This window comes from Streptomyces sp. NPDC005775 (genome assembly GCF_042871565.1).
Classification (GTDB): Bacteria; Actinomycetota; Actinomycetes; order Streptomycetales; family Streptomycetaceae; genus Streptomyces.
On record NZ_JBIAIU010000012.1, the window covers coordinates 56,928 to 112,956 of the forward strand.

The window sequence follows — 56,029 nt, forward strand, 5'->3', positions numbered from 1 at the left end:
TGACCACGGTCACCGGCGTACTGGCCGCCGCCGCGGGCAAGGAGGGCGATCCGGCGGACCCGACGGTCGCCGCACTGCTGCGCGCGGCAGCGCTGCGCGCCGAGGCTCTGGAGGGCAGCACCGCATGTCGCTGATCGGCACCCTGGCCCGGCTGGAGGCCGTGGAGAGCGGTCGCGCCCAGCCGATGACCACCGTCCGCCACCGCCACCTCGGCGACCGGCCGCTCGTGCTGGTGCCGCTCACCACGGCGGGCGAGGCGGGTGCCCCGCTCGGCGCGCTCGTCGGCACGGACCGGGACGCGCCCCGGCTGCTGGCCGTGGCCCAGCCGCGCGACCGGGACCTGCGGTTCGCGTTCCTCGCCGAGCTGGCCGAGACGGTCCTGCCGTACATCGACGCGTACGCAGACGTGATCGAGCCTGCCGAACGGAGCGAGACCGATCCCGGCACCGGCAAGAAGGTCAAAGTCGTCACCGAACTGTGCACGGACGCGGCGCAGCTGATCGTGCCGAGCCGGGCGGGCATCGAGTTCGTGCGGCTGCTCGGCCGCTCCATGCGTTTCCGGCGCACCGCCGAGGACGACCCGGACACCCCGTATCCGGCGCCCGCCCGGGTCCCGCTGCTGGGCCGCTGGCTGACGCACTACGGCGAACGGGCCCGGGTGCCGGGCTCCTCCCTGCTGCTGGCCGGCACCGATCTGCTGAACCGGCACTGGGCGACCGGCCAGTCCTCGCTGGAGGACCAGCACCTGGGCGCCCTGCTCGCGTGGATCGACCCGCCCGCGGGCGGGTCCGGGGCCGAGGCGGCGCTCCGCGCGGAGCTGGCCAGGGACGCCGGGGGCCAGCTGCTCTGCCCGCCGGCCGGACCGGCCACCGACCCGGATTTCGACAACAGGCTGCTGGCACCCGCGATCGAGAAGTACGACCGGGCGCGCACCTCGCTGGCCGCCGCCGAGGACGGTCTGGCGGCCGACGCCCGGCTCGCCGAACTGACGGCGGCCGAGCGGGAGATCCGGGGCCTGCTGGCCGGCGTGCTGCGGCCGACCTGGGACGCGGTGTGGCGTGGCCTGGACCTGCTGCGGGAGCTTCCGGAGGGGTCCAGGGCCGAGGACCGCTGGACCCGCGACCGCTGGTCGTTCACCGGCCATCGCGACCGGGTGCGCGCCGGTGAACCGCCGCAGCCGCGGCGGGACGACGCGGTGACGGCGGCCCGCAAGCTGGCGGCGCGGGAGACCGCGCAGGCGCAGTTGGAGGCCCAGGAGGCGCTGGACGATCCGCTGGTGCTGGCCGGGCGGCGACTGGCGGGCGAGGCGTTCCTCGGCGAGGTGACGGCGGTGGAGATGGCGTACAGCGAGTCCAAGCGCCCCTCCCCGCGGCCCCTCGTCACGGTCCGCACGGCCGAGCAGCCGCATCTGGGCGAACGCGTGAAGGTCTACCGCTCGCTGGACGGCAAGCCGCAGACCGCCGAGTTCGCGGGCTACGGCCCGGAGGAGGATGCCGCGGCGCCCTCGCTGGTGCTGCGGATCACCGACCGGATGGGCCGCGGCAAGGAGCCCGCCCCGGGTTCGGTGCCGGAGCCCGGTGACGTCATCGCCTGGACGCTCTTCGAGCACGACCAGCGCGGCGGCCCTCAGCTGCCGGACCCGGAGGAGACCCCGTGGACCCACGGCGGCCCGCCGGGCGGCGCGGCGGCTGCCGAGCACCCCGACCCCGTGACCACGGAGGACCTGCTGTGACGGCCGTATTCGACCCGGGCGCGGCAGCGGGCCTGGCCACCGCCCGCATCCTGGACGACACGCTGAACGGCACGGCGCGCGGCATCGTCGTGGACTCCCCGCCGGGTGCGGGCAAGTCGACGCTGGTGGTGCGCGCCGCGCTGGAGCTCGCCGCGGCCGGGCGCCCGCTGATGGTGGTCGCGCAGACGAACGCCCAGGTCGACGATCTGGTGGTGCGGCTCGCGGAGAAGGACCCCGGCCTGCCGGTCGGCCGGTTGCACAGCAACGACTCCGATCCCTACGACAAGGTGCTGGACGGCCTGGCCAACGTACGGAAGTCGGCGAAGGCGGCGGATCTGGCGGGGCTGGACGTCGTCATCTCGACGGCGGCGAAGTGGGCCCATGTGAAGAACGTCGAGCCGTGGGGCCACGCGATCGTCGACGAGGCGTACCAGATGCGTTCGGACGCGCTGCTGGCCGTGGCGGGCCTCTTCGAACGGGCGCTGTTCGTCGGCGATCCGGGCCAGCTGGACCCGTTCTCGATCGTCGGCGCGGACCAGTGGGCGGGGCTGAGCTACGACCCGTCGGCCAGCGCGGTCACCACCCTGCTCGCGCACAACCCGGAGCTGCCGCAGCACCGGCTGCCGGTCTCCTGGCGGCTGCCGGCCTCGGCGGCGCCACTGGTGTCGGACGCCTTCTACCCGTACACGCCGTTCCGCAGCGGTACGGACCACGGCGACCGGCTGCTGTCGTTCGGGGTCGCGTCCGACGGTTCGGCGGCGGACCGGGTGCTGGACGAGGCGGCGGAGTCCGGCTGGGGGCTGCTGGAGCTGCCGGCCCGGCACACCCCGCGCACCGACCCGGAGGCGGTGCGGGCCGTGGCCCTGGTGGTGCGCCGGCTGCTGGACCGGGGCGGGGCGGCGACCAGCGAGCGCTCCCCGGTCCCGGCGCCGGTGACGGCGGACCGGGTCGCGGTCGGTACGGCCCATCGCGACCAGGCGGCCGCGGTGCGGGCTGCGCTCGCCGAGCTGGGGGTCACGGGGGTGGCGGTGGACACGGCGAACCGGCTCCAGGGCCGCGAGTTCGACGTCACGGTGGTCCTGCACCCACTGTCCGGCCGCCCGGATGCCACCGCCTTCCATCTGGAGACGGGCCGCCTGTGCGTACTGACCTCCCGCCACCGCCACGCCTGCGTCGTGGTGTGCCGCGAAGGGGTCACGGAGCTGCTGGACGAACACCCGTCGACGGAGCCGGTACAGCTGGGCGTCACGGTCAAGTTCCCGGACGGCTGGGAGGCCAACCACGCGGTACTGGCGCGGCTGTCGGAACACCGGGTGCGCTGGGGACGTTGACGGCGGGGGTGCGTGGGGGCGCGACGGCGCGCGGGCGGGCCGTCGCACATGCCGGAAAGCCCCCTTGCGCCGGACTGGACAATGGAGGGTGGCCGTCGGGCCCACCGGAGGAGGCAGAACCACATGGCACAACCCGAGCCGAACGAGCAGCAGCGGCTGCGCCCCGCACCCCTGCTCTTCGAGCCGTCGGCGGCGGTCGCCGATCCCGAGCACTTCTTCGACCTGGAGTCGATGGACGATCCGAAGGAGCTGCTGGGCCGCGCCACGGAGCTGACGCTTGCCTTCCGCGCGGCGACGGACCGGGCGGTCGAGTTCCAGGCGATCGCGGCGGCGCAGCTGGCGGACCCCCGCCGGTTCGACCGGCTGACGACCGCGGACATCGCGCAGCGGGCGGAGTGGACCGAGGACTACGCGGTGAAGATGGTCGAGTTCGGCCGCAGTCTGCTGAACGAGCCGAGGCCCTGATGCCGAGGCGTCGGCTCCGGAGGCCCTGAGCCCGAGACGTCGACTCCCGAGGGGCTGACGCCGGCGTCGACCTCCCGAGGGGCTGACGCGGCGGCCCACGGTCCGCACAGGGGCGCCCCGCGAAGCCCGCGCGGCAGGCCCGGTGATCACTCCGAGTACAAGCGTTGGCATATGCCAGGTGCGCAAGATACTCCTCACCACCCCACCCTGTCCCGATTTCCGACAACTTTCGGAAACCGACCGGTCACTCCGGGTAGACCTGCGCATATGACCGCATGGCTGCCAGACGAAACGACCCTGCATCACGGTGACGGGCCCCGCCCCCGCGCCGGTGAGGACGCCGACCTCTTCGCCGTCCTGCGCGAGCAGGCCGGGAACCGGACGGCCCAGGTGACCGCGGCAGGCGCCGCCTGGCTGGCCGGTGCGGCGGCGTATCCGCGCAGCACGCTGGCCCAGTGGGAGTCGCACCCCTCCGCGCCCGGGGTCCTGCCGTGCGGTTCCGCCTTCGACGTGGTGAACGTCCCCACCCTCTTCGGGCGGCGGATGCTGGAGCACCTGTGGGCCGACGGCCCGGGCTCCGGCCCGGTCGCCGCGCACCGCGGCCGCATGCTGCTGTTCGCCTCCCCCGGCACCGCGCAGCGGCTGCCCTCGCTGCTGGACTGGGAGGAGTGGGGGGCCGGCCCGGGAGGGCGGCCCGGCCGGGATCCGCTGGGGTCGGACGGCGGCGGCTCGAAGGTGCCCCCGCTGCTGTGTCACGGCGCCGGCGACGCGGTGACGGTCCCGCCGCTGACCTGCGGCCCATCGGCTTCCGGGCCCCGCTGGCTGGTCGCCCCCGACACCCGTACCCCTTGGCTCCCGGGGCCGGACGTCCTGCTCTGGGCCTGTGTCCGGGTGGCCCGTTCGGTGCCGGCTCCGGCACCCCGGATTTCGATTTTTCCTCCCCTGGATCAGGGTGCTAAGGTCTACGACGTCAGCAGGCGCCGCTAGCTCAGTTGGTTAGAGCAGCTGACTCTTAATCAGCGGGTCCGGGGTTCGAGTCCCTGGCGGCGCACAGACGGAAGAAGCCCCCTCGCGAGAGCGAGGGGGCTTCTTCGTGTCACCCGCCCCGGTCACGTCCCCGTCGTGATCCGGACCGTCCACGCCCCCGACGACGTCCGGTCGGCGACCTCGATCGTGGTGTGCCCCCCGGGTACGGAGTACGTCTCGCCGACCCGCAGCGGGGCGTCCGCGAGCGGTGGGTAGACGGAGCGGTCCCAGCACGCGTCGGTGTCGGGGTGGGTGTCGAGGACATCGACGGGGCCACCGCCCGACGGCGTCCCGGTGCGGATCCGGTAGAGCAGCACGCCTTCGGTGCAGGTGGCGCTGTCGTTGCCGGTGGCGCTGCGGGCCTCGATGGCCACGGCGCTGCTCTCGCCGGTCCTGATCACGGCGAGCCGGGTACCGATGGACGCGCCGCGCACGGGTACGGCCGCCATCGGCTCCAGGGTGACGACCCGGTCGCTCTGGATGCAGGTCACCTGCCGGTCGTCGAGCCAGCCCAGCTTCCACTTGTGCCAGCCGAAGAGGTCGGGCGCGAGGCCGAACTGGCTGCCCATGACGTCCCAGTCGCCGACGTAGGTGTCCCAGTCCCCCTTGCCGTCCGAGGGCCGGTGGTAGAGGTCGGGCAGGTCGAAGACGTGTCCGGTCTCGTGGGCGAGGACGTTGTGGTCGGGGGGATGCTGCTCGAAGACGGTGACGACGCGCCTGATGTCCTTGCCGTCGGCGTGCAGCGGCCGGTCGAAGTTGACGACCTTGGTGGCGTCGGAGTCGACACCCGGGGCGTCCGGGTCGGCGACGAGGTAGACGATGTCGTACTTCGAGAAGTCCACGGTGGGGTCGGCCGCGTCGATGGCGTCGCGCAGATAGGCGCTGCGCCGGTCGTTGTCCCAGTCGCGCTGTATGCCGTACCAGACCGACGGCTTGGGCATCCGGATCCACTGCCGCTGGGGGTGCGGGCGCAGGGTGAACTTTCCGTACGAGGCGCGCTGGAAGAACTGCGTGGTGGCGGGGAAGTGGTCGGCGGCGAGTTCGGCCGGGGTGGTGACGGGCCTGGCGTCGGGGAACGAGAGGAAGACCATGACCGCGTCGAGGGAGTGGTCGGGGCGCGGATAGGCCCCGTTCCAGTCGTCCACGCCGAGCGAGTGGTGGACGTCCGCCCGGGGCAGCGCGCACGGGGCCGCGTCCCCCGTGGCCGCAGCGGCGGGGCCGGCCACGAGAGAAGTGGCGGCGAGCGCGAGGAGGGAGATCAGCCCGGCCGCCACCGCACGGGGGCTGGGTCTCTCCATCCCTCCGGGCCCTTGCTGACGCGGCACATCTACCTCCGGTGCGGGGTGCGGACTCAGGGCCCTCCTGACCACCTTGTGGCGTTTCACAGAGTTCGTCCTGTTGAGCTGCCCCAGTCGGGTCAGCGTCGGAACCGCGCACTGTTTTCACGGACAGTCACAATCGATCACTGGGACGTCGAGAGGGAACAGAACCGCGCAGAAACAATCAGTCACGGGCAAACCGGGTCACCCGGCGAATGGCTCAAGTGCGGCGCACGCGGGGCCCGTAACGGTCGGGGCGCTGGAACGGCCGACGTGCCAGCCTCTATGCTTCACCTCGCTTCCCTGCGCGGATTCCGCCTCTGACGACGGCGCTCCGCGCGGCGGGCCAGTCCGACCAGAGGTGTCCGGGACAGAACTGCACGGCGGGAGCGAACGGTGAGCGGAACCTCCGAAGGGCCCAGGCCCGCGGCAGGCACAGCAGCCCCTTCCCCGCCCCCGCCCCTCACGGAGCGTGACGATGCGTGGCCGGCCGCCGGGTCGCCCTCCGAGCCGCACGACTACCGGGCAGCGTTCCGGGCCGCCACCCTTCCGATGGCCGTCGTCGACCACGAGGGCCTGATCGTCACCGCCAACGAGGCGCTGGCCGCACTGGCCGGTGTCGGCGCGGCCTCGCTGACCGCCCAGTCCGCATCCGATCTGGTCGACCTCGCCGCGGACGGCCGCACCTGGCACGCGTACCGCGAGGTGCTGCACGGCCGGCGCTCCCGCTTCCGCTGCACCCGCCGGCTCAAGCACCCCGACGGGCGCTCACTGTGGGCGGAGATCACCGTCGTGCCCATGGCCGCGGCCTCCGCACAAGGGGCCGCGCCCGGACAGGTGCTGCTCTCCGTCGCCGACGTCAGCGACCGGCGGGAGCTCCAGAAGCGGCTGCGCCACCTCCAGATGCACGACCCGGTGACCCGGCTGCCCAACCGGACGCTGTTCTTCGAGCGGCTCTCGGCGGTCCTGGAGGCGGCGCCGCACAGGGACGACAGCATGCCCGGGCAGGGCCGGATCGGGCTCGTCTACCTCGATCTGGACGGCTTCAAGGCCGTCAACGACACCCTGGGCCACCGGGTCGGTGACCGGTTGCTGGCCGCCGTGGCCGCCCGGCTCACGGACTGCGCCGAGCAGGAGGGCCCGTATCCCACCGGGGCCCATCTGGTGGCGCGCCTGGGCGGGGACGAGTTCGCGGTCCTGGTCGAGGAGTCCACCGGTACGCAGCAGCTCACCGATCTCGCCCGCACGGTGCTCGCCGCGCTGCAGCAGCCCTTCGACCTGGCCGGTCAGCGGCTGTCGGTCTCGGCGTCGATCGGAGTGGTGGAGCGGCCCGTCGCGGGCACCTCGGCCACCGGCCTCATGCAGGCGGCGGACACGACGCTGTACTGGGCGAAGGCGGACGGCAAGGCCCGCTGGACCCTCTTCGACCCCGAACGCAACGCGCACCGGATGACCAGGCAGGCCCTGTCCTCCACGCTTCGCCCGGCGGTCGAACGCGGTGAGTTCACCATCGAGTACCAGCCGCTGGTCTGCATGGCCGACGGGGTCGTCCGGGGTGTCGAGGCGCTGGTGCGCTGGAACCACCCGCAGTTCGGCATGCTCTCGCCGAATCGGTTCGTCGCGATCGCCGAGGAGGACGGCTCGATCGTGCAACTGGGGCGGTGGGTGCTGCGGGCGGCCTGCCGGCAGGCCAGGCGGTGGCAGCTGGACCATCCGGACGAGCCGCCGCTGTTCATCAGCGTCAACGTCGCCGTCCGGCAGGTCTGGGACTCCGACCTGGTCACCGATGTCGCGGAGATCCTCGCGGAGACCGGCCTGGATCCGGCGCTGCTGCAACTGGAGCTGACCGAGTCCGCGGTGATGGGGTCGGCGGGTCGGCCCCTGCAGGCCCTGCAGGCGCTCAGCGACATGGGCGTCCGGATCGCCATCGACGACTTCGGCACCGGCTACTCCAACCTCGCCTACCTGAGCCGCCTGCCGGTCTCCGTACTGAAGCTGGACGGAGCGTTCGTGCGCGGATTCCGGTACGAGGGCGGCACGCATCCCAGCCCCGCCGACGAGACGATCGTCGAGGCCATGGTCCAGCTGGCGCACCGCCTGGGCCTGACCGTCACCGCGGAGTGCGTGGAGACGGCCGGCCAGGCGGAACGGCTGCGGCGGATCGGCTGCGACACCGGACAGGGCTGGCTCTACTCCCGGGCGGTCGGCCCGGAACGCATCGCGGAGCTGCTGGGCGCACGGGCCCTCAAGGCCTGAGCGAAGGCCACCCGACTGGCTCTCAGGCCCCCGGCAGTCCGTACGCGTCCGCGATGAGGCCGTAGCTGCGCAGCCGCGCCTCGCCGCCGTGGGCGTTGGCGGTGATCATCAGCTCGTCGGCGCCGGTGCGCTTGGCCAGGTCGTCGAGGCCGGTGCGGACCTCGTCGGCGGTGCCGTGGACGATGTTGACGAGCCAGCTGTCGACGAACTCCCGCTCCATCGGGGTGAAGGCGTACGCCTCCGCCTCCTCCGGCGTCGGCACCAGGCCGGGGCGCCCGGAGCGCAGGCGGAGCATGGACAGGGCGCCGGACAGCACCTGGCGGCGGGCCTCGCGCTCGTCGTCGGCGGCCAGGGCGGCGACACCGATCAGGGCGTACGGGGCGTCCAGCACCGCCGACGGCTTGAAGGACTCGCGGTACAGCTCCAGGGCGGGAATGGTGTTCTGGGCCGAGAAGTGGTGCGCGAAGGCGAAGGGCAGGCCGAGCATGCCGGCCAGCCGGGCGCTGAAGCCGGAGGAGCCGAGCAGCCACAGCGGCGGGCGGCCCGGGGACTGGACGCCGCCCTCGGAGGTCGCCTGGACGGGGCCGGGGACCGCGTGGATGCGGGCGTAGGGGTGACCGTCGGGGAAGTCGTCGTCCAGGAAGCGCGTCAGCTCCATGAGCTGCTGCGGGAAGTCGTCCGCGCCCTCGTTCAGCCGCTCGGTGCGGCGCAGGGCGGCCGCCGTTGCGCCGTCCGTGCCGGGGGCGCGGCCGAGGCCCAGGTCGACGCGCCCGGGGGCCATGGCCTCCAGGGTGCCGAACTGTTCGGCGATGACGAGCGGGGCGTGGTTGGGCAGCATGACGCCGCCGGAGCCGAGCCGGATGCGCTCGGTGTGGGCGGCGGTGTGGGCGAGGATCACGGCCGGCGAGGACGAGGCGACGCCGGGCATGGAGTGGTGCTCGGCGACCCAGTAGCGGTGGAAGCCGCGGCGCTCGGCGAGCTGCGCGATCTCGACACCGGTCCGCAGGGCCTGGGTCGCGGTGCGGCCCTGGCCCACGGTCACGAGGTCAAGCACGGAGAGCGGCACGGGTGCCGTCCCCTCCGCCTTGCCACGGATCTCGTCGCCTCGAATCTCGTCCACGTCCTGGCCTCTCCGGTGATGCGTCTGGTCCGGAGCAGTGCAACAGGAGGTGGGCTCCGCTTATTCCCGGGGAGCCCGGTCCGGGGAGGCCAGGCGGTTCGGGCAAGCCCGGTTCAGGGCCGCTTGCCGTGCGCGTAGGAGCGTCCGCTCCCCCATCGCACCGGGGCGGGCGGCGCTTCGCGGGCCTCGAAGAGGGCTCCGAGCCCCGGCGCCCAGGCGGGGCGGTCGGCCAGCCGCAGGGCTTCCCGGGCGGCCACCTGGTTCGCGGTGAGGACGGGCTTGCCGAGGAACTCCTCCAGCGCGGGGAGGTGGCTGACCGTGTGCAGCGCCGTGTCCGGCAGCAGGACGGCCTCCGCCTCGGGGCGGTCGGCCGCGGCGGCCAGCTCCTTCAGCCGGTCGAGCCCCCAGTCGGCGGCCTCGGCGGCACCGGCCGCTCCCGCCGCGTGGGTGGCGACGACCTCCATGCCCGTGGCCCGGAGGAAAGCGGTGAAGTGGGCGGCGATGTCCTCGGGGTAGGTCGCGGCGACCGCGACCCGGTTGGCGCCCAGCTTCCGTACGGCGTGGATGAAGCCGATGGACGTGCTGGAGGCCGGTACGCCCGCCGCCCGCGCCACGGCCATGACCTGGTCGTGGGCCCCCTGCGAGCCGCACAGGAAGCTGCCGCCGTCGCACGCCCAGACGACGGACTGGACCCCGGAGCGCTGGAGCTCCTCGACCCCGGCGGCGAGGCGGCCGGGGGTGCCGAGCGCACGCAGGGCGTCCTCGCGATAGGCGTCGCCGGGGCTCTCGGTGTGGCGGACGACGAGCCTGATGGTGCTGTCGAGCAGGATCTCCATGCGCGGGTAGTCGTCCTCCGCGAAGTGGCCGGGGTAGAGGAATCCGACGGTCGTCATGTCCACCCTTCCTGTGTTCCGACTGTGTGGCTGAGCTCCCCCGCTCTCTGGTTCAAGTATTCCCCCATCCGCTCCGGTCATCGCCCCGACCTGTTGACGGCGCCCGGAGCGGCTGCGAGCGTGGCATCCGTCCACCTCGGCCGACACGGAGGAACCGCCCCCCATGCCGGAGCCCGTCCTGCTCGTCCTGGACGCCGATCCACCGCCCCGACTCGGCGCGCTGATCGGACGGGTGCGGGTCCGGCACACGGACGGCGCCGGTCTGGCCGCCGCGCTCCCCCGTGCCGACGTCCTGCTGGTCTGGGACTTCACCTCGGACGCGGTACGGGCCGCCTGGCCGGGCGGCGGTCCGCGCCCCGCCTGGGTGCACACGGCGAGCGCGGGCGTGGACCGGCTGCTCTGCCCCGAGCTGGTGGCGAGCGACACGGTGGTCACCAACGCGCGGGGCGTCTTCGAGCAGCCGATGTCCGAATACGTGGCGGGCCTCGTGCTGGCGTTCGCCAAGGACCTCCCCGGCACCCTGGATCTCCAGCGGCGCCGACGGTGGCGGCACCGCGAGACGGCCCGGGTCGCGGGGTCGCGCGCGGTGGTCGTCGGCGCCGGTCCGGTCGGCCGGGAGATCACCCGGCTGCTGATGGCGCTCGGCGTCGAAGTGGCCCTGGTGGGACGCACGGCCCGGCGCACGATCCACGGGGTCGAGGACCTGGACCGACTGGCAGCCCGGGCCGACTGGGTGATCTGCGCGGCGCCGCTGACGCCGCTGACGTACGAGATGTTCGACAGCCGGTTCTTCGGGCTGATGCAGCCCTCGGCCCGGTTCATCAACGTGGGGCGCGGCCCGGTGGTGGTCGAGGAGGATCTCGTCGGCGCGTTGCGCAAGCGGTGGATCGCGGGGGCGGCGCTCGACGTGTTCGCGCGGGAGCCGCTCGGCCCGGACAGCCCCCTGTGGGACGTCCCCGGTCTGATCGTGTCGCCGCACATGAGCGGTGACGCGGCCGGCTGGCGGGACCGGCTGGGCGAGCAGTTCGTCGCGATGTACGAACGGTGGTCCGCCGGGGAGCCGTTGCCGAACGTGGTGGACAAGCGGCTCGGATACATCGCGGGCACGGACAAGGAAGGGTGACCCCAACCGGGGCCGGTCACACCCCACTTCAATGCCCCATGACGAACATTGCCGGATAACACCCCGTCATTCGCCGTACACCGCAAGGGAATACACCCTGTGTGCGGTTCGTCGCACTCCGCCCACAATCGGACACGGGAAGGTCACCCTCCGGCCACCCTTCGGTTACATGCGACTTCTCGCTGCATAGACGTAGGGGATCGGGCATGGGTCAACCCTGTCCGGACTGTTCGACCCCTTCAGGAGATTGCGAACCATGGCTGACTTCCCGAACCTGTCCCGCCGGGGCTTTCTCAACCGATCGGCAGCCGTGGGCGGTCTGCTCGTCGTCCCCGGTCTGCTCACCGCGTGCAGCAAGACCGGCGAGGGCTCCGCCGACGGCGACGGCGCGCTCGAAAAGCTCCGCAAGCAGGGTTTCGTGCGGGTCGCCTACGCCGACGAGGCGCCGTACGGCTACATGGAGGGCAGGGAACTCAAGGGCGAGGCGCCCACGTTGCACCGCGAGATCTTCAAGGCGCTGGGTGTCGACGAGCTGAAGCCCACCCTCTCCGCATGGGACAGCCTGATACCCGGCCTCCAGGCCGGCAAGTACGACGTGGTCAGCGCTGGTATGGCAATCACGCCGGAGCGCTGCGCCAACGCCCTCTTCTCCGAGCCCGAGTTCATCTCGCCGACCGCGATGATGGTGAAGAAGGGCAACCCGAAGAAGGTCACCGACCTCACCTCGGCGAAGGCCGCCGGGATCACCGTCGGTGTGATGGCGGGAGCCGTCGAGGCCTCGTACGCGGAGGGTGCCGGGATAGCCAAGGACAAGATCAAGTCGCTGCAGAAGGCACAGGACGGCGCGGACGCGGTCAAGGGCGGCCGGGTCGACGCGTTCCTGCTGACCGGCATCTCGCTGCGCTGGCTGGCGAAGACCAACCCGGAGACGGAGGTCACCGAGGCCTTCCTGCCCGAGCTGGACGGCGTGAAGCAGTACAGCCCAGGCGGCGCGGTCTTCCGCAAGGGCAACGAGGAGCTGCGGGACGCGTTCAACCGCGAGCTGAAGAAGATCGTCTCCGACAAGTCCCGCTATGTGGAGCTCCTGCGCGACTACGGCTTCGGGGCCACCGAACTCCCGCCGGCCACGCTGAAGACGGCCGATCTGTGCAAGGGCTGACAGGGATGGTACCCACCGCATGAATGACTTCTTCTCGGCCTTCGCCGACGATCTGCCGCAGCTGCGGTCGGGCCTGTGGGTGACCCTGGAGGCGACGGTGTTCGGCGCGCTGGTGGCGCTGCTCCTGTCGTTCGTCTTCGGCCTGATGTCGCTCAGCCGGTTCCTGCTGTCGCGCGGGGTCTCCCGCGTTGTCGTGGAGTTCTTCCGTGGCACCTCACTGTACGTGCAGTTGTTCTGGCTCTACTACGCGATGCCGCAGCTGAGCGGGTACGAAGTGACACCGCTGGTCTGCGGAGTGCTGGCCTTCGGCCTCAACTTCGGGGCGTACGGCGCCGAAGTGGTGCGCGGCGCGGTCAACTCCGTACCGCGCGGGCAGTACGAAGCAGCGCTCGCTCTGAACATGTCGCCGCTGCACCGCCTGCGCAAGGTGATCCTTCCGCAGGCGTGGGTGCAGATGATCCCGTCGTTCACCAATCTGCTGATCCAGCTACTGAAGGCGACCCCGCTGCTGTGGCTGATCTCGGCGGCGGACCTGATGACCGCCGTCGAGAAACTGCGCACCCGTACGGGTGAGACCCTCACCGCCTACGTCACGCTCCTGGTCTGCTACTTCGTCCTGGCGTACGCGCTGACCCTGCTGATGAACCTGCTGGAGCGGGCCGCCAAACGGCGGCTCGGCCTGGCCATCGACGGGAAGAGCCTGCTGAAGTCCCGCAGCGCCGTGACCGCCCCCCAGGCCGCCGGAGGTGCCAGGTGAACAGCGATTTCGACTGGGGTGCCGTCAGTGACGCGTTCCCCCAGCTCCTCGACGGGTTCTGGACGACCCTGCTCGCCACGGTGTTCGGGACCTTGGTCGCCGCGGTGCTCGGTCTGGCCATCGCGGTCGCCGGACGGGCCCCGAGCCGGCTGGTGACCGTACCGGTGAAGGCGGTGATGGAGTTCATCCGCTCCACCCCGCTGCTGGTGCAACTCGTCGGCGCGGCGACCCTGTTCGGCTCGGTGCAGCCGCTGACCATCGGCATCGTGGTGCTGGGCGTGCACTACGCCACGTACACCTCCGAGGTGTACCGCGCCGGGATCGACGGGGTACCGAAGGGCCAGTGGGAGGCCTGCCGTGCACTGTCGCTGACTCCCCGGCGGACCTTGCAGGCCGTGATCCTGCCGCAGGCGGTGCGCAACGTGCTGCCCGCGCTCGGCAACTACGCGATCTCCATGTTCAAGGAGACGCCGTTCCTCGCCGTGATCACGGTGCACGAAATGGTCTTCGAGGCCCGTGACTACGGGACCGAGCACTTCCGCTACATGGAGGTGTTCACCCTCGCCGGACTGATCTTCCTGATCGCGAGCTACCCCACCTCGCTCCTGATGAGAAAACTGGAGAAGCGCCTTGGCCACTGAACCTCTCCCCCTGCAGAAGACCGCGGCCACGGCCCCCGAGGACGTCGTCGCGGTCCCCGCCCCCCAGGACACCGCCCATCCGCTGGTCCGGTTCGACAAGGTCGTCAAGCGGTACGGCGACCATGTCGTGCTCGACCACCTGGACTTCACCGTCGAGCGCGGCGAGCACGTCACCCTGATCGGGCCCAGCGGCTCGGGCAAGACCACGATCCTGCGGCTGCTGATGACGCTGGAGAAGGTCAGCGACGGCGTGATCCGGATCAACGGTGACCCGCTGACCCACATGCGGGCGGCGGACGGCTCGCTGAAGCCCGCCTCCGAGAAGCACCTGCGCGAGGCGCGGAAGCGGATCGGCATGGTCTTCCAGCAGTTCAACCTCTTCCCGAACATGAAGGTGCTTCAGAACATCACCGAGGCGCCCATCAACGTCCTGGGCATGGACCGCGACAAGGCGGAGACCCGGGCCCGGGAGCTGCTCGACCTCGTCGGGCTGTCCGCGAAGGTCGACGCGCATCCGTCCCAGCTCTCCGGTGGCCAGCAGCAGCGGGTCGCGATCGCGCGGGCACTGGCGATGGAGCCGGAGATCCTGCTCCTGGACGAGGTGACGTCCGCGCTGGACCCGGAGCTGGTGGCGGGCGTGCTGGAGCTGCTGGGCGACATCGCCAGGAACACCGACATCACCATGCTGTGTGTGACCCACGAGATGAATTTCGCCCGGGACGTGTCGAAGAAGGTACTGATGTTCGACGCGGGGCGGGTCGTGGAGTCGGGTTCGCCGGAAAGAATCTTCTCCGATCCCGCACACGAACGTACTCGCGAATTCCTCAACGCGGTGCTGTGACCTCGGCATCCATCGATCGTGTGTGACTCCGGCATATGCCGGACGGGTGCGCCCCTGCTGACAGAGCCGGGGCGCACCAGCCAGTAGTCAACGGCCGCCCCTGAACGGCCTCTTGGCGGCTATCGTGGTGCCAAAGCTTGCGGTCACAACCTGGTAGGGGGAAACCGTGGCGTTGAAGCCCGAACCGACCGCACCGTTCCATTCGGTGCAGTACGCCCTGCGTGTTCTCGAAACGGTGTCCAAGCACGGCAACGGCGTGCTGGACGTGCAGATCGCCCGGGAGACGGGACTGCCCCTCGGGCATCTCACCTCCCTGCTCCTGACGCTGCGCCGCGAGGGGTACGTCGAGCAGATCACCGACGGCGCGTACGTCACCGGCGCCTCGCTGCTGCTCCTCGGCTCGGGCGCGGCCCGCCGCCAGGCACTGGAGGCCAGGCTCCAGCAGACGCTGGCCCAGTTGCGGGACTCGGTCGGCGCAGCGGTCTACATCAGCCGGTACGTGGACGGCGAGATCCGGGTCACGCAGTACGCCGACGGCCCGCAGACGCCCGCGGTCAACGAGTGGGTGGACTTCCGCTCGGCGGCGCACGCCTCGGCGATCGGCAAGTGCCTGCTGACCCAGCTCGACCAGAACGGGCGGCGCGACCACATCTCGCGGCACAAGACCGCCCGGCTGACCTCGCGGACGATCACGAGCGAGCGGGTCCTCTTCTCCAAGCTGGACAGCCAGCCGGCGACGGTGCCGGTGCTCGACCTCCAGGAGTACGCGGTCGGCACGGTGTGCGCCGCGGTGCCTCTGACGGCGGGGTCGTCGGCGGGATGCCTGGCACTGTCCCTGCCGATCGAGGACGCCCACCGCCTGCGCGCGGCGGCGGACACGCTGAACCGGCGGGCCGCGCCGGTGCTCCTCTCACTGGCTCTGTAGCCCCTCCTGGGGCGGGTGTCATCAGCACCCCGCAGGACCAGGTATTATTTTCGAGTCAGCAGGCGCCGCTAGCTCAGTTGGTTAGAGCAGCTGACTCTTAATCAGCGGGTCCGGGGTTCGAGTCCCTGGCGGCGCACAGACACCACACGAGGCGGTCTCCGTTCAACGGAGACCGCCTCGTGTGTTTTGTGCTGCCCGCGCTCATGTACAGACGTTTTACACAGGCGTACTAGACAAGCGTCATACACGCTCGTATATTTCCTTGCATGACGAACCCCACGAGCACGACCGCCCGTCCCGGCGATCTCGCCGGCCGTCGGGAGTGGACCGCCTTCGTGGTCCTGCTCCTCCCTCTCCTCCTGGTCTCGATGGACGTCTCCGTCCTCTTCTTCGCGATCCCCTCCATCGACCGGGACCTCGCGCCCAGCGCCACCCAGCAGCTCTGGATCTTCGATGCGTACGCCTTCGCGCTGGCCGGTCTCCTCATCACGATGGGCTCGCTCGGCGACCGGATCGGGCGCCGCAAGCTCCTGATGTTCGGTGCGGTCGCGTTCAGCACCGCATCGGTCGGCGCCGCCTACGCCACCAGCCCGGAGATGCTCATCGCGGCCCGGGCACTGCTCGGCATCGGGGGCGCGACGCTGATGCCCTCGACCATGGGCCTGGTGCGGAACGTGTTCCGCGACGACCAGCAGCGCGGCCGGGCCATCGGCATCTGGTCCGGCGCCATGGCGGGCGGGATCGCGCTGGGTTCGGTGCTCAGCGGAGTCATGCTGGAGCACTTCTGGTGGGGCTCGGTCTTCCTCATCAACGTGCCCGCGATGGTGCTGCTGCTGATCCTGGTGCCGGTGCTGGTGCCGGAGTTCAAGGACCCGAGCCCCGGGCGCTTCGACTTCCTGAGCGTGCCGCTGTCCATGGGCGCGGTGCTGCCCGTCGTCTACGGGGTCAAGGAGACCGCCGCCGAGGGGATGGACCCGCGGAACGGCCTGATCATCGCCGCCGGGCTCGTCGTCGGCTGGTTCTTCGTCCGGCGTCAGCGCACCCGCACCGACGCCCTGATCAGCCGGGAGCTGTTCCGCGACCGGAACTTCGCCACCGGGATCGGCCTCAACGCGCTGGCCGCGTTCGCCATGATGGGCTCGTCCTTCTTCACCACGCAGTACCTGCAGTCCGTGCTCGGGATGGGCACCATGGAGGCCGCGCTGTGGAGCCTCGCCCCCTCGCTGGCGGTGGGCGCGGCCGCACCGGCGGCCACCGCCGTCGCCCAGCGGACCGACCACGCCCGGGTGATCAGCGCCGGCTTCGTCATCGCCGCCGCCGGCTTCGGCGTCCTCGCCCTGTCCGGTACGGACTCGTTGGCCGTCCTGCTCATCGGCTCGGCCGTGATGAGCTGCGGGATCGTCACCGTGATGGCGCTCGTCTCGGACCTGGCCCTGTCCACCAGCCCGCCGGAGAAGGCGGGCTCGGCGGCCTCACTGCTGGAGACGGGGCAGGAGTTCGGCGGGGCGATGGGGATGGCGCTGCTGGGTGCGGTGGCGACCGCGGTCTACACCGCGGACATGCCGGACGCGGCCCCGGAGGTGGCCCGCAAGACGCTGCCGGGGGCGCTGTCCACCGGTGACGGCTCACTGATCGCGGTCGGGCGGGACGCCTTCGTGCACAGCATGCAGTACGCCGCCGTGGCCGGCGCGCTGCTCCTGCTGGCCGGGGCCGTTCTGGCGGTGACGCACCTGCGGCGGACGGCCGCCCCGGAGCCCGCTTCGGAGCGCGCCTCAGAACCCTCCACCGTGTGAGGACAGCAGACCATGGCGCCCGTGCTCCTCGTACTCCCGCACCAGCGGGCCGAGCTGTCCGTCGCCGAACGGTACGTACGCGCCACCCTCCCCGGTCCACCACAGTGGCCCCCCGGACCAGAATCCCTCGCGCCGCAGCCCGACCCGGTGCACCTTGTTCGTCGCCGTCACCGGCATCGACCGGACGACGCGCACGAACCGGGGGGCCATCTTCGTCCCCAGGTCGGGCTGGTCCCGGAGGAAGGCGGCGAACGCCTCCGGATCGAACGACGCGCCGTCGCGCAGGGCCAGGGCCGCCATGACCTGGTCACCGGCGACCGGGTCGGGCACCGCGTAGACCGCCACGGCCGCCGCGTCGCACCAGCGGGCCAGGATGTTCTCGATCATCGCGGCGGCCAGGTTCTCGCTGTCGACCCGCAGCCGGTCCTCCGTACGCCCCGCGAAGTACAGGAAGCCGTCGGCGTCGCGGAAGAACAGGTCCCCGGTCCAGTACCAGCCGTCACGCACCCGGGCGGCGTCCGCCGCCTCGTTGCGCCAGTACCCCTCGAAGGGGGTCCGGCCCCGGTTGACCAACTCGCCTATCGCGGCGCTGCCGTTGAGCAGGGTGCCGGCCGGGTCGAAGACCGCGGCGACCCGCTCCCGGCCGCTGGAGGGGTCGACGACCGCGAGATCGTCGTGGTCCGACGCCCGGCCGATCGCCCCCGGCGGGGTGCCCGGCGTCCGCTGGACCGCTGCGCCGCCCTCCGAGGAGCCGTACCCCTCGACCAGCCGCACTCCGAACCGCTCCCGGAAGCGGGCCGCGTCCACGGCGCCCGCCTCGGTGCCGAAGCCGAGGCGCAGGGGGTGCTCGCGGTCGTCGGGGCGCTCGGGGGTGGCCAGCAGGTACTGCACGGCCCGGCCGACATAGGTGAAGTACGTGGCGCCGTGCGCGCGTACGTCGTCCAGGAAGCCGGACGCGGAGAAGCGTCGACGCAGGGCGACGGCGGCCCCGGCGGACAGGGCGGGGGCCCAGTCGGCGATCACCGCGTTGCCGTGGAACATCGGCATGCAGATGTAGTGGACGTCCTCGCCCCGGATCGCGAAGTGACCGACGAGCGACTGCCCGGCGGCCGCCAGCCGCCCCTGGGTGCAGATCGCGGCCTTGGGTGCCCCGGTGGACCCCGAGGTGAAGTACAGGAGCATCCGGGTCGTGGGGGCCGGCCGCTTCAGGACCGTGTCGCCCGGCAGCGCCCCGGCGTAGGGGGCGAGGAGTGCGCTGTACGCCTCGGTGTCGGTGACCAGCACCCGTACCCCCGGCAGCGCGAGGCCGTCGAGCAGGGGAAGATGGGCGCGTTCGGTGATCAGCACCCGGCATTCGGTGTGCAGGATGTCGCGGGCCAGTTCGGCGCCGCGGCGGGTGGGGTTGATGCCCGCGACGGCGGCCCCGGCCAGGGCCGCCGCGCTCAACCACAGTGGGAATTCGGGGGTGTTGTCCAGCAGCACCCCGAGGTGCGGTTCGCCGCCCGCCGGCAGCAGATCCGCCAGGAGCGCGGCCCGTGCGGCAGCGCCCGAGGCGACCTGGTGGTGAGTGAGGACGATGCCCTCATGTCTCAACCCGGGCCGGTGGTCGCCCCATTGGCGCTGTACGAGCTCCGCGACGGTGCCTGCGCTCCCCATGGCGCCGCACGGTAACCGACCGTGCGTCAGAACTGAACATCCGAGCACGAGTAGAACGCGTTGGCCGTGTCGGCGACGTTCCACACGCTGAGGATGATGTGCTTCCCGGTCTTCTGGGTGGGGATGGTGCCCTGCTGGGTCAGGGTCGCCGGCGGCTGCTTGCCGCCGTAGGGCACCGTCATGAACGGCTGCGACTCCAGGGCCGCCCGGGTGAGCGGCTTGGTGGGATCCCAGCCGTCCTTGGTGATGTAGTAGCGGAAGTCGGACGTGGCGTGCCGGGCCGTGAACTGCCAGCGGAAGCTGAAGCCCTGGCCCGCGGTGACGTGTGTGGCGGGCCAGTTGCCGCCGCGCGGGTCGTCGAGCTGGGCGAACTCGCCGTGCCCGGCGGAGCAGATCGCACCGTCGGCGGGACCGGCCGCCGGGAAGCCCTTGGGGCCCTCGACGCTCTGCGGCTCCCACTGGATGTTGCCGCAGCCCGTCACCGTGCCGTTGGCACAGAGCTTCTGACGGCTGATCGGGTTGTCCGTGTAGCCGTGGCTGCTCGCACTGCTGGTCGCGAACATCGAGACGCTCGCTATCGCGAGGCCGACCAGGGCCGCGCCTGTCTTCTTACGCATTGCTGCCGCTCCTCGGAGACGTGGGGGAGGTTGCATGAGCACTGCTGCGCGCGTGTTGTGCGGTCTAGACCAAGGCCTAGGTTATGGACGCAGCATGAACATGTCCAGACCAATGAGAGCGGCATTCCGTTTGCCTCCGAGGGGCCGGGCAGGACGGCTCAGGCGCTGTCGCCTCCGCTGCGGCCGGTGTAGAAGGCCACCGTCAAGTCCTTGACCAGGGACTTGCGTTCATAGTCGTCGAGCTCCACGAGGCCCCGGGCGGTCAGCCGGCTGACGGTGTCGTCCACCGCGTCCACCACCGACGTCAGCACGCTGTCGCGGTGCTTGGCGTCAATGGCCGCGATCCGGCGCCGCTGCATGGCCGCCGCCACCTCGGGGGCGTACTCGATCCCGGTCGGCTGCGCCGAGTACACCTCGACGCCGACCGGTTCGCAGTCCGCCTTCAGCATCCGGGTCAGCGCGTCCCCGACGGCCTCCGCGTTGCGCAGGGTGTGCGCGTCCTCGTGGAAGGCGTCGGCGGGCAGCTGGGACAGGACCCGCGCCATGGCCGCCTCGACCTGCTCGCGCAGGTACTCCTCGTGGTCCTCGATCCCCAGCGTCGCCCGCACGGTGTCCTCGACCCGCCACACGACGAGCACGACGACCCGCAGCGCGGTGCCGTTGGCGTCCATCGCGGGGAGCGGTTCGCTGCGCCAGTGCCGCAGCCGTACGTCGACCCGGCGGCGCAGCAGCAGCGGGCTGACCCACATCAGGCCGGTCCGCCGCACGCTGCCCCGGTACCGGCCGAAGAGCGTGAGCACCCACGCGTACCCGACCCGTCCCCGGCTCAGGCCGCCGAACGCGAAGAGCACCACGGTCACCAGCAGCGCCAGCCCCGCCCACGTGCCGAGGCCGAGTCCGTCGTACGGGCGCACGCCGACCCCGAGCCGTGACAGGATCCGGGCCGGCAGCGCGCCGGTCCACCACAGGGCCCCGCCGATCACGGCGATCCCGCCGAAGCCGGTGAGCAGCGCGACCCAGCCGGGCAGGGACGGCCCCGGCCGCTCGTGGAGCCGGGGGTCGGCGACCGGTGCGGGCCGGGTCGAGGGCCGCACCTGCGGGGTCCTCGGCACCGGCGGCCGCCGGAGGCCGGCCGGCTGCTCGCCCGCGGGGGCCCTGCGCAGGACGGTGGCGGGCAGCGCCGCGGCGTCCGTCCCGGGCTCCTTGCGGAAGAGCAGGTGCACGGGAATGGAGGCGGTGCGCTCGTTGGCGATGACCGCCTGGTGCCGGCCGGTGTCCACGCGGGTGTCGGTGCGGAACTCGCCGGTGTCGGTGCGGAACTCGCCGGTGTCCTCGCCGGTGAACGTCAGGGAGAGCGAGGCGGGGGCGAGTCCCGGCCCGGGAACGTCCGCGGTGTGCGGGGCGGCGTCCCGGAGGGGGGCGGACACCTCGCGGACCGGCCCCGCCGACCCGTGCGTCTCGGCGCCGGCGCCGGCGCCCACCGTGACGAGCACACCGGACGCGATGACGCCTGCCGGTACCGCGTCCTCCGGCTCACCGGCGGCCGGCGCCACCACATCGAGGTCCGCGACCTCCGGTGCGTCCCGCACCGCCGACACCTCCGCCACCTCGACCGCCTCCGCCACCGGCGCGCTCGCCGCGACGTCCACCGCCGGGCCCGGGCCCGGAGCCGGCACCGACACGGACGCCGAGGTCGCGCCGAAGCCGGAGCCCCCGCGTGCGCGGGCTTCCTCCCCCGGCACCAGGTCCAGCACGAGGTCGACCACGGAATCCGGCCCCGGGTCCTCGGCCGCACCCTGCGGCCCGGCCGGTCCGGACCCGGGCGCGCCCGGACCCGTATCCGGCTCGCCCGTCCCCGCCGCCGCCGCGGCCCAGGCGTCCGTGACCCGGCCCGCTCCGTCCGGGCCCACCCATTCCCGTACCGGGACCGCCCCGTACCTCTCCTCCCCGTACTCCGGTTCCTCCCGGTTCTCCGGGTACCCGGAGCTGTCCGACACCGTGGATCGCATTCCCGCCTCCGTCATGTGCGTCGTGTCACGCGAAGAGTCGCTGCCAGGTCTCCGGACCCGGATAGCCGTCGGCCTCCGTGCCCCGCCAGCCCTGGGCCTTCTGGAAGGCCTCGACATTGCGCCGGTCCGCCTCGGTCCACCGAGGACCGGGGCCCGACCGGTAGTACTTGCCGTATCCCTTCTTCACCAACTGTTTGCCGAGCTTGTCGACATGGCTGTTGGACTGCCCCGGCCGGAAATAGCCGCGCCCGGGGAAGGCCGGGGCCGTCGTGGAACCGCCCGCGGCGGGGATGTCGTGGCCGAGTCCGTTCACGAGCAGGCGCCAGGTGTCGGGGCCGGGGATACCGTCGGCCTCCGTGCCCTTCCACCCCTGGGCCTTCTGGAACGCCTGGGTCGCCCGCCGGTCGGCGCTGCTCCAGGCGGGGCCGGGGCCGACCTTGTAGAAGCGCTTGCCGCCCCGGTCGACGAGCATCCTGCCGAGCCGGGTGACGTGGTCGTTCTTCGCACCGGCGCCGAACTTCGCGGCACCCGGGAACAAGGTCTTCGTCGAGTCACTGCCGCCGCTCCCGCTCGACAGCCCCTTGTAGCGGTAGGCGACGTAACTGCCCGAGTTGGACCAGTACGCCATGGGCGTCGTCTGCTTGCGGGTGTGCGGCTTGGTCTGCTCGTACGCCGTGTAGTGGGTGTGCGTGTAGTCGGTCCAGCCGCCGAAGATCGTGACGTGCGAGCCCTTCGCGGGGTCGGCCGGATTGTGGAAGAGCAGGATGTCGCCGGGCTGGAGATCCTCCCGGGCGATGCGGGTGCCGATCGCGCCGAGGCTGCCGGTCCATTCGTTGCCGGCCAGGTTCCAGGCCATCGACACATAGCCGGAACAGTCCTGGCGGTACCCGTCCGACCAGTACTTCTCCATGCTGTACGGGACCTGAGCGGTGACCCACTTCTTCGCGCGGTTGATGATGTCGGCCCGGGTGGTCGTGGGCAGCGTGGGCGTGGACGCCGGTGGCCCCGACGCCCCCGATCCCCGCAGTGGCCCCGGTCCGCCCTGCGGGCTGTCGGGCCCCGGCCCGACCGGACCGGTCGCCACGTCGTCGATGGCCGCGGCGTCGGATGCCATGGCATCGGCCGCGCGGCCCGGGTCCGTCCCCGGGGCCGGGTCCGCCGCCGCGTCCGCGAGTCCGGCGCTCAGCACCACTCCGGCGGCGGTGACCAGCACCATCGCGCGCCGTGCGCCGTGCGCGGCCGGATGCCCTCCGTACCGCATCGGCAGTCCGGCGGCCGCGGTGCGCCGTTGAACGGCGCATCCCGCACAGGTGCAGTCGGTGGCGGGTACGTACTCCTCGAAGGCCGGCACAGTCATGCGATTCCCTCCGCACTCGTCAAGATCTTTGGGCGCATCTGTACGGGCGCCAGTGTCTCAACTCTCCTGACATATCGCATTTTGACGGATAGACGATAAAAAACGACCATCCGACAGGCCGCAACGGAGGGGAAATGGTCAGGAGCACGGCCGGAGATCGGGTAGAGTTCTCCAGGTCAGCAGGCGCCGCTAGCTCAGTTGGTTAGAGCAGCTGACTCTTAATCAGCGGGTCCGGGGTTCGAGTCCCTGGCGGCGCACGCAGAGTCAAGGCCCCCTCACCACGCGTGAGGGGGCCTTGCTCGTTCCCGCACGCCCGCCGCACATGCGTCACGCGGTGCACCCTTTGCTCACGCACAGCTTATGCACGCGGGACCGACAGCGATAACGCGGCGGGCCGGCGGCGCGAGGCCCCCTCACGCACACCCCCATACGCCTCGACATCACCTCACCACAAGAGCCCCACAAATCGTGCGTATGAGCGGGTACTAACCCCTTTCACCCTTGCGGTCACGGCTGCGGTCGGCCAGCCTGTCTGGTGGCCGTCGGCGCCAACCACGCCGATGCACCGCATAGTTGGGGGAATCGGACAGCGACATTCCGGTTGTGTCCGACGCGAGGGGGAGGCGTCGTGCACAAGCAAACGCCGAACAGGCATCATGCAACCGGAAGAATGCCGTTCCGTTGTCTCAGGAATGGTGACCCGCCACTGAGCCGTCGGTCGCGTTCCAGGGGGACACGCGGCGGGCGAAGAAACGACCGACCGACCACGCAGCCCCGCCTGCGTGCAGGGGGATGACCCATGACGTCGACGCCGCCAGGCGCCCGGCAGGACCACGACCCGTCCCGGACCGCGCAGCTTCGGATACCCCCGCAGTCGCGGACCGGGGGCCACCGGCGGCGACAGGGGAAAGCGCTGCCACGGTACGACTACGAGCACTACAGCCGGCTCGCCGGGCCTCTGACCCAGCCCGACCCCACCAAGCCGTACACCGTGAAGTACCGCTCGCTCCTCTCCCAGGAACCGCACCGGATACGCGCGGCCCTCCTGCTGGGGGCCGCCCCGCTCGTCTCCCTCGGCCTGTTCGCCTGGCTGATGCAGCCCGAGCACTGGACACAGCGCGACCCGCACCTCAAGAACGACACGCTGCTGATCCTCGACATCGTGATGCTGGTCTCGATCGGCCTCATCGAGCTCTTCCGCACCCTGAACGTCCTCTCCAACGCGCACGCCACGCTCGTGGCGCGCGACCCGGTCCCGGTCGTGCCGGAGACCGGCACCCGCGTCGCCTTCCTCACCTCCTTCGTCCCGGGCAAGGAGCCCCTGGAGATGGTGACGAAGACCCTGGAGGCCGCCGTCCGCATCCGCCACCGCGGGCTGATGCACGTCTGGCTGCTCGACGAGGGCGACGACCCGGCGGTGAAGGAGGTCTGCCGACGGCTCGGCGTGCACCACTTCTCCCGCAAGGGCGTGGCGCACTGGAACCAGGCCAAGGGTCCGCACCGGGCGAAGACCAAGCACGGCAACTACAACGCCTGGCTCGACGCCCACGGTGACGCGTACGACTTCTTCGCATCGGTCGACACCGACCACGTCCCGATGCCGAACTACCTGGAACGGATGCTCGGCTACTTCCGCGACCCGGACGTCGGCTTCGTCATCGGCCCGCAGGTCTACGGCAACTACGACACGTTCGTCACCAAGGCCGCCGAGTCCCAGCAGTTCCTCTTCCACGCGTTGATCCAGCGCGCCGGCAACCGCTACGGCGCCCCGATGTTCGTCGGCACCAGCAACGCGGTGCGGATCCAGGCCCTCAAGCAGATCGGCGGTCTGTACGACTCGATCACCGAGGACATGGCGACGGGCTTCGAGATGCACCGCGCCCGCAATCCGCACACGGGCCGCAAGTGGCGCTCGGTCTACACCCCGGACGTCCTGGCCGTGGGCGAGGGCCCGACCGCGTGGACGGACTTCTTCACCCAGCAATTGCGCTGGTCGCGCGGGACGTACGAGACGATCCTCAAGCAGTACTGGAAGGGCTTCTTCTCGCTGCCGGTGGGCAGGCTCTTCAACTACACCATGATGATCATCTTCTACCCGATGTCCGCCATGAACTGGATCCTGGCGGCCCTCAGTTGCGCGCTGTTCCTGGGCATGGGCGCCTCGGGTGTGCAGATCGACCCGACCGTCTGGATGATGCTGTACGGCAACGCCTCGGCGCTCCAGATCGGCCTGTACATCTGGAACCGCCGGCACAACGTCTCGCCGCACGAGCCCGAGGGCTCCGGCGGTCTCGCCGGCATGATGATGTCCGCGCTCTCGGCGCCGGTCTACGCACGCTCCCTGATGGACGCCGTGCTGCGCCGCAAGAGCTCCTTCGTCGTGACGCCCAAGGGTGACTCGTCGAGCCCGGACACCCTCTTCGGGACCTTCCGCATCCACCTCTTCTTCATCGTCGTCTTCGCCGGCTCCATCGTCGCGTCCTTCGTGCTCGGCCACAGCCATCCGGCGATGCTCACCTGGGCGGCGCTGGCGCTGCTGATCACCGCCGCACCGGTCTTCGGCTGGCGGTACACCGTGCGGGCCGAGAAGAAGAAGCGCCGGGCGGGCCCACCGCCGCCGAGCGGACCACCCGCCCACGCCCAGCAGGAGGAGCCCCGCTGGGCGGGCAACGAACAGACCATGCAGATCGCCCTTGGGGGACGTAAACGATGAAGTACCGTCCGAGCCGCCGTACCCGCCGCATGGCGATCAGTACGGCGGTGGTTCTCGCGCTCGCGGGAGCGAACGGGCCGTGGCTGTACCGCTTCAGCACCGAGCGCTACCACGCGTACAAGATCGATCAGCCGGATTACAAGGCGTCCAACGGTCACTGGGACTTCCTGGACGTCCCCTCCGAGTTCCGGATCAACACGGTCCACGCCGCGCTGCTGCACACCGGCAAGGTGCTGCTCGTCGCCGGCTCGGGCAACAACCAGAAGAACTTCGACGCGAAGAGCTTCCGGTCGGTGCTGTGGGATCCGGAGACCAACACCTTCAAGAACATCCCCACGCCCAAGGACATGTTCTGCGCCGGTCACACCCAACTGCCCGACGGCAAGCTGCTCATCGCCGGCGGCACCAAGCAGTACGAGAAGCTCGAGGGTGACGTCACCAAGGCCGGCGGGCTGATGATCGTCCACAACGAGGACCCGGACAAGCCGATCACGCTGCCCGCGGGCACCCGGTTCACCGGCAAGGAGAACGGCAAGACCTTCGTCACGAAGGACCCCGTGCTGGTGGAGAAGGCGACCAAGGTGTTCGACAGGAACACCGGCGCCTTCCTGCGCAACGACTCCGGACTCGGCCGCATCTACGTCGAGGCGCAGAAGTCGGGTACGGAGTACGAGACGGGCACCGAGGAAAACTACCGAATAGAGGGCCTGTCCGGCTCCGACACCCGCAACGTCTACGGGATCGCCCAGAAGCTCGCCCTGGACAAGAAGGACTTCCAGGGCATTCGCGAGGCCTTCGAGTTCGACCCGGTGGCGGAGAAGTACATCACCGTCGACCCGATGAACGAGGCCCGCTGGTACCCGACGCTCACCACGCTGGAGGACGGCAAGGTCCTCGCCCTGTCCGGTCTGGACGAGATCGGGCAGCTCGTCCCCGGCAAGGACGAGGTCTACGACCCGGAGACCAAGAAGTGGGAGTACACCGGCATCGTCCGGAAGTTCCCCACCTACCCGGCGGTCTTCCTGCTGAACGACGGCAAGCTCTTCTACTCCGGCTCGAACTCGGGCTACGGCCCCGCCACCGTCGGCCGCGACCCCGGCGTCTGGGACCTGGCGACGAACAGGTTCACCAAGATCCCCGGGCTGAGCGACCCGGACAAGATGGAGACGTCGGCGACCGTACGGCTGCCCCCGGCGCAGGACGAGAAGTTCATGGTGATCGGCGGCGGCGGGGTCGGCGAGTCGGACGAGTCCAGCGAGAAGTCCCGGCTGGTCGACCTCAAGGACCCCGACCCTGAGTTCAAGGACGGCGCCTCCCTCGACGAGGGCACCCGCTACCCGAGCGCCTCCCTGCTGCCCGACGACTCCCTGCTGGTCACCGGCGGCTCCAACGACTACCGCGGGCGCGGCGGCTCCAACGTGCTGCAGGCCAGGCTGTACGACGCCAAGTCGGACACGTACAAGCGGGTCGCCGACCCGGAGGTGGGCCGCAACTACCACTCGGGGTCCGTGCTCCTGCCGGACGGGCGGGTCATGATCTTCGGCTCCGACTCGCTCTACGGCGACAAGGCCAACACCCGGGCCGGTGTCTTCGAGCAGCGCATCGAGATCTACACCCCGCCGTACCTGTACCGCGACTCACGGCCCGAGCTGACCGCCGGACCGAAGAAGATCGAGCGCGGCGGCACCGCGGTGTTCACCAGCAACCAGGCCACGTCCATCAGGTCGGCGAAGCTGATGCGGCCGAGCGCGGTCACCCATGTCACCGACACCGACCAGCGCTCGGTGGCGCTGGACCTCGAGCAGACGGACGGCGGGATCTCGGTCACGGTGCCGGAGAACCGGGCGCTGGTGCCGTCGGGCTGGTACATGCTGTTCGTCACCGACGACAAGGGCACGCCGTCCGAGGGCATGTGGGTCGAGGTGCCGTAGGCGCGGGACGCACGCGGCACCGGACCGGACCTTTCCTGTCCGGTGCCGCGGGTCGTGTTCGGCGCCTCGGTCCTCTTCAGCGCCGCGGGTCCTGTTCGGTGGCGCGGGTCCTACGGGGTGGCGCGGGCCAGGCCCAGCGCGTACTCGGGCCACCAGTCGCCCGCCTTCGGGCCGCCCCGGCAGTCGCCGTCGGACTCGCCCGGCCGCTTGATCCAGAGGTACGCGTCGACCAGGTCGTCACCCGTGGACGTCGTCGGCGTCTCGCCGAGCGCCCGCCCCGGCGGGTTGCACCAGGTCTCCTCGGGGGCGCCGCCGGTGTACGGGCCGTTGCCGTTGCGGCTGGTGTCGATCACGAACGGCTTGTCGCCGACCTTCGCCGACAACTGCTTGCCGAACTCCTTGCTGACGGCGGTGGTCTGGAAGTTGGAGACGTTGACCGCGAAGCCGTCGGCCGCCCCGATGCCCGCCTGTTGCAGCGGCTGGAACAGCGCGTCCGGGGTGTGCCAGCCCGCGTTGCCCGCGTCCAGGTATACGTGCGTGTCCGGCTGCTTCTTGAGCCGCTCCACCGCACCCTTGAGCAGGTCGTAGCGCTCCTCGTGCAACTCCTGCGGGGTGCATCCGTCGACCAGGTGCAGCACCGCGTCCGGCTCCAGGATCACCGTCGCGCCGCGGTCGCCGATGCCCTTGGCGACGCTGTCCAGCCAGGCTCGGTACGCGTCGCCGTCGGCGGCGCCGCCCTTGGAGAACTGTCCGCAGTCGCGGTGCGGGATGTTGTAGAGGACCAGCAGCGCTTCCCGGTCGGCCTTCTCGGCGGCCTCCGTGAAGCCCTTCGCCTCGGCCTCCGGGTTGTCCGTGCCGATCCACTCGCCGACCGGCTGCTGGGCGATCCGGCGGATCAGGGCGGCTTCCTTCTCCTTGCCGTCCTCGGTGTAGCCGGCCACCTGCCGGGCGGCGTTCCCGTCGGGATTGACCCAGTACGGGTCGGCGCCGTCGGGCTGCTGCCCGATGGCCGCCGGGTTCTTCCCTCCGCCGGATCCGCCCGCCCCGTCGTCGCCGGACGAGCCGCATCCCGCGAGCAGGAGCGCGGCGCCTGCCGCGACCGCGCACGCTCCCCGCATGCCGAACCGGCCGTTGTGACTGCCGTACATCCACTCCCCCTCGGGTGCGACGGCGGGCACTGTCGCATCGCCGTCCATCCTGGCACAGGGCCCGGAACCGGCCCGGGCCCTCACCACTTCGCCGAAGAGCCGTTACGGCGGGTTCACCACACTCTGCCCCGCCTGTCCGGGCGCGGAGGGTGACCGGTTATCGACGTACCGTCAGCAATGCGCTGGGCGGGTGGAGTTGGCGCCCCTACAGTGGGGCGTGCGGCGGACCCGGACGCCACCGACCTCCCGTGTCCGCGCCGGGCCACTCCCGCGGCCCGCGCCCCGCGGTCGAGGACCGGCCCGGCCGGCGCCCGGAGAACCGGGCCGCCGGCCGGGCCGGATACCGAGGGGATCAGCCGCGGCCCGCCGCGCCCGCCGCTCCACCGGCCTCCTCCTTCACCTTCTCCGTCGCCTTCTCGCCCGTGAGGTAGGCCGAGACGACCACGTTCGCCGTGTACGACTTGGACGCGCGGTCGTACGTGCCGCCGCAGGTGATCAGCCGGAGTTCGGCCCGGCCGTCCTTGCGGGGGCCGTAGGCCTTCTGGGCGTTGAAGCGTGCGCGGGTGAAGACCTGGACGTCGTCGATGGTGAACTCGGCGACCGTGCCGTCGGTCCGGGTCACCTCGACCTTGGCGCCGGGGCGGGCCGCGCTGAGCCCGTAGAAGACGGCGGGCTTGGTCTCGGTGTCGACGTGCCCGACGAAGAGGGCAGGGCCCTTGGCGCCGGGCTCGGCGCCGTCCCCGTACCAGCCGACCGTCTGGGGCGTGTCGAAGGACGGCGGCTCGATCGCCCCGTCCCCGTCCAGGCCCCTGGAGACGACGGGCGCCCGGATTCCGATCGACGGGATCTCGACGCTCCGCGGCGCGACGCCCTCGATCGGGTCGTGGGCCGGCGGCAGCGGTACGCCGAGAGGGCGCCCGACCGCGGCGACGTCACCGGTGGTCGGCGCGGAACTGGCGCCGGAACCGCCGGTGATGCCGCGGCCCCAGAGCCACAGGCCCAGCAGGAGCACGGCCCAGGCCACTCCGGTGAGCAGCCTGCCGTGTCCCGCCGAGTGGTCCGAGGCGGACACGTCAGTCGGTGGCCGGGCGACGGCGTCGCGCGCTGCGGAAGGCGACGGCGACGGCCGCGACGGCGGCCAGGGCGAGGCCGACCACCGCGTGAACGGTGCCGGGTCCGCCCTGCTCGACGGCCTGGTCGGCGAGTACGGCGGTGCCTCCGCCACCCGCGCGGACCGGGGCCAGCGGCATGGGCCGGTTGCGGTGGACGACGGTCAGGACGGCGGACGCCTTGGCGTGCTTGTCGCCCTTGCAGACCACCTGGACGTCGTAGTCGCCGGGCTCGGCGTCCGAGCGGACGCGGGCCTCGGCGTAGAGCGTCCTGTCGTCACCGGGCGAGAAGCGCGCCTCGGAGACGAACGCATCGGAGCTCCCCTTGGCCTCCTTGCCCTTGCAGCCGCTGACCTCCAGGTCGACGTCACCGCCGGGGGTGACGGAAGAGGGGGAGAGCGTGAGCGTGGCCCGGGACCGCGAGTCCTCGTGGTCCGAGTCGGAATTGGCCAGTGCGACGGACGCGGGCATCAGGGTCGCCGCGACCGCCGCGGCGGCACAGAACGTGAGGGGTATGGAACGCATCGTGAACCTCCTGATGGAAGGTTCACGCGTCCGGCGGCGTTCCGCATCCGCAGGAGTGCCGCACTGGGCCGGTGGAGTGTGGGGGGAACGGCCGCACCGGCCCGCTCCCCCGCTGCCGTGCGGGTCAGGCCATGTCGATCAGGTCGACGAGGTCGGCGATGGAGTCGACGACGTGGGACGGCCGGAACGGGTACTTGTCGATGTCCGGCACCGCGGTGAGCCCGGTCAGCACCAGGAACGTCTGCATCCCCGCCTCCAGACCCGCCAGCACGTCGGTGTCCATCCGGTCGCCGATCATGGCGCTGGACTCGGAGTGGGCGCCGATCGCGTTGAGCCCGGTGCGCATCATCAGCGGGTTGGGCTTGCCCGCGAAGTACGGGGCCTTGCCGGTCGCCTTGGTGATGAGGGCGGCGACGGAGCCGGTCGCCGGCAGCGGGCCCTCGGCGGACGGGCCGGTCTCGTCCGGGTTGGTGCAGATGAAGCGCGCCCCGTTGTTGATCAGCCGGATCGCCTTGGTGAGCGCCTCGAAGGAGTACGTACGCGTCTCGCCGAGGACCACGTAGTCGGGCTCGTGGTCGGTGAGGACGTAGCCGATGTCGTGCAGCGCGGTGGTGAGCCCCGCCTCGCCGATGACGTACGCCGTACCGCCGGGCCGCTGGTCGTCCAGGAACTGGGCGGTGGCGAGCGCGGAGGTCCAGATGTTCTCGACGGGGACGTCGAGGCCCATGCGGCTGAGCCGGGCGTGCAGGTCCCGGGCGGTGTAGATGGAGTTGTTGGTGAGGACCAGGAAGGGGAGCCCCGAGTCCCGCAGCCGCTTGATGAAGGCATCCGCGCCGGGGATCGGCGTCCCCTCGTGGATCAGGACTCCGTCCATGTCGGTGAGCCAGGACGAGATCGGCTTGCGCTCTGCCATGTGGGACTCCAGTTGCCGTACGCCTAATGCGGGGACGCCGGCGGCACCGCGTTGTGCAGCGCCGACGACCTCGATTTTAGGGGGTCGGGCCATGGGCGCCGGAAGGGCCGGGCGTACGACGGCTGCCGGCGGTCAGTGCCGGCCGCGGCGCGTCCTGCGGGCCCTGATGACGATGGCTCCGCCGCCGATGAGGAGACCGGAGACGGTGAGGGCGGGCAGCGGGAGCGGTACGGAGATCCCGGTCCTGGCGAGTTCCGGAACGGCGGCCGGGTCGTAGCCGGGTACGAGAGGGCGCGGGGTGCCGGTGGTTCCCGTGGTGGGACTGGCGTCGGGCCTCATGGGGACGCGCCCGGTGAGGTCGCCGCTCTCCTTCTCCTTGGCCACGTCGCCGCTCTCCTCGGGTTCGTCGGCCGGGTCCTCGTCCGTGCCGGTCGTGCTGCCGTCGTCCTCGACCACGGTGAACGGATAGTCCTCGGACTCGCCGACCCACTCCCCGTCGAGGCCGTCGATGCCCTTGCCCGCGGAGTCGCTGTCGGCGCGCTGCCGCTGGACGATCGCGGCGTTCGCGGTGATCCGGCCGGGGCTGGTGTCGGAGGTGAACGCGAGTCTGACCTGGACGGTGACGGTCCGTCCGGGCGGCACGGTGAAGCCGGGGAAGGCGTCGTCGCCCTCGCCGCCGAAGACGCCGATGTGCTCGTCGCGGTCGGTCGTCTCCCAGCTGACGCGGTGTTCGACACCGGGGTGGGCGCGCTCGGAGAACTCCAGCTGGATCTGGTCCGAGGTCAGGGTCCTGTCCTCGTCGGTGAGGACCAGGACGGGGTGGATCGCCCGGCAGGGCTCCGCGGTGGTGTTGGTCAGGTCCAGGAACCAGGTGCCGTAGCCGCCCCCGGAGGCGTAGGTGTCCGGGCCGCCGTGGATCCGGGTGTCGATCGGGAAGTCGGTGGCGTCCCGGCCGCCGCAGGAGGGCTGCTGGTCGGCGGCGCCGGCGCCCGGTGCGGAGGCCGGGACGAGGTTGGGGGTGCTGGCCGTGTTGCGCTGCGGGGCGGCGGACGCGGTCGCCGGGCCGCCGAGCACGACGGCGGGCATGACGCTCGCCGCCGCCAGGCCCAGCACGAGGCCGTGGCGGGGCCGGTTGCCGGGAGGGGGCGGCGGCGAGGGCGGGCGCGCCGGGGCGGAGGGTTCGGGGGACGGGTTCGCCGGGGGCGGTGTGGGGGGCATCGTGGGCCGGCCCTTCTCGCGGAAACGGTCGGCTCGCCCCGGGCCCCGGAGTTCACCGGTGTGGAGGGCGACGCTGCCACGCGAACCCCGGCCGCTCGCCGCAGACATGCCGCCGGGTCGCCCGCCCGGCCGCCGCGTGACCCTCGATCAGCCCAGTTCCTTACGGTCGGCGAGCGGGCCCGCGAGTCCGGAGACCCGGCGGTCGCCCCCGTCCGCGCCGCCGACGCGGCCGAACAGCGGGGCGAGGATCAGTTGCGCCGCGCCTTCGGCGACCGGCCGCTCCCCTCCGCCGGCGACGACGACCGGTACGGGTTGCCCGTCGGCCCCGCCGCGCCGGGCCCGTTCGTCGAGCACCGCGCGTACCCCCCGGGCGTACGCGTCGGGGTCGGCGGCGACGGTGCGTCCGCCCAGCACCACCCGGTCGATGTCGAGCAGCCCGACCAGGTTGGCGGCGCCGGTCCCCAGGACCCGCGCGGCCTCGGCGACGTCGCCCCGGTCGACGGCTGCCAGGCAGAGCGCCTCGACGCAGCCGCGTCCGCCGCAGCTGCACAAAGGGCCGTCCAGCTGGACGGTCTGGTGGCCGAACTCCCCCGCTCCGGTACGGGCCCCGCGGTGCAGGGCCCCGCCGAGCACCAGTCCGGAGCCGAGGCCGCTACCGAGGTGGAGGTAGGCGAAGTCGGCGGGGCCGGGCGCCTGGAGGGCGAGCCCGAGAGCCGCGGCGTTGGTGTCCTTGTCGATGACGACGGGCAGCCCGGTCCGCGCGGCGAGCGCGTCCCGGAGCGGGTAGCCGTCCCACTGCGGGAACCCGGTGACGCGGTGCAGCACCCCGTCCCGGTGGTCGAGCGGCCCCGGTACGGCGACGCCCACCCCGAGCACCGCCGGCGCGCCGTCGACCCGCACGGCGGCGACCGCCCCCGCCGCCGCCCCGAGTACGTCGTCCGCCGGGGCGCCGAGGTCCAGCGGTGCCGTACGGCTCGTGGCCACCGTCCCGGCGAGGTCGACGAGCACTACGGTCAGCTCGTCCCGGTCCAGGTGGAGCCCCACCGCGTGAGCGGCGTCCGGAACCAGCCGCAGCACGGTGCGCGGCTTGCCGCCGGTGGAGGCGCGGCGCCCGGCCTCGGCGGCCAGCCCTTCGCCCCGCAGCCGGGCGGTGATCTTGCTGACGGCCTGCGGGGTGAGCCCGGTCCGCCCGGCGAGTTCGAGCCTGCTGATGCCGCGCTCGCCCGCCGCCCTCAGCAGGTCCAGCACGAGCGCCGCGTTGTGGCTGCGCAGTGTCGGCAGGTTCGCGCCGCTGTTGCTCCTGTTCACGGACCCATTGTCTCCCGCGCTTGCACTTTGGCAACAGCGTTGCCAAAGTGGAGCGCATGACTGCCCACGCGACTCACGAGATCTCCGGCGCCTCCCAGGCCGCCCCCCTGCGCGTCGGACTCGTCGGCTACGGCCTGGCGGGTTCCGTCTTCCACGCCCCGCTGATCGCCGCGACCGAGGGCCTGGTCCTGGACACGGTCGTCACGTCGAACGAGGAGCGCCGGGAACAGGCCCGCGCCGAGTTCCCCGCCGTACGGTTCGCCGCCTCGCCGGACGAGCTGTGGGAGCGCGCGGACGAGCTCGACCTGATCGTGATCGCGTCCCCGAACAAGACCCACGTCCCGCTCGCGACGGCCGCGCTGAAGGCGGGTCTGCCGGTGGTCGTGGACAAGCCGGTCGCGGGTACGGCCGCCGAGGCGCGGGAGCTGGCGGCGCTGGCCGAGGAGCGCGGGCTGCTGCTGTCGGTGTTCCAGAACCGCCGTTGGGACAACGACTTCCTCACCCTGCGCTCGCTGATCGCCGACGGTGAGCTGGGCGAGGTGCAGCGCTTCGAGTCACGCTTCGAGCGGTGGCGCCCGCAGCCGAAGGGCGGCTGGCGCGAGTCGGGCGACCCGACGGAGATCGGCGGGCTGCTGTACGACCTGGGCAGCCATGTCGTCGACCAGGCGCTGGCCCTGTTCGGTCCGGTCACCCAGGTGTACGCGGAGTCGGACGTACGCCGCCCCGGCGCGGCGGCCGACGACGACACGTTCCTCGCCCTCACCCACACCGGCGGGGTCCGTTCGCACCTGTACGTCAGCGCGACGACGGCCCAGCTCGGCCCGCGCTTCCGGGTGCTCGGGTCGACCGCCGGCTACGTGAAGTACGGCCTCGACCCCCAGGAGGCCGCCCTGCGCGAGGGTGCGCGCCCGACGGCGCAGGGGCCGTGGGGCGAGGAGGACGAGGCGCTGTGGGGCCGGCTCGGTTCGGGCGAGTCCCCTCTCACCGGCGGCGGCACCCCGGTCCGCACGCTGCCGGGCGACTACCCGGCGTACTACGCGGCGGTCGCCGACGCGCTGCGCGGGAAGGGCGACAATCCGGTGACCGCGCTCCAGGCGGCGGCCGCGCTGGACGTCCTGGAGGCCGCCCGCCGCTCGGCCCGCGACGGGGTCACGGTCACCCTGCCCGCCGCGTCCGCCTCCGTATCCGCCACCGCTCACGCCACCGAGGAGCAGTCCGCATGAACCCCACCGCTCCGACCATCTCCGAGCTGATCGCCCAGGAGCGTCGGCTGACACTGCCGCACTTCGGCTACGACGACGCGTACGCGCTCGGCGGTCTGCTCGTCGCCCTGGCCCGGGAGCGGCACGCCCCGGTCGCGATCGACATCCGGCGCGGGGCGCAGCAGCTGTTCCATGCCGCGCTGCCCGGTTCGAGCGCGGACAACGACGCGTGGATCGAGCGCAAGCGCAAGGTGGTCGAGCGGTACGGCGAGAGTTCGTACCTGGTCGGGACGCGGTTCCGGGCCAAGGGGACGACGTTCGACGAGGCCTCGCGCCTGGACCCGGACACGTACGCCGCACATGGCGGTTCGTTCCCGATCGCGGTCGAGGGCGCGGGCGTCATCGGCTCGGTCACGGTGTCGGGACTGCCGCAGGCGGAGGACCACGCGCTGGTGGTCGAGGCACTGGAACAGTTCGCGACGAAGATCAGCGACTGAGCTGCCCGGAACGCACGGAGGGGTGGGTGCCGCCATGGACGGCACCCACCCCTCCGATCTTTGATCAAGCCCGTCGCGGGGCAGCCCCGGGCCCGAAGGCCAGGCCCCCTACGCCCCCTTCAGCTCCTGCCGCTGCCGGCCGAGCCCCGCGATCTCCAGCTCCACGACATCCCCCGCCCGCAGATAGGGCTTCGGCTCGGGCTGTCCCATCGCCACCCCCGCGGGTGTGCCGGTGTTGATCACGTCGCCCGGGTAGAGCGTCATGAAGTGGCTCAGGTAGCGCACGACCTCCCCGACCGGGAAGATCTGGTCGGCCGTCGTGCCGTCCTGCTTCAGCTCGCCGTTGACCCAGAGCTTCAGCGGCAGGGCCTGCGGGTCGGCGATCTCGTCGGCCGTCACCAGCCACGGGCCCAGCGGGTTGAACGTCTCGCAGTTCTTGCCCTTGTCCCACGTCCCGCCGCGCTCGATCTGGAACGCGCGCTCGGAGACGTCGTGCGCCACCGCGTATCCGGCGACGTGCGCGAGCCCGTCCTCGGCGGAGTCCAGGTACCGGGCGGTGCGCCCGATGACGACGGCGAGCTCGACCTCCCAGTCCGTCTTCTCGCTGCCGCGCGGCACGAGCACGGTGTCCTCGGGCCCGACGACCGTGTCCGGCGCCTTGAAGAAGAGGATCGGCTCGCCCGGGATCTGGGCGCCGGTCTCCGTGGCGTGGTCGTGGTAGTTCAGCCCGATGCACACGATCTTGCCGATCCGGCCGAGCGGCGGGCCCACCCGCAGACCCTCGGCGTCGAGCGCGGGCAGCTCCCCCGGCGCGGCCGCGGCGGCCCGTATCCGGGCGAGCGCGTCCTCGTCGGCGAGCAGCGCGTCGTCGATGTCGGTGACGATCCCCGACAGGTCACGCAGGGTTCCGTCCTCGTCCAGCAGCGCCGGTCGTTCCGCGCCTGCCGTACCCACACGAAGCAGCTTCAACGGTCTTTCTCCCCTTGGTCGAGATCGGGCCCGTCGGATGGGTTGCGGCCATCGCAGGCTTGTCCGATCCTCCAAGACATCCGATCACTCCGCAAGACCCTGTTCACACACTGGACCGGCGCACGCGCGGACCCGGCTACACCGCGGTGGCCACGGCGGCACCGGCGGCGGGCATGTCGCGGTACAGGTAGGCCCGCTCGATCGCCGTCCAGGTGGTGCTCGTGACGACGTACAGCGCGGCGGCCAGCGGCACGAAGGCCACGGTGAAGAGGGTGAAGAAGGACATCAACGGCATCACCTTCGTCATCGCGCCCATGCCCGGGACCGGCTGTCCGTCGGGGCCGGTGGCCGGGGTGACGGGGTTGGCGGCCATCTGGCGCTTGGTCCGTCCGTAGTTGAACGTGGCGACGGCGGCGACGATCGCGAACAGCCCCACGTACACGAGGCCCTGCGCGCCGAAGATCCCGCCGTCCGCGATCGCGTCGTGCCAGCGCTCGCCGAGCGGGGCGCCGAGGAGCTGGTGGCCGAGGAGTTCGTTGGCGTCGTCGCCGATCTTCGTACTGGAGAAGAGGTGGTAGAGCAGGAAGAAGGCCGGCATCTGAAGGAGGCTCGGCAGACAGCCGGAGAGCGGGGAGACCTTCTCCTCCTTGTGCAGCTCCATGAGCGCCTTCTGCATCCGCTCGGGGTTCTTCTTGTGCTTCTTGCGCAGTTCGGCGATCTGCGGCTGGAGCCGGCGCTGCGCCTTCTGCCCGCGCGCCGCGGCCCGCGAGAGGGGATGCACGGCGAGTCGTACGAGTGCGGTGAACAGGACGATCGCGGCGGCGGTGGACGCGTTCTGGAAGAGCGGGTGCAGCGCGTCGGCGAGGGCGCCGACCAGGCTGGCGAATGCGGACATGAAGGCGGACATGGATGAGCCCTCCGGGGGTCTCGTCGTGCCGGGAAGTGGATCAGCTTCGGCATGACGATCCGCGCGGGGCGCCCGTAGGCACGCACGCATGGCGTACGTACCGGACGAGGAGGAAGGAGAGGGAGCCCTACGCGGCCGTCAGGAGGGCGTGGCCGGGGGCTCGGGGGCGTCGGCGCCCCTTGGCGTCGGGGTCCCGTTGCGGCAGGAACGCGGTGCGTTTCTCCCGGTCGCGCATGGCGGTACGGACCCGGGTGCGGGGCACCGGGGCGGCGCAGCGCGCGCTGATCACCGAGCAGGCGACGAGTGCGGTGCCGGCGGCCGCGGTGGCGGCGAGCGCGACGGCGGCGGAGAGGCTGCCGCCCTCGGCGAGCAGGACCTCGGTGAGGAAGAAGAGAAGGAGCCCGGCGGGGCGCAGGACCCGGGCGAGGGCGCCGCGTACGCGGTTCACGGCGCGTGCGTCCATGATCCCTCCCCCTTCCGCTCTCCCGCGGCCGCGTGATGACGCGGCACTTCGACTGTCATCCGTTATACACGATCGACTTCCAGGGGCCTCAGGAGTCGACGGGGCGTGAGCAGCGCGCGGCTGACCGGATCGTCCGCGATCGCGTCGAGCCCGCCGCCGGGCCTCATCTCGACGTCCTCGGGCGCCACGGGGACGCAGCAGGCGGGACATTCGCCCTGGACGCCCAGTTCGGTGCCGCAGTCGGCATGGACGAAGACACGCATCGGGAGGGTGCCGGGGAGGTGGTCGCGCCCCCAGGACCCCAGGGTGCGGATGACGGGCCAGAGCGCCTTGCCGCTGTCGGTCAGGACGTACTCCTCACGCGGCGGCGACTCCTGGTAGCGGCGTTTCTCCAGGACTCCCGCCTCGGTGAGCGAGAGGAGCCGGGTGGCGAGGACGGCACGCGGGATGCCGAGGTGCACGAGGAAGTCGTTGTACCGGCGCACGCCGTAGAAGGCGTCCCGCACCACCAGGAGCGTCCAGCGCTCGCCGACCACTTCCAGGGCGCGGGCCATGGAGCAGTACTGGTTCGCGTAGTCCTTGCCGAGAGCCATGCGGCCACTTTACTCCCCCTGGGTTCGATGAATGAACTGACCGTGCTAGCGTCAGCATCCTCCTAGTGAGTTCATTCACCGAACCCACTGTGGAAAGTGCCGCGATCCCCGCGGACCGGCCGCGCCAACCCCGGAGCGATGTCATGGCCCAGCCCCTGCTGCCCCACCCGACGGCCCCGCCGGCCGCGCCCCCTCGGCACCGTCCGCGCCCCGGGCCGACGCTCGCCATCACCTCCGTCGCGACCGCCGTGGCGCTGATGAACTACACCTCGCCGATGACGACGCTCCCCGGCATCTCGGCCGCCCTGGCCACCCCGCCCTCCGGCCAGGCCTGGCTGCTCAACGGCGCCCCGCTCGGGCTCGCCGTCGTCCTGCTGGTGGCGGGCAGCCTCGCCGACGACTACGGCCGGCGCAGACTGTTCCTGATCGGCACGCTCACGCTCGGCCTCACCACGGGGCTCGGCGCCCTCGCGACCGACACCCTCACGTTCACCCTCGCCCGGGTCGCCCAGGGCGCGGCGAGTGCGGCGATCCTCGCCACGAGCCTGGGCCTGCTCGTCGGGGCGTTCCCGGCCGGTGCGGCCAGGATCAGGGCGACGGGGATCTGGGGCGCGTTCGTGAGCGCCGGGATCGCCGTCGGCCCGCTGCTGGCCGCTTCGCTCGGCTCCGTCGACTGGCGGCTGGCGTACGCCGTGCTGAGCCTCGCCGCCCTCCTCACGGCCGCCTTCGCCCGCCGTGCGCTCGACGAGTCCCGGGCCCCGCGCGGAGGTCGTCCCGACCTGACGGGCGCGGCGGTGCTGGGCCTGGCCATGACCGCACTGCTGACCGCGCTGACACTCGGCCGGGACGGCTGGCTGCGCGCCCCCGTCGTACTGCCGCTGCTGGCCTCACTCGTGCTGGTCGTCGTCTTCCTGGCGGTGGAGCGCCGGGCGGCGGCCCCGCTGATCGACCCGGCCCTGCTGCGCAGCCGCCCCTTCCTGGCCGCGTCGGCAGGCGGACTGTTCACGGGCCTCGCGGTGATCGGTCTGTTCAGCTATCTGCCGACACTGCTCCAGCGGGCGCTCGGGCTGTCGGCGCTCGGCTCGGCGTGGCTGTTCCTGCTCTGGTCGGGCACGGGATTCGTCGTGGCACTGCAGTCGCGCCGGCTGACGGGCCGGGTGGGGGCCCGTCAGCAGCTGGCCGTGGGCTTCGTCCTGCACGCGGTGGGGGTTCTCTCACTGCTCGGCGCGCTGAACACCGGCGGACACCCGGGCTCGGGGGTGTGGCTCCGGCTGGTCCCGGCCCTGGTGGTGTCGGGCGCCGGCAGCGGTCTGCTGAACGCCGCGCTGCCCCGGCTGGCGATCGAATCGGTGCCGCACGAGCGCGCGGCGATGGGCTCGGGCGCGAACAACACCGCCCGCTACATCGGCTCATCGGCGGGCGTCGCCCTGACGATCGCCATCGCGACGACGGGCTCGGGCGCGGACGGCGCGCTGCTGCTGTCGGTGGCACTGGCACTGGTGGCGACGGTCAGCGTGCTGCTGCTGCGGGACCGGACCTGACCTCCGTACACGGATGACCGGGCAGCGGCGGGTTCCCCCGACCCCGCCGCTGCCCGCCTGTTTGCCTGCCGAGGTGCCGGGATGCCGGGACGGCGGGGTGAAGGGACGGCGGGGTGGCGGAATGACGGGTGGGCGCGTCAGACCACGGCGAGCCGGTCCACCAGCAGTTCGGTCCTCTGCTCGGTGTACTCCGGCGGCAGCCGCCCCGACCGGGTCAGCGTGGCCAGCCCGTGCAGGGCCGCCCAGAACGTCTCGGTGAACAGCCCCGGGCCGACGCCGTCGCCGGCGACCTCGCCGAGGCACTCCAGCAGCGCGGCGAAAGCGTCCTTGAGGGGTTCCGGGGTGTCCTCCTGTGCGTACGCCAGACCGCCGTCGAGCTGGAAGATGGCGTCGTAGACCGCCGGGTTGCCCGCGGCGAAGGCGAGGTAGGCGCGCGCGAGGGCGGCGACCCGTTCGCGCGGTCCGTCCGCGGCGGCGGTCGCGGCGCGCATCACCGCGGCCATCTCGGCGGCGCCCTGGAGGGCGACGGCGCCGATGATCTCGCGCTTGCCGCGGAAATGGCTGTAGAGGACGGGCTGGCTGTACTCGATGCGCTCGGCGAGCCGGCGGGTGGTGACCGAGTCCCAGCCCTGCTGCTCGGCCAGTTCGCGGGCCGTCGCCACGATGAGGCGCTCGCGCTCCGCCCGTTCACGTTCCTTGCGTTCCTGTACCGACATGATTCGATCCTAGCACCGCTAGACAAGAGAGCGGCAGTAGTACTAGCGTTGCCACATCACCTAGCAGCACTAGATTCGCAAGGGGTCGTCATGCTCAACGCACTTGAGGTCGTCACCACCGTGATCGTCGGCTTGATGGTGGGGGTGGAGTTCTCCGTCGCCTTCGTCATGAGCCGCATACTCAACGCCCTCCCCGAGGACAGCAGCCAACTCGGTCACGCCCACGGGGGCCGGATGCTCGGCGCCGTGATGCCCTTCTGGTACATCGGCTCGCTCGTCCTCGTGGGCATCTGGGCCGCCGCCGGGTGGCACCACCACGGCGCCGGCCTCGTCGTCACCGCCGGCGTGCTGCTGATCCTCAGCGTGATCATGTCGCTCCTGCTGCTCGTCCCGATCAACAACCGGAACAAGACGTGGACGCCCGAGAACCGGCCCGAGGACTGGCGGGAGCAGATGAACCGCTGGGAGCGCTGGCACTACGTCCGCGTCGCCGTCATCGTCGCCGCCTTCGCCCTGCTGGTCACCGCCCTCGCCTGAGCCCACGGGCCCACCCGCCCGGCCGCCACCTCACCCCGCGTCACGCGCGCCGCCCGGCCGGGCCCCGTACGACTCACGGCCCCTGCGACTCACCGCGCCCCATCGAGCTCACGAAGACGCGCAAGGAGAAGAACCATGTCACTGAAGAAGATCAACACCGTCTTGGCCGCCGCCTTCATCCTGTTCATCCTCTGGTTCGGGACGGAGTACATCGTGAGCCCGGAGACGACGGCGCCGGGCTACGGCCTGCCGAGATGGCCGTCGGGCGACGGCTACGGCTTCCTGGTCATCAAGGGAATCCGCGATGTCGTCCTGGCCCTGGTCCTGGGCATCCTGCTGGTGACGGGCCACCGCCGGGCGCTGGGCTGGGCCTTGCTGGTGGAGGCCTTCGCCGCGTACGGCGACATGACCAACGTGCTGGCCCACCAGGGCTCCGTGGCCACCGCGCTCGGCATCCACGGCCTGACCGCGACCCTGATGGTGGTCAACGGCCTGCTGATGATGCGCGAGACCCGCGAGGTCGCGGCCGCTCCGGCGACGCCCGCCCTGCAGCCCGCCTGACCCGTCGGCGCAAGATGGCCCGGACCCGGCCGGCCCCCTCTGCCATGTGCGGCTGGTCCCGCGCCGCTCACGCCTCACCCCGCCGGAACGGGCTCCTCCTCGTCGATCTCGTCCCGCGCGAGCACCTCGTCGTCCGGCCGCTCGTCGCGCTCGCGCGGACCGGCGTACGTCACCGCGAGCGCGACGGCCAGGTTGGCGCCCAGCGCGACGATGCCGGCGTTCACACCCCACACCGGGTCGTTCTCCGTGAACACGAACCCGCACACCACACCCACCCCGACGACCAGCCCGCTCATCGCCCCGAGCAGGGTCAGCCGCCGCCACATCAGCCCCAGCAGCACCATGGGAAGCAGTTGCGCCATGCCCTCGTACGAGATCAGCGACAGCCGGACGAGGGTGTTCGGCGCGGTGTACGTGAGCAGCAGCGCCAGGCCGCCCGCGACCACGACGACCAGCTGGGCCGCGCCCTTCTGCCGCTGCTCCCAGCGCGGCACGAGCGAGAGCACGCTGCGTCCCCACATCGTGCCGATGACCAGCATGAAGACCGCCATCGGCACGATCGAGGAGAGCGCGGCGGCGACGCCGATGACCCCGACCGACCAGGCGGGCAGCGAGTCCACGACGAGCTTGAAGAGGGCCAGGTTGGACTCGGCCCCGACGAGCCCCGGGACGACGAAAAGGGCCGCCATCCCGAGCAGCATCGGGACGAAGAGCAGGACGTTGTAGGCGGGCAGCCACATCGCGTTGCGGCGCAGCACGTCCGCGTTCTTCGCGCCGAGGTAGCCGGCGACGGTCGTCGGGAAGATCACGACGGTGAGGGAGTTGAGGAAGGAGGTCGTGATGAACCAGGCCTGGCCGAGACCGCTGTCGCCGTGCCCGGGGAAGGTCAGCCACTCGCTCTTCTCGGTGACGAGCCGGTCGAGGAAGGGCCCGTACCCGTCGAAGTAGTGCAGCGGTACGTAGATCGCGAGGAAGCCGAGCGTGGCGATCACCATCACGTCCTTCAGCACGGACACCCACGCGCTGCCGCGCAGTCCGCTCACCACGACGAAGCCGGTGGTGACGGCGAAGGCGATGAAGTAGGCCCAGTTCAGGCTGATGGCGCCGTAGGAGATCGTCGAGACGACGACGCCCATGCCGGTGATCTGGAGCTGGATGTACGGGAGCAGGAAGACGGTCGCGAGGACGGCGACGAGCGCCCCGAGCCAGGGCCGCCCGAAGCGGTGCGCCACCATGTCGGTGATGCCGACGAGTCCGTGCTTGCGCGCGTACGCCCAGAGCATGGGCCCCACCACGTAGCCGACGGCGTAACCGCAGGACATGTACGCGACGACGTACAGGACGGGCGCCCCGTAGTTGTAGCCCCAGCCGGCGGCGCCCAGGTAGCTGAAGCTGGTGTAACCCTCACCGGCCATCAGCACCCAGATGAAGACGGTCCCGAGGCTGCGCCCGCCCACCGACCACTCGGCGAGCCCACCGCCTCCCTCGGCCCCGCGCCGGCCGCGCACGGCGAGCAGCCCGAGGGCCACGGTGGCGACCATGAAGACCCCGAAGACGGAGGTCGCGACGGCGGCGTTCACCGGCGGTCACCCCGCCGGGTCAGCCATACGGCGACGGGGGTGAGCAGGGTCGCCCCGAGCAGCCAGAAGAAGAGGAACGGCAGCCCGAGAACAACGGGTTCGACCCGGTTCACGAACGGCAGCGCTCCCAGGTAGAGCACGTAGGGGACCAGCAACCACAACAACTGCGGACGTCGTCTGAGCACGTCAGAGAACCTTACGACCTGGTGCACGATAGAGAGCGGATCAGCGAGCGGCGTCCTGCGGCTTCGCATCCAAGGCGGAGGAAGGAAGCGATGCGGAGCATCGTTGACTGACGACAACGCCGGAGGCGGAGTCGCAGGACGCCGGGAGCCCGCTCGCTATCGTGCACCAGGTCGTCAGACCTCCCCGGTGATCAGCGCTGCCGCACGTCGCTCAGCCTGCCCCACACCACGAGCCGGTACCGGGAGGTGAATTCGGGCGTGCAGGTCGTCAGCGTCAGATAGGACCCGGCCGTCCGGTAGCCCACGTACGGCTTCACGTTGCTGCGCGGCACGGTGGCGATGACGCCGCTGTCGCCCGGCTGGGTCCGGGCGAGGGTCTTGTCGACGGTGTACGTGTACACGGTGTCCCGGGTCTCGACGGTGATCCGGTCGCCGGCCCGCAGCCGGTCGATGTGGCGGAAGGGCTCGCCGTGGGTGTTGCGGTGCCCGGCGAGCGCGAAGTTCCCCGATCCGCCGGGCTGCGCGGTGCCGGGGTAGTGGCCGACGTACCCCTTGTCCAGGACCCCGTGCTTGCTGATGCCCTGGGCGACGGGCGCGGTCAGCCCGATGCGCGGGATGCGGATGACGGCGTACGCCTGGGACCGGCGGGGCGCGGACGCGGCAGCGGTCCGCCCGCCCCCGCCGCCGCCCTCCTCCCCCACGGCGGGACTGTCGCCTTCCGCCGGCTCCGGCGACGGGTCCGCCACCGCAGGAGCCACCCCCTCGGGCTCCCCCCAGTCCCGCTGGAGGGCGTGGACGGTGTCGGCGGCTTCGGCGCGGGCCTGCCGGTTGGTCCACCACAGCTGATGGGCGACGAGCAGCAGCAGGACGACGCCGAGGGTCACCACCAGCTCCGCGCCCGTCCACAGCCCGCGCGCGGCCAGCCGCCCGCCTCGCCGGTCCCGCTGCACCACCACCGGTATCCGCTCACGTGTCCGTTGACGCACGGCCCGCACGATAGGCCCACGGCCCGTAACTCTCCAGAGCGGGAACAGGCCTCCGTGCCGCGCCCGTCCGGCAGTACCGTGTGATGCATGCGCCCCGACACGCCTGCCGACCACACCACCGAAGCCGAGCGCCTGCTGCGCACCGCGGCGCAGTACCCCGAGGACCACGAACCGCTGCTCCTCCAGGCGGCGGCCCACCTGGAACTCGCCGGCGACCGCGCCCGTGCCACCACGCTCTACGACTCCCTGCTCAGCGACCCCGACACCGAACACCCCCACCTGGTGAAGGCGCTCAACGCCGCCAACCTGTGGGAGTACGGCCACGAGGCCGAGGCCCGCGCGATCATCGACGGAATCCGCGCGGCCGCCCCGCAGGAGGCCGCCCCCTGGGAGATCGCGGCCGAGACCCTCGAGGCGCACGACGAGCTGGAAGCGGCCCACGACTACTTCTCCACGGCCCTCACCCTGCTCATCGCCCCGGGCGAGGAGGTCCCGTACGCCACCCAGTCCCTGCTGACCGGCCGCCACCGGGTCCGCCGCCTGATGGGCGTCTCGCACGACGCCTGGGACGAGCTGGCCGACGCCCTCCACACGGCGGCCGTCCCGCTGGACGAGCTCCACGACCCCAAGCGTCTGTGGGCGCTGGGCTCCTCGGACCCGGGCGAGCTCCGGGCCGAGATCACCCGCCTCCGCGCCGAACTGGGCACGTACCGCACGGCTCTGTCCCGCCCGTTCCCGGTGGCGGTGCTGCACTGGCCGGAGCCCGAACTGCGCGAGCTCCTCACCGCGTACCCGGGCCTCGGCAGCGAGTACGCCTCCCATCCGGACCACCAGGCCCGCCTGGAGGCGGCCCTGCGCGACCTCCATGCGACGGGGACCCCGAACCTCGGCATCGTGACGGGCACGGTCCCGTCGTACGAGGCGTTCGCCGCCTCCGAGGCCGCCTCCCCGTCCGACCCGGACCTGCTCCCCCAGTACGCGACGACCCTGGCGGCCCGCGGTCGCGCGGTCCCGTGGCCGCCGGCGAGGAGCGCGGCGTGCTGGTGCGGCACGGGGCGGTCGTACCGGGACTGCCACGGGGGCGCGTAGCGGCGGGCCGGGCGGGGGCGCGTAGCGGTTGGCGGGGCGGGGCTTCGCACGGTGGCCCTGCCTCCGCCGGATATCCGGTGCCCGGGGACGCCCCGCCCGCATACCCTGCCGCCATGCCCGAACTCCAGCGCCTGCGCCCCGACCACGCCCCGGCCCTCCTCGCGTTCGAGGAGGAGAACCGCGCGTTCTTCGCGGCCACGGTGCCGGACCGCGGCGACGACTACTTCACCCGATTCGCCGCCCGCCACGCGGCACTCCTCGCCGAACAGGCCACCGGTGCCTGCCACTTCCACGTACTGGTGACGCAGGACGGTGAAGTGCTCGGCCGCTTCAACCTGATGGACGCGGCGGACGGCGAGGCCGAACTGGGCTTCCGCCTGGCCGAGAAGGCGACGGGCCGCGGCCTGGCGACGGCCACGGTCCGCGAGCTCTTCACGCTCTGCACCCAGACCTACGCCCTGACGAAGCTGCGCGCGGGGGCCACCCTCACCAACTCCGCCTCACGCGCGGTCCTGACGCGGACGGGGTTCGTCCCGACGGGAGAGGAGCTGGTGCTGAGCGGGGAGCGGGGACTCGGGTACGTACGGGAGCTGGAAGGGCTGTAGGCGAGGGCCGGGCACGGACTGCGCGGACACGGGCGGAGCCGATGCCTGACCACGCCCGGTCATACCTGGTCAGCCTCATCGGGCTCCGACGTCCGTCCGTGCGGCCCGACCAGCAGCCCGAGAACCTGGCTCAGCTGCTCGCGGACCCCGGGATCGGCGATGAGTCCGTCCGCGCCGATCAGCTGAGGGGCCAGCTGAATCCTGGCGCACGCCGACTCCACGATGTCGGCGCCGGTGTAGCCGAGTACGGTCCGCAGCGTGGCCTCCGCGCCCTCACCACGCCCCGGGGCGGCCGCGTTCACCCAGGCCACGGGCTTGTCGCAGATCTCGGTGCCACCGACCGTCCAGTCCAGCAGGTTCTTGAACGAGCCCGGCAGGGTGCCCGCGTACTCCGGGGTGCAGATCAACACCGCAGCAGCCTCGCTGATGGCCGCGCGCAACCGGGCCACCGGAGGGGGCAGCGGATCGGTGTCATCGTCGGGGTTGAAGTGCGGAAGGTCCGCCAAGCCGTCGTAGAGGACGGTGCCCACCCACGAGGGGGCCACGGCCTGCGCGGTACGCAGCACGGTCTCGTTGGACGAGCCGGCCCGCAGGCTTCCGGACAGCAGGAGGATCAGAGGCGGCGTAGACATGCGTCCAACCTACCGATCCCGTCGAGATCGAAAACCGCTCGACGAAACGGTCCCGGGCGGGCAGGCTGCGCACTCGTGACGACGTCGACGAAGCTCCTGGTCCGGACCGCCGCCCGCAACAACGCCGAGTGGTGCGCGGCGATGAGCCGATCGCACGGCGTGGTGGGCCAGTTCGGCGCCCAGGCGTGGGCGGCCCCGGCTCGCACGCCGCTGTACTACCCCGACGCGGTGACGCTGATGCCGGACGCGGACCCGGTCGCCCTGGCGGAACGGATCGACACCACCGCCCCGGGCGCCTCCGTCAAGGACAGCTTCGCCGACCTCGATCTGACGGGGTCCGGCTTCGAGGTGCTGTTCGAGGCGCAGTGGATCCACCGCCCGGCGGGCCCGCCCGCCCTCACCCCGGACCTGGTCTGGGACGTGGCGCGTACCCCGGACGCCCTGCGCGCCTGGGCGCTCGCCTGGGACGGCGCGGAGGGCAACGCGGACCTCTTCCGGCCCGAACTCCTCGCCGACCCGGCCACGTTCGTACTCGCCGGGCGGTCATCCGACGGCCGGGTGGTCGCCGGAGCGGTGGCGAGCCGCAGTGACGACGCGGTCGGCATCTCCAACGTCTTCGCCCCGGCCGACGCCCCCGACACAGCCTGGCCGGGCGTTCTGGACACGCTGCACCAACTATTTCCCGGCCTGCCCGTGGTCGGCTACGAACACGGCGACGACCTCGCGACCGCCGTCCGCCACGGCTTCCGCCCGGTCGCTCCGCTGCGGATCTGGGTGCGGGGCTGAACCGGTAACGGCCACGGCACGTCAGGGGGCCGGTGCGGCGGCAGGTCGCAGGCCCCGGAAGTCGCCGAGCCGGATCCTCATGTCGAAGTCCCGGCAACCGAGCCGCCGGCCGCCCTCGGTGCGCACCCACCTGTCGCCGTACTCACGACCTCGCCGTCCTCCAACTCCCGCACCCTGCGCTCCAGAACGGCCAGTCGCTCTTCGCTGCCGCTCATGGGGCCCAATCCCTCTCGGCCGCCTCGGCTCACGCTGCCCACTCACCGCTCTCACGTCCTGTGCAGCGCGCACACGGCGCACAGGGAAAGCACCTGCCCCACCCACTGGACGGCCGCACCCGGCCCGCGCCGCATCACTCGCCGGTGCCCGTACCTGCCGCGGCGTGGTCCGGGGGCTAAGGGCTGTCCCGTAATCCCTGGCGGGCGCACGACGACAGCTACGGCACCCCGCCGCGTTGTCGGAATGCCCGAATACATCCAGTATGCGGACGCCCCTCCGCCTTGCGATGCACCGCATCTGACGCCGCACGCTGATCCACCAGGGATTACGGGACAGCACTTAGCCGCTCGCATCACGCACGCTCGACCAGGGCTTGTCAGCCTCCCTTGATACAACTGCGTACTTAGGGATCGAAATGAGGGGGATCAGCCATGCCCAGCCAGGCTCCGTCAGGGGAATCGGCACCGGTCGCCGGGCTGCACGAGACGCTGATTACTCGGCGGCTTGAGCAACGAATGAAGCAGCTCGACGAGGCGGGTTTGCGCGCGGTCGACGGCATCGTGGGAGTCGAGTCCACCCCCCACGTTCTGTCCCGCCATATCGCGGACACCGTGCGGCAAGCGCTGCAAGGGCTCAAGCCCGGGGAGCAGGTCGTGGTCGCGAACCACATCCTTGAATCTCTGAGCGCCATCGAAGGTGTCGTTGAGGGGGCAGATGCAGTCATCGACGGGCCTCGGCAGCTACTCGCTGTTGCGGAGCAGGAAGCACCGGGTGTCTACGCCATCCGACCTGCCACTCCTCTCTCCGAGACCGCCCTCATCACCAACTCGCCAGAAGACCCGAGCCTGGGCTTTGAACTCCGCTCGGAGCTGGCGACAGCAGACCGCGTGGACCTGCTCTGCGCGTTCGTAAAGTGGCACGGTCTGCGGGTACTTGAGCGATCGCTCACGTCAGCCCGCGATCGCGGCGTCCCCATCAGGGTTCTCACCACCACATACATCGGAGCCACTGAACGTCGCGCCCTCGATCGACTGGTTCGCGAGTTCGGCGCTGAAGTGAAGGTGAACTACGAGCTCCGCTCGACGCGCCTGCACGCGAAAGCGTGGCTCTTCCGTCGGAACAGCGGCTTCGATACCGCGTACGTCGGCAGCTCCAACCTGTCCAAGGCTGCGCTCCTCGACGGTCTCGAATGGAACGTGAAGCTATCGTCAGTCGCGACCCCGTCGGTGCTGCGCAAGTTCGAGGCGACCTTCGACGCCTACTGGAGTGAGCGCTCCTTCGAGTCGTACGACCCTGATAGCGACGCACAACGATTGGATGAGGCGCTTTCTCACGCAGGTGGCCCGGGCGGCCAGCAAGGTCGCCACGTCATCACACTCTCCGGGCTGGAAGTACGTCCGTACCCCCACCAGCGCGACATGCTCGAACGCCTTGAAGTCGAGCGAACCGTCCACGAGCGGAGCCGCAACCTACTCGTCGCGGCCACTGGCACGGGCAAGACGGTGATGGCAGCCCTGGACTACAAGTACTTGCGACAGAAGCTGGGGCGGGACCCACGCCTCCTCTTCGTGGCCCATCGCAAGGAAATCCTGGAACAGTCCTTGCGCGTGTACCAGAACGTGCTGGTCGATGCGAACTTTGGCGAGCTCTTCTATGGCGGCGAGGTGCCCGAGAGCTGGAACCACGTCTTCGCGAGCGTGCAGTCTCTCAACGCCCGCGCCCTGGAGCGCCTCGCTCCAGATCACTTCGATGTCATCGTGATCGATGAATTCCATCACGGCACTTCATCGACCTACCGAAGAATCGTCGACCACTTCACCCCGCAAGAGCTGCTCGGCCTCACCGCCACCCCAGAGCGCATGGACGGGCTGAACATTCAGGATGAGTTCTTCGACGGCCGGATCGCGGCCGAGATGCGGCTCTGGGAAGCGCTTGAGAACGAACTGTTGAGTCCGTTCCACTACTTTGGCGTCACCGACAACACTGACCTGAGCTCCCTCGTGTGGAAGCGAGGGGCGTATGACGCAGGCTCTCTCAGCAACCTCTTCACAGGTAACGACGCCCGCGCCAGGCTCGTCGTCAAGGCTGTGAAGGACACGGTCACCGACCCTGGCACCATGCGGGCTCTGGGCTTCTGCGTGTCAGTGGCCCACGCCCACTTCATGGCTGATTTCTTCCAACGCGCCGGCCTCAACGCCGTCGCGCTTTCCGGCGAGACCCCCAAGCCCGACCGCAAGGCGGCTCTGGACGAGCTCCGTGCCGGGACTCTCCAAGTCATTTTCTCTGTAGATCTGCTCAACGAAGGCCTCGACATCCCCGATGTCGACACCCTGCTTCTTCTGCGACCGACCTCAAGCGCAACGGTGTTCCTCCAGCAACTGGGACGTGGGCTGCGCCGTACCGAGACCAAGGCCGTTCTCACTGTCCTCGACTTCATCGGTCAGCACCGCAAGGAGTTCCGGTTCGAGGAACAGTTCCGTGCCCTCACCAACCTCACGCGCAGCCGTCTCGTGGACAACATCGAGGACGACTTCCCCCAGCTTCCATCTGGCTGCCAGATCATCTTGGAGACCAAGGCCAAGGCCCTGATTCTCGACAACATCCGCAGTCAGATCGGCATCAACGTCACCCAGCTCGCCCGCGAGGTCGCTGCCTACGCGGAACCGCGCCTTGCGGACTACCTCACGGAGAGCGGGCGAGAGCTCAAGGAGCTCTACCGAGGCAACGGAAACTCGTGGACAGGCCTTCTCCGCCGCGCCAAGCTCCTCGATCCGATCGCTCCCGACGGCGAGGCGGCGCTCCTCAAGCGCGTATCAGCCTTCCTCCATGTCGACGACCCGGCCCGCGTCGCGGCATACACGAAGCTCCTCATCGATGACGCCCCTACGTACAAGCAACTGACCGGCCCGGAGCAGGCGTACGCCCGCATGTTCTTCTTCTCGCTCTGGCCCCTGGGTGGAGATTTCACGAGCTACCAAGAGGGCTTCGACACCCTGCGCACGCAACAAGCCTTCCGAGACGAGGTCCGCCAGGTCCTGGCCCACGTCCTCAACCTCGCCGACCATCTACCACTGCCGCTACTCGGCACACATGGCGATCTCCCCCTGGCCGTCCACGCGTCGTACAGCCGCGAGGAAATCCTCCCTGCCCTTGGGCAGTCCAGCGTGGACGGTTTCATGCCTGGGCACTTCCGCGAAGGCGTGAAGTGGTGCGACAACCTCCAGACGGATGCCCTTCTCATCACCCTGGAGAAGGATGAGAAGGACTTCTCTCCCGAGACCCGGTACAAGGACTATGCACTAAACGAGTTCGAATTCCACTGGGAGTCCCAGAACCAAACTTCAGAAACGTCCCCGACAGGCGTTCGCTACCGGACACACCGAGAAAAGGGGACCCATGTGCTCCTCTTTGTCCGACGGTACAAGAAGACAGACATCGGAGGGCCGCAGCCCTGGATGCTGTTGGGCCCAGCGGATTACGTGACGCACAAGGGCAGCAAGCCCATGGCGATTACCTGGAAACTGCGCCACGAGATGACGGCAGACGTCTGGACGTACTCAGCAATTGCCGCTGGGTGACGCCCCCTGCCCTACGAGCTCCCACACAGTGAGCGGTGAGATTTCGAGCGCGCTGAGCGGTGCGGTTTCGAGGAGAACACTCGAACTCCGGGCATCACGCTTCGCTGGTGGGCCAACAAGCTGGCGATCGCCTGGACGGTGTAGCTCCTGTGCTTTCGATGGCCGAGTCGTCCGGGCAGGGGCCGCCAATACTTGAGGTGCGCGATACCGCGCTAGACCCAGATCCGGCGGAGAAAAGTGCCTCCCTGACGCTCGGTCATGGCCTGCCCGGCGTTCAGCGGTTGCCCCCGAACTCATGTACCCAAACGTGGTTGTCCGGTACCTTGAACGTCGCTAAGTCGCCGTCTCCCGCGTACGGGAGCTGACATGTGTCGTTGTCGCCCCCATCGGGGTGCTGACACTAAAGGAGAAGGCTTGTCCAGCAAGGACTACACGTACGACATCCCGAACCACCCCATTGAGTACGTCAAGGTGGACCCGACGGGTATCAGGTTCGACCCCCGCGCCCAGCGAAACCTCAACAAGGCGCGTGCGCAGGCCATCGCCGAGAAACTGGTCCCCACCGCCCTCGGGACGCCGATCCTCTCGCAGCGCGAGGACGGTCTGTACGCAGTGGACGGCATGCATCGCGTCTATGCGTGCCAGCTCATTCTGGCCGGGAAGGTCTCGGTATCGGAGGCGGTTCGCGAGGCGGTCCAAACCATCACCTGTGAAGTCCACTCTGACCTCTCGATGGCCAACGAGGCGTCCCTGTTCATCATTAAGAACAAGGAGTCCTCCAAGGTCGGACCAAACGACGAGTTCAGGATTGGCGTGATGGCGGGGCACCCCCTCTTCGTGGACACCAACACCGTCCTGGAGAAGCACCAGCTCAAGGTTGGCAGCAGCTCCGCGCATGGCGTGCGCGGCATTAAAGGAATCCTGAACATCGTCATGGACCAGGGCCCTGAGATCCTGGACCAGTCACTTACCATTGCCGAGGATGCTTGGGGCCGCACCTCAGACACTTGGCACGCTGTCACCATCGGAGGCATCGCCACGGTGATGTCCAAGCACCCTGAGTTGAAGCCCATGGAGTTGGCGGAAAAGCTCAAGCGCCAGGGTGACCCGACTGCGTTCAAGGCGAAGATTCAGACCATCGCCACCAACAACAACACTCGCGCCGACGGCACCAAGGGACGGCTTAAGGCCGCTCACTTGGCCGTTGCCTCCGCATGGAACGCTAACCGCCGCGTTAACCGCATCCCGCTTCCGAACATCTTCGAGTAGCCCAGCAGTCTTCCGCCCCTCACGCCTCGGGCGTGAGGGGCACCGCGTTGGCTTCTAACCTCGGGTGCTCCGCGGGCTGAGGGCCTGCCAGGAATCAAGGCGTTGCTTCCGGCAGGCCCATAGACGCTGCGATGGATCCCCTCAAGCGCCCGCCCCGCCGCGTTTGAGTCCTCGGCGCGCTCTGCCAGCCACTCCGGCACAGGCCGCGCCCAAGTCCGCCTCGAAGGGAACCGGGACCCGGTCCAGCGCCTCGTCCGCATCGCAGCCGTGCACGCCCGGCCATTGGAGAAGGTCGGTGATCAGGTAGATCGCCGCCTCTTCCATGCCCCCCAAGCGCTACTCGGCCACCCGACGCCCTGCCGGCCCCAGTTCTGCTTCACTGCAACTCACCTTCGCGCACCGATCCGACAAAGTGCGCCCAAGCCCCGGTGTCGACCTGAAAGTGTCCGTCGCTCGGACGCTTACTGTCACGCACGAGGGTGCCGACGGCGGTGAAGGCAGCCTCAACGCACTCTGTGCCGCTTCCGCCGCTGTAAGACGACTTGTACCACCGGGCGTCCTCGTGCTCCATCACAGCTCCTCGCAAACCTGGTTCAGGAGCGCGGCAGAGGACTCGAGGTCCATCGCCTGCGCGCGCAAGTACTCGAACGCCAACTTATAGCGTTCGAGTTCCTGCGGCTTCTCCATGAACAGCCCGCCGCCGATAATGTCCACGTAGACGACGTCGAGTTCAGGCGTAGCCCCACCCAGGATGACGAAGCTGCCGACCGCCGCGGCGTGTGCACCTGCCGCGAACGGCAGGATCTGAATGGTGACGTGGGGCTCGGCCGAGACCGTGAGCAGGTGCTGCAACTGATCTCGCATGACAGTGGGTCCTCCGACCATCCGTCGGATGACGGCCTCATCGATCACTGCCCAGAGGTGCGGCGGCTCGTCTCGTGTAAGAAGCTCCTGGCGCTTCATCCGGATATCGACCATGTGATTGATCTCGTGGTCAGTGCATCTCATCTCTGATGCACGGTGAACCGCCTCTGCGTACGGACGCGTCTGAAGCAACCCGGGAACGTACATGCAGGCATAGTGCCCCTCGCTCACCACCTCGTCTTCGAGGGTCAGCATGAGATTCATGGACTCGGGGATGGGATCAGCAAGGGAGCGCCACCAGCCTTGAATGCGAGCACCCTTCGCTAGGAGGACCAGTGAATCTCGCTCCTCGTCAGAGGCACCGTACTCGCGGCAAAGGGCGTCTACGGCCGGCCACTTGACCACTCCCTCTTTCGTCTCATACCGGCTCAGAGTGGCCTTTGAGATGCCTACGCGGGCGCCTGCCTCCTCCAAAGTGAGGCTCTTCGCCTCGCGGAGTCGACGCAGATCGGCTCCCAGTTGACGCCTGCGCGTGGTTGGTCCAACTGGCATGTCTTCGGCCCTTCAAATCGGTCTCCGAGAGGGTGCATGGGGACGAGTCTCGCAGGCAAGGTGGCGCACGCCGGGGGCGTGCGCCAACGCAGCGCGCCCCCGAAAATGGCGGCTGAGAGTTCCATTTTGAGAGTTTCACTGACACCTTATGGAGCGTGACGGGTACACAGGGTGACCGTCGGGCAGCGCGAGAGGTGACCGGTATGAGTGGGTGTCGCTTTGGTGTCGAGCGTAAGAGGTGGGAGCTGCCATTCCTGGCTGAGGCGGAGGGGCTTGCCAGCCTGCGCCGAGTGATGCGTCTCCACCTTGAGCAATGGGGTCTCTCGTCGATGGCCCACGCGGCTCAGGTCTGCGTAACTGAGCTCACGGGCAACGTGATCAAGCACGTGGGTGCGGGAACCTCGGCCTGCCTGGCGGTAAGCATGAACGGCGGCTGCCTGCGTATTGAGGTGAGCGACCCCGACGGGCAGCGACTTCCAAGGCTTGTCAGAGCGGCCGACCTGGAGGAGCGGGGGCGGGGTATGCGCCTGGTGGAGGGAGTTGCGGTCCGGTGGGGAGTGATCGTGCGGGGCGTCTCCAAGACGACATGGTGTGAACTCGCCACAGGTTTGCAGTCGGCCGACGGTCATCTCACTGATGAACAGGTGGCCAAGGCAGAAACGTTGCTGAGCCTCTGTGCATTGGGAGACCGCCGGGAGTCCTCACAGCTCGGGCCGATGAGTGTGAAGGAAGCCGCGGAAGCGGCCACCGGCTTGATCGCAGACCTTCTGCTCTGGCTGAGGGCGCATGGCTGCGACGCTGACGAGGCGCTTGACCGTGCGCAGTTCCTCTTCGAGGTTGCGTCCGAGGTGGAAGGGGCGGCTTGAGTCGCCGTGGGCGCAGCGCCCAGACGTACGGCCCGACCGGCGCACCGGTCGGGCCGTAGCTCGCCTCCACGCCTGGAGTAGGGCGCCCCCACCCGAGGCGAACGGCGAGCCAAGCCGTGGTGGTGTTCTCTCGCCCACCTGCCTCACGCCGTACCTCCCGCCGCGCCCGATTCTTGCCGTGGCCCTCCCTCCCTTACCTGGACCGTGATGCGTCGTCTTCTCGGCGCGGCCTCGCGCCGCGCCTCTCAGCCATGCCTGGACCCAAATTGGCAACTGGTCCCGCGCCCGTTGCAGGAGGTGTCCGCCACCACCGCCCGGCACGCCCAGCCCCGGGCCTGGCTGCGAGCCGTGGTGTGGCTGATCGAGGAGGCCGGGCTCCATCCGAAGGCCGGCGAGGCGACGTTACGCGTCGCGCGGGACCTGGCCCGGCGGATGGACTACATCGCCGGGACCGTCCTGTACGACCTCGACGGAACAGCCACGCGCTGCGCTCTGTCGAGAGCGACGGTCAAGCGTCACGTCGGATATCTCCGGGAGTTGGGGGCATTGGCCTGGGCACGACACGGGTCACGACGCAATCTGCGGCTCCCCGGGCGGGCGTACGCGGGCACGGCGACGGTGTACGCGGCCACCATCCCGTACGTCTACGACCGGGCGCACGGTAACCGGCTCGACGGACAGGGGTTCCGGGCCCGGGTGGTCGGGATGACGGGACTGCCTGTGGACAACTCAGCAGCGGACACCCCTGATCACCGGGTGCGTGAGCCCCAATCTCTTGGCCCCCACCCCCGCGTACCTAAGACTGATGCGGCGGAGAAGTGCAAAGACACCCCGCGCAGGCGCGCGAAGCCCCGGGCCACCTCCCGCCCCGGAGGCCCAACGCCGAGAAGCCCGCTACAGGTCGCCGCCGACATCCGGATCGCCGCGCGAGTCCGGCCGCACATCCCCTG

51 protein-coding genes and 3 tRNA genes (2 of these 54 only partly in view) are annotated in these 56,029 nt (G+C 70.8%); 30 read left to right on the top strand and 24 right to left on the bottom strand.

Annotation, left to right across the window (positions count from 1 at the left end; translation table 11 throughout):
- The 6 genes from ACFYPA_RS26105 to ACFYPA_RS26130 all read left to right on the top strand — a co-directional run.
- A protein-coding gene (locus ACFYPA_RS26105; protein WP_359082453.1) for a hypothetical protein crosses the window boundary here: on the top strand, positions 1–134 show its final stretch. It extends 1,033 nt beyond the left edge of the window; only the last 134 of its 1,167 coding nucleotides appear in the window; the start codon falls outside the window, past its left edge; the stop codon is at positions 132–134.
- Complete coding sequence (locus tag ACFYPA_RS26110) at positions 125–1,732, top strand: hypothetical protein (protein WP_359082452.1); 1,608 nt, start codon at positions 125–127, stop codon at positions 1,730–1,732. Before ACFYPA_RS26105 ends, ACFYPA_RS26110 begins: the two co-directional genes overlap by 10 nt.
- Positions 1,729–3,063 (top strand): AAA domain-containing protein, encoded by a 1,335-nt coding sequence (locus ACFYPA_RS26115; protein ID WP_359082451.1) that lies wholly within the window; start codon positions 1,729–1,731, stop codon positions 3,061–3,063. Before ACFYPA_RS26110 ends, ACFYPA_RS26115 begins: the two co-directional genes overlap by 4 nt.
- 123 nt (positions 3,064–3,186) lie before the next feature.
- The gene (locus ACFYPA_RS26120) at positions 3,187–3,528 is read left to right on the top strand and encodes a hypothetical protein (protein WP_359082450.1); all 342 of its coding nucleotides are present in this window, start codon (positions 3,187–3,189) and stop codon (positions 3,526–3,528) included.
- A 267-nt stretch (positions 3,529–3,795) separates the two neighbouring features.
- Positions 3,796–4,515 carry a bifunctional DNA primase/polymerase gene (locus ACFYPA_RS26125; protein ID WP_359082449.1) on the top strand — a complete coding sequence of 240 codons (720 nt, stop codon included), beginning with the start codon at positions 3,796–3,798 and terminating at the stop codon, positions 4,513–4,515.
- Positions 4,506–4,579 (top strand) — tRNA-Lys (locus ACFYPA_RS26130). Before ACFYPA_RS26125 ends, ACFYPA_RS26130 begins: the two co-directional genes overlap by 10 nt.
- Positions 4,580–4,637: 58 nt before the next feature.
- On the opposite strand, the gene ACFYPA_RS26135 is transcribed toward ACFYPA_RS26130, so the two are convergent.
- Positions 4,638–5,852, bottom strand: a complete 1,215-nt coding sequence (locus tag ACFYPA_RS26135; protein WP_359082448.1) for a M6 family metalloprotease domain-containing protein — start codon at positions 5,850–5,852, stop codon at positions 4,638–4,640.
- A gap of 417 nt (positions 5,853–6,269) precedes the next feature.
- Between ACFYPA_RS26135 and ACFYPA_RS26140 the strand changes: the two genes are divergently transcribed.
- Entirely contained in the window at positions 6,270–8,129 is a 1,860-nt protein-coding gene (locus ACFYPA_RS26140) for an EAL domain-containing protein (RefSeq protein WP_359082447.1), read from the top strand.
- A 22-nt stretch (positions 8,130–8,151) separates the two neighbouring features.
- Here the strand turns inward: ACFYPA_RS26140 and ACFYPA_RS26145 are convergent, their stop codons facing one another.
- Both ACFYPA_RS26145 and ACFYPA_RS26150 read right to left on the bottom strand, forming a co-directional pair.
- The gene (locus tag ACFYPA_RS26145; protein ID WP_359082446.1) at positions 8,152–9,249 is read right to left on the bottom strand and encodes an LLM class flavin-dependent oxidoreductase; all 1,098 of its coding nucleotides are present in this window, start codon (positions 9,247–9,249) and stop codon (positions 8,152–8,154) included.
- Between the two features lie 113 nt (positions 9,250–9,362).
- Complete coding sequence (locus ACFYPA_RS26150) at positions 9,363–10,142, bottom strand: decarboxylase (protein WP_389134457.1); 780 nt, start codon at positions 10,140–10,142, stop codon at positions 9,363–9,365.
- A 163-nt stretch (positions 10,143–10,305) separates the two neighbouring features.
- On the opposite strand from ACFYPA_RS26150, the gene ACFYPA_RS26155 reads away from it, so the two are divergent.
- From ACFYPA_RS26155 to ACFYPA_RS26190, 8 genes are all read left to right on the top strand, one after another.
- Entirely contained in the window at positions 10,306–11,265 is a 960-nt protein-coding gene (locus tag ACFYPA_RS26155) for a D-2-hydroxyacid dehydrogenase (RefSeq protein ID WP_359351612.1), read from the top strand.
- 256 nt (positions 11,266–11,521) lie between these two features.
- A complete protein-coding gene (gene ehuB, locus ACFYPA_RS26160) occupies positions 11,522–12,424 on the top strand; it encodes an ectoine/hydroxyectoine ABC transporter substrate-binding protein EhuB (protein WP_359082443.1) in 903 nt (300 codons plus the stop codon).
- A 19-nt stretch (positions 12,425–12,443) separates the two neighbouring features.
- Positions 12,444–13,181 carry an ectoine/hydroxyectoine ABC transporter permease subunit EhuC gene (ehuC, locus tag ACFYPA_RS26165; protein ID WP_359082442.1) on the top strand — a complete coding sequence of 246 codons (738 nt, stop codon included), beginning with the start codon at positions 12,444–12,446 and terminating at the stop codon, positions 13,179–13,181.
- Entirely contained in the window at positions 13,178–13,822 is a 645-nt protein-coding gene (gene ehuD / locus ACFYPA_RS26170) for an ectoine/hydroxyectoine ABC transporter permease subunit EhuD (protein ID WP_359082441.1), read from the top strand. The genes ehuC and ehuD overlap by 4 nt, the downstream gene beginning before the upstream one ends.
- Positions 13,812–14,663 (top strand): ectoine/hydroxyectoine ABC transporter ATP-binding protein EhuA, encoded by an 852-nt coding sequence (gene ehuA, locus ACFYPA_RS26175; protein WP_389134462.1) that lies wholly within the window; start codon positions 13,812–13,814, stop codon positions 14,661–14,663. The genes ehuD and ehuA overlap by 11 nt, the downstream gene beginning before the upstream one ends.
- Positions 14,664–14,829: 166 nt before the next feature.
- Positions 14,830–15,588: an IclR family transcriptional regulator C-terminal domain-containing protein gene (locus tag ACFYPA_RS26180; RefSeq protein ID WP_359082439.1), complete on the top strand. Its 759-nt coding sequence runs from the start codon at positions 14,830–14,832 to the stop codon at positions 15,586–15,588.
- Between the two features lie 62 nt (positions 15,589–15,650).
- Positions 15,651–15,724: transfer RNA gene (locus ACFYPA_RS26185), tRNA-Lys, on the top strand.
- A 130-nt stretch (positions 15,725–15,854) separates the two neighbouring features.
- Positions 15,855–17,381 (top strand): MFS transporter, encoded by a 1,527-nt coding sequence (locus tag ACFYPA_RS26190; protein WP_389134465.1) that lies wholly within the window; start codon positions 15,855–15,857, stop codon positions 17,379–17,381.
- On the opposite strand, the gene ACFYPA_RS26195 is transcribed toward ACFYPA_RS26190, so the two are convergent.
- The 4 genes from ACFYPA_RS26195 to ACFYPA_RS26210 all read right to left on the bottom strand — a co-directional run bounded on the left by ACFYPA_RS26195 (position 17,361) and on the right by ACFYPA_RS26210 (position 23,020).
- On the bottom strand, positions 17,361–19,037 hold the full coding sequence (locus tag ACFYPA_RS26195) for an AMP-binding protein (RefSeq protein WP_389134467.1): 1,677 nt from the start codon (positions 19,035–19,037) through the stop codon (positions 17,361–17,363). The genes ACFYPA_RS26190 and ACFYPA_RS26195 overlap by 21 nt on opposite strands.
- A gap of 26 nt (positions 19,038–19,063) precedes the next feature.
- Positions 19,064–19,654 carry a lytic polysaccharide monooxygenase auxiliary activity family 9 protein gene (locus ACFYPA_RS26200; RefSeq protein ID WP_359082436.1) on the bottom strand — a complete coding sequence of 197 codons (591 nt, stop codon included), beginning with the start codon at positions 19,652–19,654 and terminating at the stop codon, positions 19,064–19,066.
- A 158-nt stretch (positions 19,655–19,812) separates the two neighbouring features.
- Entirely contained in the window at positions 19,813–21,663 is a 1,851-nt protein-coding gene (locus ACFYPA_RS26205; protein ID WP_389134469.1) for an SPFH domain-containing protein, read from the bottom strand.
- Positions 21,664–21,688: 25 nt separating this feature from the next.
- On the bottom strand, positions 21,689–23,020 hold the full coding sequence (locus ACFYPA_RS26210; RefSeq protein WP_389134472.1) for a peptidoglycan-binding protein: 1,332 nt from the start codon (positions 23,018–23,020) through the stop codon (positions 21,689–21,691).
- 183 nt (positions 23,021–23,203) lie between these two features.
- On the opposite strand from ACFYPA_RS26210, the gene ACFYPA_RS26215 reads away from it, so the two are divergent.
- The 3 genes from ACFYPA_RS26215 to ACFYPA_RS26225 all read left to right on the top strand — a co-directional run bounded on the left by ACFYPA_RS26215 (position 23,204) and on the right by ACFYPA_RS26225 (position 27,664).
- A tRNA-Lys gene (locus ACFYPA_RS26215) sits at positions 23,204–23,277 on the top strand.
- A 542-nt stretch (positions 23,278–23,819) separates the two neighbouring features.
- Positions 23,820–25,733 carry a glycosyltransferase gene (locus ACFYPA_RS26220; RefSeq protein WP_389134475.1) on the top strand — a complete coding sequence of 638 codons (1,914 nt, stop codon included), beginning with the start codon at positions 23,820–23,822 and terminating at the stop codon, positions 25,731–25,733.
- Entirely contained in the window at positions 25,730–27,664 is a 1,935-nt protein-coding gene (locus ACFYPA_RS26225) for a galactose oxidase-like domain-containing protein (protein WP_389134477.1), read from the top strand. The genes ACFYPA_RS26220 and ACFYPA_RS26225 overlap by 4 nt, the downstream gene beginning before the upstream one ends.
- A gap of 110 nt (positions 27,665–27,774) precedes the next feature.
- On the opposite strand, the gene ACFYPA_RS26230 is transcribed toward ACFYPA_RS26225, so the two are convergent.
- The 6 genes from ACFYPA_RS26230 to ACFYPA_RS26255 form a co-directional block, all read right to left on the bottom strand.
- The gene (locus tag ACFYPA_RS26230) at positions 27,775–28,812 is read right to left on the bottom strand and encodes a glycoside hydrolase family 6 protein (RefSeq protein WP_359316941.1); all 1,038 of its coding nucleotides are present in this window, start codon (positions 28,810–28,812) and stop codon (positions 27,775–27,777) included.
- 352 nt (positions 28,813–29,164) lie between these two features.
- Positions 29,165–29,884, bottom strand: coding sequence for a class F sortase (locus ACFYPA_RS26235; protein ID WP_359316938.1), 720 nt, complete (start codon positions 29,882–29,884; stop codon positions 29,165–29,167).
- Between the two features lies 1 nt (position 29,885).
- Positions 29,886–30,446 (bottom strand): hypothetical protein, encoded by a 561-nt coding sequence (locus tag ACFYPA_RS26240; protein ID WP_359082429.1) that lies wholly within the window; start codon positions 30,444–30,446, stop codon positions 29,886–29,888.
- 124 nt (positions 30,447–30,570) lie between these two features.
- Positions 30,571–31,359, bottom strand: coding sequence for an HAD-IIA family hydrolase (locus ACFYPA_RS26245; RefSeq protein WP_359082428.1), 789 nt, complete (start codon positions 31,357–31,359; stop codon positions 30,571–30,573).
- 132 nt (positions 31,360–31,491) lie between these two features.
- Entirely contained in the window at positions 31,492–32,577 is a 1,086-nt protein-coding gene (locus ACFYPA_RS26250) for a hypothetical protein (protein WP_359082427.1), read from the bottom strand.
- Positions 32,578–32,724: 147 nt separating this feature from the next.
- Positions 32,725–33,885 (bottom strand): ROK family transcriptional regulator, encoded by a 1,161-nt coding sequence (locus tag ACFYPA_RS26255; protein ID WP_359082426.1) that lies wholly within the window; start codon positions 33,883–33,885, stop codon positions 32,725–32,727.
- Between the two features lie 56 nt (positions 33,886–33,941).
- Between ACFYPA_RS26255 and ACFYPA_RS26260 the strand changes: the two genes are divergently transcribed.
- Both ACFYPA_RS26260 and ACFYPA_RS26265 read left to right on the top strand, forming a co-directional pair.
- Positions 33,942–35,108: a Gfo/Idh/MocA family oxidoreductase gene (locus ACFYPA_RS26260; protein WP_359082425.1), complete on the top strand. Its 1,167-nt coding sequence runs from the start codon at positions 33,942–33,944 to the stop codon at positions 35,106–35,108.
- Positions 35,105–35,584 carry a heme-degrading domain-containing protein gene (locus ACFYPA_RS26265; protein ID WP_359082424.1) on the top strand — a complete coding sequence of 160 codons (480 nt, stop codon included), beginning with the start codon at positions 35,105–35,107 and terminating at the stop codon, positions 35,582–35,584. Before ACFYPA_RS26260 ends, ACFYPA_RS26265 begins: the two co-directional genes overlap by 4 nt.
- Positions 35,585–35,692: 108 nt before the next feature.
- Here ACFYPA_RS26265 and ACFYPA_RS26270 read toward each other — a convergent pair whose 3' ends face one another.
- The 4 genes from ACFYPA_RS26270 to ACFYPA_RS26285 all read right to left on the bottom strand — a co-directional run bounded on the left by ACFYPA_RS26270 (position 35,693) and on the right by ACFYPA_RS26285 (position 38,516).
- Complete coding sequence (locus tag ACFYPA_RS26270) at positions 35,693–36,553, bottom strand: fumarylacetoacetate hydrolase family protein (RefSeq protein WP_359082423.1); 861 nt, start codon at positions 36,551–36,553, stop codon at positions 35,693–35,695.
- A 136-nt stretch (positions 36,554–36,689) separates the two neighbouring features.
- Entirely contained in the window at positions 36,690–37,460 is a 771-nt protein-coding gene (locus ACFYPA_RS26275) for a YidC/Oxa1 family membrane protein insertase (RefSeq protein WP_359082422.1), read from the bottom strand.
- Between the two features lie 127 nt (positions 37,461–37,587).
- Positions 37,588–37,923, bottom strand: coding sequence for a DUF6412 domain-containing protein (locus ACFYPA_RS26280; protein WP_359082421.1), 336 nt, complete (start codon positions 37,921–37,923; stop codon positions 37,588–37,590).
- A gap of 62 nt (positions 37,924–37,985) precedes the next feature.
- Positions 37,986–38,516 carry a helix-turn-helix domain-containing protein gene (locus ACFYPA_RS26285; protein WP_359082420.1) on the bottom strand — a complete coding sequence of 177 codons (531 nt, stop codon included), beginning with the start codon at positions 38,514–38,516 and terminating at the stop codon, positions 37,986–37,988.
- Between the two features lie 143 nt (positions 38,517–38,659).
- Between ACFYPA_RS26285 and ACFYPA_RS26290 the strand changes: the two genes are divergently transcribed.
- A complete protein-coding gene (locus ACFYPA_RS26290) occupies positions 38,660–40,057 on the top strand; it encodes an MFS transporter (RefSeq protein WP_359082419.1) in 1,398 nt (465 codons plus the stop codon).
- 137 nt (positions 40,058–40,194) lie between these two features.
- Here the strand turns inward: ACFYPA_RS26290 and ACFYPA_RS26295 are convergent, their stop codons facing one another.
- Positions 40,195–40,773: a TetR/AcrR family transcriptional regulator gene (locus ACFYPA_RS26295; RefSeq protein ID WP_359082418.1), complete on the bottom strand. Its 579-nt coding sequence runs from the start codon at positions 40,771–40,773 to the stop codon at positions 40,195–40,197.
- A gap of 90 nt (positions 40,774–40,863) precedes the next feature.
- Between ACFYPA_RS26295 and ACFYPA_RS26300 the strand changes: the two genes are divergently transcribed.
- The gene (locus ACFYPA_RS26300; protein WP_359082417.1) at positions 40,864–41,310 is read left to right on the top strand and encodes a DUF1772 domain-containing protein; all 447 of its coding nucleotides are present in this window, start codon (positions 40,864–40,866) and stop codon (positions 41,308–41,310) included.
- A gap of 135 nt (positions 41,311–41,445) precedes the next feature.
- Positions 41,446–41,871 (top strand): DUF4267 domain-containing protein, encoded by a 426-nt coding sequence (locus ACFYPA_RS26305; RefSeq protein ID WP_359082416.1) that lies wholly within the window; start codon positions 41,446–41,448, stop codon positions 41,869–41,871.
- A gap of 74 nt (positions 41,872–41,945) precedes the next feature.
- On the opposite strand, the gene ACFYPA_RS26310 is transcribed toward ACFYPA_RS26305, so the two are convergent.
- From ACFYPA_RS26310 to ACFYPA_RS26320, 3 genes are all read right to left on the bottom strand, one after another.
- Positions 41,946–43,451 (bottom strand): sodium:solute symporter family protein, encoded by a 1,506-nt coding sequence (locus ACFYPA_RS26310; RefSeq protein ID WP_359082415.1) that lies wholly within the window; start codon positions 43,449–43,451, stop codon positions 41,946–41,948.
- Positions 43,448–43,606, bottom strand: a complete 159-nt coding sequence (locus tag ACFYPA_RS26315) for a DUF3311 domain-containing protein (RefSeq protein ID WP_359082505.1) — start codon at positions 43,604–43,606, stop codon at positions 43,448–43,450. Before ACFYPA_RS26315 ends, ACFYPA_RS26310 begins: the two co-directional genes overlap by 4 nt.
- A 221-nt stretch (positions 43,607–43,827) precedes the next feature.
- Positions 43,828–44,622 carry a class E sortase gene (locus tag ACFYPA_RS26320; RefSeq protein ID WP_359082414.1) on the bottom strand — a complete coding sequence of 265 codons (795 nt, stop codon included), beginning with the start codon at positions 44,620–44,622 and terminating at the stop codon, positions 43,828–43,830.
- An 87-nt stretch (positions 44,623–44,709) separates the two neighbouring features.
- On the opposite strand from ACFYPA_RS26320, the gene ACFYPA_RS26325 reads away from it, so the two are divergent.
- Both ACFYPA_RS26325 and ACFYPA_RS26330 read left to right on the top strand, forming a co-directional pair.
- Positions 44,710–45,711 (top strand): SEC-C domain-containing protein, encoded by a 1,002-nt coding sequence (locus ACFYPA_RS26325; protein WP_359082413.1) that lies wholly within the window; start codon positions 44,710–44,712, stop codon positions 45,709–45,711.
- Between the two features lie 113 nt (positions 45,712–45,824).
- Positions 45,825–46,316: a GNAT family N-acetyltransferase gene (locus tag ACFYPA_RS26330; protein WP_359082412.1), complete on the top strand. Its 492-nt coding sequence runs from the start codon at positions 45,825–45,827 to the stop codon at positions 46,314–46,316.
- 59 nt (positions 46,317–46,375) lie between these two features.
- Here ACFYPA_RS26330 and ACFYPA_RS26335 read toward each other — a convergent pair whose 3' ends face one another.
- Positions 46,376–46,948 (bottom strand): NAD(P)H-dependent oxidoreductase, encoded by a 573-nt coding sequence (locus ACFYPA_RS26335; protein WP_359082411.1) that lies wholly within the window; start codon positions 46,946–46,948, stop codon positions 46,376–46,378.
- 141 nt (positions 46,949–47,089) lie between these two features.
- On the opposite strand from ACFYPA_RS26335, the gene ACFYPA_RS26340 reads away from it, so the two are divergent.
- From ACFYPA_RS26340 to ACFYPA_RS26350, 3 genes are all read left to right on the top strand, one after another.
- Complete coding sequence (locus tag ACFYPA_RS26340) at positions 47,090–47,734, top strand: hypothetical protein (protein WP_389134631.1); 645 nt, start codon at positions 47,090–47,092, stop codon at positions 47,732–47,734.
- A 647-nt stretch (positions 47,735–48,381) separates the two neighbouring features.
- Positions 48,382–51,528, top strand: a complete 3,147-nt coding sequence (locus tag ACFYPA_RS26345) for a DUF3427 domain-containing protein (RefSeq protein ID WP_359082409.1) — start codon at positions 48,382–48,384, stop codon at positions 51,526–51,528.
- 414 nt (positions 51,529–51,942) lie between these two features.
- Positions 51,943–52,797 (top strand): DUF6551 family protein, encoded by an 855-nt coding sequence (locus ACFYPA_RS26350; RefSeq protein ID WP_359082408.1) that lies wholly within the window; start codon positions 51,943–51,945, stop codon positions 52,795–52,797.
- A gap of 376 nt (positions 52,798–53,173) precedes the next feature.
- On the opposite strand, the gene ACFYPA_RS26355 is transcribed toward ACFYPA_RS26350, so the two are convergent.
- Positions 53,174–53,368 (bottom strand): DUF397 domain-containing protein, encoded by a 195-nt coding sequence (locus ACFYPA_RS26355; protein ID WP_359082407.1) that lies wholly within the window; start codon positions 53,366–53,368, stop codon positions 53,174–53,176.
- On the bottom strand, positions 53,368–54,213 hold the full coding sequence (locus tag ACFYPA_RS26360; RefSeq protein ID WP_359082406.1) for a helix-turn-helix transcriptional regulator: 846 nt from the start codon (positions 54,211–54,213) through the stop codon (positions 53,368–53,370). The genes ACFYPA_RS26355 and ACFYPA_RS26360 overlap by 1 nt, the downstream gene beginning before the upstream one ends.
- Positions 54,214–54,506: 293 nt before the next feature.
- Here ACFYPA_RS26360 and ACFYPA_RS26365 point away from each other — a divergent pair, with 293 nt between their 5' ends.
- On the top strand, positions 54,507–55,079 hold the full coding sequence (locus tag ACFYPA_RS26365) for an ATP-binding protein (RefSeq protein WP_359082504.1): 573 nt from the start codon (positions 54,507–54,509) through the stop codon (positions 55,077–55,079).
- A 297-nt stretch (positions 55,080–55,376) separates the two neighbouring features.
- Positions 55,377–56,029 carry the 5' portion of a cell wall protein gene (locus ACFYPA_RS26370; protein WP_359082405.1) on the top strand. The gene runs 454 nt beyond the window's last position, so only the first 653 of its 1,107 coding nucleotides appear in the window; the start codon lies at positions 55,377–55,379; its stop codon lies beyond the right edge, outside the window.

What these genes read in the sequence shown, in the direction of transcription:
- ACFYPA_RS26290 (WP_359082419.1), top strand. Translation starts at nt 38,660, where the DNA reads ATGGCCCAGCCCCTGCTGCCCCACCCGACGGCCCCGCCGGCCGCGCCC.
- ACFYPA_RS26300 (WP_359082417.1), top strand. Translation starts at nt 40,864, where the DNA reads ATGCTCAACGCACTTGAGGTCGTCACCACCGTGATCGTCGGCTTGATG.
- ACFYPA_RS26340 (WP_389134631.1), top strand. Translation starts at nt 47,090, where the DNA reads ATGAGCCGATCGCACGGCGTGGTGGGCCAGTTCGGCGCCCAGGCGTGG.
- ACFYPA_RS26330 (WP_359082412.1), top strand. Translation starts at nt 45,825, where the DNA reads ATGCCCGAACTCCAGCGCCTGCGCCCCGACCACGCCCCGGCCCTCCTC.
- ACFYPA_RS26250 (WP_359082427.1), bottom strand. Translation starts at nt 32,577, where the DNA reads ATGCCCCCCACACCGCCCCCGGCGAACCCGTCCCCCGAACCCTCCGCC.
- ACFYPA_RS26110 (WP_359082452.1), top strand. Translation starts at nt 125, where the DNA reads ATGTCGCTGATCGGCACCCTGGCCCGGCTGGAGGCCGTGGAGAGCGGT.
- ACFYPA_RS26135 (WP_359082448.1), bottom strand. Translation starts at nt 5,852, where the DNA reads ATGGAGAGACCCAGCCCCCGTGCGGTGGCGGCCGGGCTGATCTCCCTC.
- ACFYPA_RS26120 (WP_359082450.1), top strand. Translation starts at nt 3,187, where the DNA reads ATGGCACAACCCGAGCCGAACGAGCAGCAGCGGCTGCGCCCCGCACCC.
- ACFYPA_RS26220 (WP_389134475.1), top strand. Translation starts at nt 23,820, where the DNA reads ATGACGTCGACGCCGCCAGGCGCCCGGCAGGACCACGACCCGTCCCGG.
- ACFYPA_RS26280 (WP_359082421.1), bottom strand. Translation starts at nt 37,923, where the DNA reads ATGGACGCACGCGCCGTGAACCGCGTACGCGGCGCCCTCGCCCGGGTC.
- ACFYPA_RS26285 (WP_359082420.1), bottom strand. Translation starts at nt 38,516, where the DNA reads ATGGCTCTCGGCAAGGACTACGCGAACCAGTACTGCTCCATGGCCCGC.
- ACFYPA_RS26240 (WP_359082429.1), bottom strand. Translation starts at nt 30,446, where the DNA reads ATGCGTTCCATACCCCTCACGTTCTGTGCCGCCGCGGCGGTCGCGGCG.
- ACFYPA_RS26295 (WP_359082418.1), bottom strand. Translation starts at nt 40,773, where the DNA reads ATGTCGGTACAGGAACGCAAGGAACGTGAACGGGCGGAGCGCGAGCGC.
- ACFYPA_RS26205 (WP_389134469.1), bottom strand. Translation starts at nt 21,663, where the DNA reads ATGCGATCCACGGTGTCGGACAGCTCCGGGTACCCGGAGAACCGGGAG.
- ACFYPA_RS26245 (WP_359082428.1), bottom strand. Translation starts at nt 31,359, where the DNA reads ATGGCAGAGCGCAAGCCGATCTCGTCCTGGCTCACCGACATGGACGGA.
- ACFYPA_RS26355 (WP_359082407.1), bottom strand. Translation starts at nt 53,368, where the DNA reads ATGGAGCACGAGGACGCCCGGTGGTACAAGTCGTCTTACAGCGGCGGA.
- ACFYPA_RS26230 (WP_359316941.1), bottom strand. Translation starts at nt 28,812, where the DNA reads ATGTACGGCAGTCACAACGGCCGGTTCGGCATGCGGGGAGCGTGCGCG.
- ACFYPA_RS26210 (WP_389134472.1), bottom strand. Translation starts at nt 23,020, where the DNA reads ATGACTGTGCCGGCCTTCGAGGAGTACGTACCCGCCACCGACTGCACC.
- ACFYPA_RS26125 (WP_359082449.1), top strand. Translation starts at nt 3,796, where the DNA reads ATGACCGCATGGCTGCCAGACGAAACGACCCTGCATCACGGTGACGGG.
- ACFYPA_RS26305 (WP_359082416.1), top strand. Translation starts at nt 41,446, where the DNA reads ATGTCACTGAAGAAGATCAACACCGTCTTGGCCGCCGCCTTCATCCTG.
- ACFYPA_RS26360 (WP_359082406.1), bottom strand. Translation starts at nt 54,213, where the DNA reads ATGCCAGTTGGACCAACCACGCGCAGGCGTCAACTGGGAGCCGATCTG.
- ACFYPA_RS26150 (WP_389134457.1), bottom strand. Translation starts at nt 10,142, where the DNA reads ATGACGACCGTCGGATTCCTCTACCCCGGCCACTTCGCGGAGGACGAC.
- ACFYPA_RS26225 (WP_389134477.1), top strand. Translation starts at nt 25,730, where the DNA reads ATGAAGTACCGTCCGAGCCGCCGTACCCGCCGCATGGCGATCAGTACG.
- ACFYPA_RS26155 (WP_359351612.1), top strand. Translation starts at nt 10,306, where the DNA reads ATGCCGGAGCCCGTCCTGCTCGTCCTGGACGCCGATCCACCGCCCCGA.
- ACFYPA_RS26275 (WP_359082422.1), bottom strand. Translation starts at nt 37,460, where the DNA reads ATGTCCGCCTTCATGTCCGCATTCGCCAGCCTGGTCGGCGCCCTCGCC.
- ACFYPA_RS26195 (WP_389134467.1), bottom strand. Translation starts at nt 19,037, where the DNA reads ATGGGGAGCGCAGGCACCGTCGCGGAGCTCGTACAGCGCCAATGGGGC.
- ACFYPA_RS26200 (WP_359082436.1), bottom strand. Translation starts at nt 19,654, where the DNA reads ATGCGTAAGAAGACAGGCGCGGCCCTGGTCGGCCTCGCGATAGCGAGC.
- ACFYPA_RS26335 (WP_359082411.1), bottom strand. Translation starts at nt 46,948, where the DNA reads ATGTCTACGCCGCCTCTGATCCTCCTGCTGTCCGGAAGCCTGCGGGCC.
- ACFYPA_RS26260 (WP_359082425.1), top strand. Translation starts at nt 33,942, where the DNA reads ATGACTGCCCACGCGACTCACGAGATCTCCGGCGCCTCCCAGGCCGCC.
- ACFYPA_RS26365 (WP_359082504.1), top strand. Translation starts at nt 54,507, where the DNA reads ATGCGTCTCCACCTTGAGCAATGGGGTCTCTCGTCGATGGCCCACGCG.
- ehuB (WP_359082443.1), top strand. Translation starts at nt 11,522, where the DNA reads ATGGCTGACTTCCCGAACCTGTCCCGCCGGGGCTTTCTCAACCGATCG.
- ACFYPA_RS26190 (WP_389134465.1), top strand. Translation starts at nt 15,855, where the DNA reads ATGACGAACCCCACGAGCACGACCGCCCGTCCCGGCGATCTCGCCGGC.
- ACFYPA_RS26265 (WP_359082424.1), top strand. Translation starts at nt 35,105, where the DNA reads ATGAACCCCACCGCTCCGACCATCTCCGAGCTGATCGCCCAGGAGCGT.
- ACFYPA_RS26325 (WP_359082413.1), top strand. Translation starts at nt 44,710, where the DNA reads ATGCGCCCCGACACGCCTGCCGACCACACCACCGAAGCCGAGCGCCTG.
- ACFYPA_RS26345 (WP_359082409.1), top strand. Translation starts at nt 48,382, where the DNA reads ATGCCCAGCCAGGCTCCGTCAGGGGAATCGGCACCGGTCGCCGGGCTG.
- ehuC (WP_359082442.1), top strand. Translation starts at nt 12,444, where the DNA reads ATGAATGACTTCTTCTCGGCCTTCGCCGACGATCTGCCGCAGCTGCGG.